Origin of the sequence: Rhizobium hidalgonense (assembly GCF_002914525.1) — a bacterium.
Taxonomy (GTDB): Bacteria; Pseudomonadota; Alphaproteobacteria; order Rhizobiales; family Rhizobiaceae; genus Rhizobium; species Rhizobium hidalgonense.
Map to the genome: position 1 here is coordinate 1 of NZ_LODW01000093.1, position 56012 is coordinate 56012.

Consider the following 56012-nt stretch of genomic DNA (forward strand, 5'->3'; position numbering starts at 1 on the left):
CGGGATGACGTGATCGCCCTTCTTCACCGAGGTGACACCCGGCCCGACATCGACGACGATGCCGGCGCCCTCATGGCCAAGAATGGCGGGGAAGAGGCCTTCCGGATCGGCACCCGACAGGGTGAAATCGTCGGTGTGGCAGATGCCGGTCGCCTTGACCTCGACCAGCACCTCGCCGGCCCGCGGTCCTTCCAGCTGCACGGTCATCACTTCCAGCGGTTTGCCGGCCTGAACGGCTACGGCGGCGCGAACGTCCATCGTCACAATCTCCCTGACAATTTTATTGGGCTGACCTTGGCACGGCCGGCGAGCCGCGCTCAAGCGAAAACGGCCCGGCGGCCTTTTCCGCTCAGGCAAATTCCATGATCACCGCATCGACGGCCAGGCTTTCGCCGGCCGCGGCATTGATTTTGGAGACGACGAGATCGCGGTCGGCGCGCAGCACGTTTTCCATCTTCATCGCCTCGACGATCGCCAGGGTTTCGCCGGCCTTGACCTCCTGGCCCTCGGCGACCGCGATGGAAACGACAAGGCCGGGCATCGGGCAGAGCAGCAGCTTGGACGTATCGGGAGGCAGCTTCACCGGCATCAGCCTGTCGAGTTCGGCATGACGCGGCGAAAAGACCTTGGCCGTCACCGAAAGCCCCTGCCAGTCGATGCGCAAGCCGTTGAGGACAGGGCGGACCTGTGCGGTGATATCGCGGCCGCCGACCTTGCCGCTCCAGACGGGATCGCCGGGTCTCCAATCGGTGACAATGCTGCTGTTCTCACCCTCTATCGCCATCTCCATATCGAAGGGGATGGTAACGAGGCCGTCGAGCAATCTGACAGCGACATGGCTGTCTCCTGTTTTGACCACCCAATGTTCGCGCAGCGCGCCCGATGCGGCGCGCAGGCGATCGGAGAAACGCTCGCGCCGGTTCGTTTCGATCAGCGAGGCGGACAGCGCAATGGTGGCAAGTACGGCCTCTTCCGTGCGGTCCGGTTCCATCGGCGCGAAGCCGGCTGGATATTCCTCGGCGATGAAGCCGGTGGAAAGCCGGCCCTCGCGCCAGCGCGGATGTTTCATCAGCGCCGACAGGAACGGGACATTGTGCTCGATGCCGTCGACGACGAAGCCGTCGAGCGCCCGGCCCATGGCTTCGATCGCCTCCAGCCGCGTCGGCGCCCAGGTGCAGAGCTTGGCGATCATCGGATCGTAATACATCGAGATCTCGGCGCCTTCGAAGACGCCGGTATCGTTGCGGACCACAACATTCCCGGTCCGGCCTTCGGCCGGCGGGCGGTAGCGTGTCAAGCGGCCGATTGAGGGCAGGAAATTGCGGTAGGGGTCTTCGGCATAGAGCCGGCTTTCGATCGCCCAGCCGTCGAGCCTGATGTCCTCCTGGGTGAGGGGAAGGGGCTCTCCCGCTGCGACACGGATCATCTGCTCGACGAGATCGATGCCGGTGACCAGTTCGGTGACGGGATGTTCGACCTGCAGGCGGGTGTTCATTTCGAGGAAATAAAAATTGCGGTCGCGGTCGACGATGAATTCGACGGTGCCAGCGCTCTGGTAATCGACGGCTTTGGCCAGCGCCACTGATTGCTCGCCCATCGCCTTGCGGGTCTTTTCGTCGAGGAAGGGCGAGGGCGCCTCTTCCGCCACCTTCTGGTTCCGCCGCTGGATCGAGCATTCGCGCTCGCCGAGATAGACGACGTTGCCATGCGCGTCGGCCAGCACCTGGATCTCGATGTGGCGCGGCTCGACGATGAACTTCTCGATGAAGACGCGGTCGTCGCCGAAGGAGCTCTTCGCCTCCGAGCGGGCGCGTTCGAAGCCGTCGCGCACCTCGGCCTCATTCCAGGCGATGCGCATGCCCTTGCCGCCGCCGCCGGCCGATGCCTTGATCATGACGGGATAACCGATCCCGCCCGCGATCACTTCCGCATGGGCGGCATCCTCGATGACGCCGAGATGGCCGGGCACTGTGGACACGCCGGCGGCGTTGGCGAATTTCTTCGATTCGATCTTGTCGCCCATCGCCATGATGGCCTTCGGCTTGGGGCCGATGAAGACGATTCCCTGCTTTTCCAGTTCAGCGCAGAAGGAGGCGCGCTCGGACAGGAAGCCGTAGCCCGGATGCACCGCTTCGGCGCCGGTGGCCTTGCAGGCGGCAATTATCTTTTCGGCTACCAGGTAACTCTCGGAGGCGGTAGCCGGGCCGATATGCACGGCCTCATCGGCCATCTCTACATGCAGGGCGTCCCGATCCGCATCCGAATAGACCGCTACGGTCAAAATGCCCATGCGGCGCGCAGTCTTGATCACGCGGCAGGCGATTTCGCCGCGATTCGCGATCAGGATTTTCTTGAACATCGAGACTCCACCCAGAAATGCGTTCCGGAGTTTTACGCACAAAACACCGGAACGCACAATCAGGCTTAAAGAGCATCAGGCAGGCTTGAGGAGCTTCAGGCGACAGCCGCTTCCGCGACAAGTTCCTCGTCGACGATGCGCAGCCAGCGGCTACGCCGCGGCTCTGCATAGTCACGCAGCTCGGCGGCGGCCATAATGCCGGCCCAGTGCGGATGATTGGCGCCGGACAGCGTCGCCTGCTCGATCTGCTGGAGCACGCCGTATTCGACCGATGAAACGGGGATGATGCCGCTTTCGGCTACGCTTCTGAAGATGCGCATCGCGAAATCGACGTCCTGGCGGGTAATGCTGCGGCGGTCTACGGCGCGCGACAGCTTGTAGCCACCGATATTGTCGGTGATCGCCAGACGGAGCTGATCAAGCACGAGCGCTCTCAATTCACCCGGGACATCGGCCGAGATCTCCATGACATGCAGGATGAGCTCGAGCTCCAGCGCCGAGTTGACGACACCGTCTGTCGTGAACATGCGCCTGATCCAGGCGACGTTAATTTCATCCAGCGAGCCCTGCGGATAGGTGTAGTGGACAACGAAGCCGGCGAGCTGCTCGACGAAGAAAGCGTTCCAGGCGGCACATTTTTCAGGGCAGGAATTATTGAGCGCCAACATCGCCACGACATCGTCGGACGTCCGGATGCCCTCGGGAAAAGCATGTTTGCGCAATAGCAATATATCTTCGGCCGTCAGCCGATGCTTGCCGGCCACCACACAGGCCGGAAAAGCGAGACGAAATTCGCTCATGTTTTAACTCCAGGCTTCATCATGAAGCCGGAGACAGTTTTACCGTCTGCGAATTGACGATCCCTCAAGAAGCGGAGTTAATCCGATATTCCCGGGATCAGGTGGATTTTAGCAATTGCGCCGTCAGCCGCTCGCGCCAGATGATGAAGAGGCCCGATGCGACGATGATGAAGATGCCGATCCATTTGGAAAAGCTCGGGAAATCGTTGAACAGCGCATAGCCGAGAACGGTCGCTGAAATGATCTCGAAATATTGGAACGGCGCAAGCAGGGACAGCGGCGCGAGGCGGAAAGCCCGGACCACCAGCATATGCGCATAACCCGAGATCGAACCGAGGGCGAGGAGCAAGACAAGACCGAGACCGGAGGAGGGCAGCGAGACGGCGAAATCGGCATTGCCGGAACTGCTGCCGACGAGAAGGGCGGCGGCCATGAAGGCCGTTCCGCCGATGCCGGCCATCGTCTGCATGGTCAGCGGCGAATCGGCCTCGCCGATGGCGCGGTTGAGGAACAGATAGAGCGAGAATAAAAAGGCGCAGGCGACCGGCAGCAGCGCCTTCAGGCCGAATATTTCGTAGCTGGGCTGAATGACGATCATCGCGCCGCCGAAACCGATTACGATCGCCATCCAGCGCCGCCAGCCGACCTTCTCTCCGAGGAACAGTGCCGACATGGCTGTCAGCATGAAGGGCTCGACGAAATAAATTGCGAAGACGTCGGCAAGCGGCATGTATTTGACGGCGACGAAAAATAGCAGGCTTGCAGCGCCATGCAGCACGCCGCGCAGCAGGTTCATCCATGGCCGCTTGGCCGAAAGCGCCTTCAGCCCGAAAAGGGCGAAGAGAATCGGCAGGGTGCAGGCGATCTGGAAGAAGAATCGGTAGAAAGTCACCTGACCCGGCGACATCGCCTCGAAGGTCGCCATATATTTGGCGATGGCGTCCATGGTCGGCAGGATCAGCATGGCGCCGGACATGATGGCCATGCCCTGCAGGGAATTTTGATGGGGATCTGACATGGCGGCCGATTCTTGCGGGGATGACGCCATGAACCATGAGAAGGCGAGGCAATCAAGCCGAGCAACCGCAGATAATTTCGAAGTGAAATCGAAATCGTCGCTTAGAAAGCGTTTCCCTGAAGGGGAATGGTGCGGTCGAGAAGACTCGAACTTCCACGGGTTGCCCCACAGCGACCTCAACGCTGCGCGTCTACCAATTCCGCCACGACCGCATCGTGGTAGGTGCCGATTTGCGTCGGCGGGGCAGCATGTAGCAAAAGCATTTGGGGTGCACAAGGGCGGTATGACAGTTTTTTTAAAAACCGGTCATCGCATTTGAATTGCCCCCGAAACGGGTCCATATAGCGGTCCTGCCGCCCCTCATTTTCGCAGGCATTTCGGGGAGGGCGGCAAGGAATAGCCATGCTTCGCACCGATCTCGAATTCTCCATGCTTCCTCAAGCCGGCACCCGACCGGTCCGCTGGCGCATCGCCGACGGTCTCGTCGCCTATGAGGCGGCGGTGGAGACGATGGAGCGCGAGGTTGCAGTGATATCGGATGGCGGTGACGAGCTCGTCTGGCTGGTCGAACATCCGCCGCTCTATACCGCCGGCACCAGCGCCAATGCGAGCGATCTCGTCCAGCCAGACCGATTTCCGGTGTTTGCGACGGGGCGCGGCGGTGAATACACCTATCATGGACCCGGTCAGCGCGTCGCCTACGTGATGCTCGACCTTAAGCGCCGGCGCCAGGATGTGCGCGCCTTCGTCACCGCCCTTGAGGATGTCGTGATCCGCACGCTCGACATGATGAATGTGCGCGGCGAACGGCGTGAAGATCGCGTCGGCGTCTGGGTGCGCCGGCCGGAAAAGCCATTGCTTGCCGATGGAACGATGGCCGAGGACAAGATCGCCGCCCTCGGTATAAGGCTGCGGAAATGGGTAACCTTTCACGGACTGTCGCTCAACGTCGATCCGGATCTCGATCATTTCGGCGGCATCGTGCCCTGCGGGATCTCGGCCTATGGTGTGACCAGCCTGGTCGATCTCGGCTTGCCGGTGATGATGGCCGATGTCGATATCCGGCTGCGCACCGCCTTTGAGGCGGTTTTCGGCGAAACGATTAGCGAAACGTGATATTCCAGGACGGCAACTTGCCTCCGGCAATTTGCGTCTGAGAGCGGAGCCTGCGTCGCGGCGGAATGGCAGACGCATGGTATTAATATCGCTTGTAAAATCCGGCTTATTGGCAGCCACTGCCGCGCCATTCTCTGCAAGAAATCGGCAGGCAAGAACCGCCGCCCGTCAAATATGAACGAGGGCCTTAACCCGTAATTAGTGATCGCGCATATATGGTACCGCAGCCTTTGAAGTGGAAGCCTTGCGAATAATGAAAAAAAAGACAGCGGCGAGCTTGTCGTTCTTCGATATGCATTTCGTTCTCGATATCGTCGAAAAGGCCGTCATCGGCTATTTCTTCGTTGCGATCGTCATGCGTATCCTGCCACAGATGCAGGACAATCGTGCAATCATCGACTGCCTGCTGATTATTTCGGAGGGAGCCGCCGCCTTCCTCATCCTGACGCGTCGGCCAACGAGAAGTGCGTCGCTTCGTCCGTTTGACTGGATGGTCACCGCCATCGGCACGCTCTTCCCGCTGCTTGTCGTTCCTGCCGCGACAGAACCGCTTGCACCGCTCGCGCTCTGCGGGACGGTGATGGCACTCGGTTTTGTCCTGCAGATCTCTTCAAAACTATCATTGCGGCGAAGCTTTGGCCTGGTGCCGGCCAATCGAGGCATCAAGATCGGTGGACCATACAAATTTGTCCGCCATCCGATGTATGCGGGCTATCTGATGACGCATATCGGCTTCTTCCTGGTGCATCCGAGCCTTTGGAATTTTGCCATCTATGCGACGGCGCTTGCCGCTCAATGTTTCCGCCTCTTGGCGGAGGAGCGTCTGCTCAGCGAGGATCCTGCTTACACGGCCTTCATGGCCACGACCCGCTACCGTCTTGTTCCATTCGTGTTCTGAAGACAGAAAAACAGATTGAAAAAGAGAAGGGCCGGTTTTCCGGCCCTTTCTTTAATTGCATCAATGCGTCGCGCGGCACGCTTCGGTGCGGGAGGCACCGCTGTCGGCACCCTTGGTGTGGGAGCCCTTGGGGCCGATCATGCTGTGGCACGGGGGCAAGGGGGCGATGCTCGCCGTTGCTGTTTTGTCGACGGCAGGCGCCGCCATTGCGCTCGGGGCGAAGCCGTCGCTGTCGTTGGTATAATCGCTGGAATAGGCCGCGGCCTTGCGGTTGCTGTAGTGGACGGGGGCCGGCTTCGACACCGGGCTTGGCGAAAAGCCGTCGCTGTCGTTGGTGTAGTCGTCGGAATAGCCCGGCTGGGCGAAGGCAGCGCCTGCAAGGCTGACGGCGAACAGGGACGCGGCGAGGGCAAATTTGATGCGCATGGGTCTATCTCCTCAATCTACTGTTGAATTTCACGACATAAAACCAACCCTCGGCGCATCCGAGTTCGCGCCCCAATTCAGGCAATTTTGTGATGGAACGACGGCGCAGCCGCGACGTTTTGTCCAAATGAAATCACAGTGTTGTCACCGAAATTGACGTTCGCGTTACGCAAGCCGCCTAAGCAAAATGATTAAATAAGGCTCGCTCAGAACCAAATTGCGATGCAATCTTGAATTGTTAACTTTTGGTAATGTTGAAAAGGCGGCAGACCACAGCAGCGGGAAGCATTGGCGCCCTCCGCCGCCTATCCATATCTGTGTTTGAATCAGTCTTCGTTCGGGATATGCGCATCGACGCCGGTCAGTTGCAGTTTGTTGCGGACATGGCGGACGCCGTCGACCGAAAGCGCGCTGAGCTCCACTTTACGGGCGATGCCGATCGTTTCGACCGAGCCTTCCAGGGTGATGATGTGCCCGTCCGCATGAACCTCGATGCTGTCCATGTCGACATCGGGGATGGTTTCGAGGTGATCGTTCACCCGTGCTTCGAGGTCGTCGCTTTCATCGCGGTCGATGGTATCGGCGCGCAGCGAATCCTTCAGGCGGTTCTCGTTGCCGTTTGCATCCGTGCCGTCGATCCGGAAGCCTTTATTGGGATCGCTGTCGAAATTTGCCGCCGTCTCGCCATAAGGTCGGTTGGCCGGGTCGGCGCCGGTGGCGTCGGCGTAGGGCCAGCCGTCGTCGAGGTTGCGTTCCTCCAGGTCGCGATAATCTTCTTCACGGGAAAGTTCAGGTTTTTCCCTGGAAAACTGGGTCTTGTCACCGATCCTTGCCATTGCGGTCGCTCCTTGTTTCTCTGGCTGGAAACGTCGGTAGCGGCGAATGGTTCGGTGCGGCGGCGATTTGTCAGCCCTAATTGTCGGCTCGCATCATCAGCTCTCGGCCTTCTCCCATTTTTTCACGAGCCGGTCGCGTTTCAGCCGCGAGAGGCGCTGCAGCCAGAAAATGCCGTCGAGCTGGTCGACTTCATGCTGGATACAGATGGCGAGGAAACCGTCGGCGACGTCCTCATGCATGCTGCCCTCGGCGTCCTGATAGCGGAATCGGATCGATCGCGGCCGCGTGACCTCGTCGGTCGCTCCCGGCATCGAGACGCTGCCTTCGGCATGGGTCATCGTCTCCTTCGAAAACCAGATGATCTCCGGGTTGACGTAGAGGCGCAGGCCGTCTGACTTGTCGAGCTCCAGAACCGTCACCCGGCTGAAGACGCCGATATGGGCGGCAGTGATGCCGACGCCGGGCGCGGCGCGCATCGTCGCCAGCAGGTCGTCGGCAAGTTCGGCGAGCGACGAATCAAAGACTGTCACCGGCGTGCAGACGGTCTTCAGGCCAGGATGCGGATAACGCAGGATCGGGCGGATGGGCATGGGGCGGCGTTCCTCGGGTCGGATGCGCGGCGAAACTATCGCCGGCCACGGGCATTGTCATCAAGCGGCAGGTTTGCTGCTTTACGGAAGGGATGCTTTGGGCTAGCAGGAGCCATGGATTCCGACCGCGGGAAGCTCGCGCGGGGATTTGCTTATCTGCTTGTTGACAATATGTTTTCCGCCGACATTCGCGAATGCGGCGCTTAGTCGTTGAAATTCGAACCAGATGCGAGGGCGGCAGATGACGACGACCGATGGCGAAGACCGCGTCCGCAGACGTCCCGAGGACGAGGAAGCCGATATTTACGACGAGGACGGCAATGTCCGTAGCGATTTCCTGGCGTTGGTCGGCGCCGCGATCGCCGACCGCGACACGCTGTTCCTGCGCCAGAATGTTGCCCGGCTGCATGAATCGGAAATAGGCGACCTGCTGGAAGCGATCCAGCCGGATCAGCGCCTGGCGCTGGTACGCCTGCTCGGCGAAGATTTCGATATGACGGCGCTGACTGAGGTCGACGAGGCGATCCGCCGCGAGATCGTCGACCAGATGCCGAACGAGCAGATTGCCGCCGCGATCGGCGAACTCGATTCGGACGACGCCGTCTACATTCTCGAAGATCTCGATAAGGAAGATCGGGAAGATATCCTGGCGCAACTGCCGTTTACCGAGCGGGTCCGGCTGCGCCGGGCGCTCGACTATCCCGAAAGTTCTGCCGGACGCCGCATGCAGACGGAATTCGTCGCCGTGCCGCCGTTCTGGACGGTAGGACAGACGATCGACTACATGCGCGACGAGGAGGATCTGCCCTATTCCTTTTCGCAGATATTCGTCATCGATCCGACCTTCAAGCTGCTCGGCGCCGTCGATCTCGACCAGATCCTGCGCACTAAGCGTCAGACGAAGATCGAGCAGATCATGCGCGAGACCAACCATCCGGTCCCGGCCGAGATGGACCAGGAGGAAGCCGCCCAGCTCTTCGAGCAGTACGACCTTCTGTCGGCCGCCGTCGTCGACGAGAACGGCCGACTGGTGGGCGTGCTGACCATCGACGACGTGGTCGACGTCATCCACGAAGAGGCGGACGAGGATATCAAGCGCCTCGGCGGCGTCGGCGACGAAGAGCTGTCGGACAATGTGCTGTCGACGGCACGCTCGCGTTTCCTCTGGCTTTTGATCAATCTCGGCACGGCGATGCTGTCGGCCAGCGTCATCGGCCTGTTCGACGCCTCGATCGAGAAGATGATCGCGCTTGCGGTTCTGATGCCGATCGTCGCGTCGATGGGCGGCAATGCTGGCACGCAGACGATGACGGTGACGGTGCGGGCGCTCGCCACCCGCGATCTCGACATCTACAATGCCGGCCGCATCATTCGCAGGGAGGCGGGCGTCGGCATCCTCAACGGCATCGTCTTCGCGACGATCATGGGCGCAATCGCCGGTACCTGGTTCCACGACTATCAGCTCGGCGGGGTGATCGCGGCGGCAATGATCATCAATCTGATGGCGGCAGCCCTGGCCGGCATCCTGCTGCCGCTGCTGCTCGACAAGGTCGGGGCAGACCCGGCGATCGCCTCGTCGGTCTTCGTGACGACGGTGACCGACTGTACTGGCTTTTTCGCCTTTCTCGGTATCGCCACATGGTGGTTCGGTATCTGAGCCGCCGGCAAAATTGACTATTACGTAAAAGTCAATATTATTGCCGGTTCATGACGGGGAACACATGCAGGTGAACAAATATTATAGCATAACGGAGCTGACGCGCGAATTCGGTGTCTCGACGCGCACGCTCCGCTTCTACGAAGACGAGGGACTGATCCATCCGGAACGGCGCGGGCGCACCCGTCTTTTCCGGCAGGCCGACCGACGGCTTATCGGGGAAATCCTCCGCGGCAGGCGCATCGGTTTCACCATTGCGGAAATCCGCGAGATTATCCAGGTTTATAAGGAGCCGCCGGGGGAACTCGGTCAGTTAAAGCTGCTGATGAAGCGCGTCGACGAGAAGCGCGACGACCTGCGCCAAAAGCGCAAGGATATCGACGACACGCTGGTGGAACTCGACAATATCGAAGAGGCCTGCCTCGGCCGCCTCGCGGAAATCGGCGTCACCACCTGAGCCGACCCGTTATTCCGCCTCAGCGCTGCATTCGGCGGCGATCGTCTGGACCCGTTCATCCTTCTGTACGTCGATTTCGTTTGCCTGCAGCGGTTTCAATAGGCTTTGGCCCTGCAATTTCTCCAGTGTGCACTGGCAGAAGCTGCGGCAGAGGGCTTCGCCTTGCTGCATGACGCAGGTGGAGTTGCATTGCCTTAGGTAAGTTTCTGTTGGATCCGGCTGCGGCGGCGGGACAAGAAGGGAAAGCCCGTAGGCAATGCCGATCAGCACGGGCTGGTGAATGAGATAGAAGGCCAGGCTGTGGCGGCCGAGCCTTGCCGTCCACCGGGAGCCGGTACCCAAGGCGGCAAGCCGCTGCGGCAGCCTGGTTCTGAGGGCGATCGAGGCGAGGCTCAGCCCGGCGAAGAAGGGCGTGGCCCAGGGAAACAGCGGCACGTAGTCGTTGGAGCGTTCCGGCGTCACGGCAAGGCCGATCCAGGCGAGGTATCTGGGATCGAAGAAGGATGAGCGCAGCAGGCCGGGTGGACCGAAATTATCGGTGATCCAGGCGGCAATGAGCACCATCGTGGCGATCAGCGTGATGGCGAGCGGGAACCTCAAAAAAACGACGCCAATCAGCGTCAGCACCGCGATGCAATGCAGGATGCCGAAATAGATCCACTCGTTCGGCATGGCGATGCGCGTGGCGATCGAGATGACGGCGGCGGCCGCGGCGATCATGCCGAAACGTTTCCAGAAGGAAGGCCAGCGGACCTCCGGCTTGCTCGAGAGCACCAGGCTGATGCCGACGATGAAGAGAAAGGTCGTGGCGATCGCCCTGGCATAGATCTTCAGCCAGCCGGTCTCGGCCGTGCCCGGCGCAAGATAACCCATGAACTCCATGTCCCAGCTGAAATGGTAGCTCGCCATGGCGATCAGCGCGACGCCGCGCGCCGTGTCCAATAGGCCGATGCGCGGCGGTCTTGCCGCCGCATCGGGTTCGATTGCCGGCAATGTCATCATAGTCCCTCGGGCAAATCACGTCCGTCGTTCGACGGCATGTCGCGGCGAATGGCGGAAAGGGTGAGTTTCGATGGCGGGCCGGCATCCATGATGGCCAGCCGCGCTTGCGAAAAGAATTGCCGCCGCGCCAGCACGAAGATGACGATCGCTGTCGTCAGCATGAAGACATAGGGGTTGATGAACCAGCCGAGATAGCCGATCGACAGGAAAATCGCCCTGAGGCCCTCGTTGAAATTGCTGCCGGCAATGACATTCATCCGGATGACGCGTTCGGCGGCACGCTCGGCGGCGATCATGTCGGCCTCGGCGTCGCGCAGCATCGGGATCGAGCCGAACAGGATCGTGCAATAGTTGAACAGCCGGTAGGACCAACCGAACTTGAAGAAGGCATAGCCGAAAAGCGCTGCCAGCCCGCCGACCTTCATCTCGAAGACGCCATGGCCGCCATGGAAGACGAAGGGCAGGTCGGCGAAGACGGCGTCGACCTTCTCCGTCGCCCCAAGCAAGGCGAAGCAACTGCCCAACGCGAAGATCGAAGTCGAAGCGAAGAAGGCGGTGCCGTTCTGCAGGCCTGCCATGATCTGCGTATCGATCATCTTCAGGTCGCGGCGCAGCGAATTGTAGATCCATTCCCGTCGCCGTTCGATCATCGCATGGGTGAGGCTGGTGCGTCCGAAGAAGGTGCGGCCATGCAGCAGCCAGGAATAGCCCGTCCAGACACAGGCAAAGAAGGCCAGAGCGATATAATCCGCCGTCGTCACAGTGATTCAGTCTCCGCATGAAGTGCGGCCACCTTACATATGCATTGAAATGCTGCAATGACTGGTAAGGTGGGCCTCATCGCTTTAATGTCCAGCCACAATGTCGCACCGGCTGCATGCGATGTCGGTGGCCCGCACGGATTGAAAACCGGCGTCGCTTAAGTTTGCATCCTCGTAATTAGAAGGCATATCCATGTTTCTCTCGGTATTCGATGTCTTCAAGATCGGTGTCGGGCCATCGAGCTCGCACACGATGGGTCCGATGTCGGCCGCCACCCGGTTTCTCCAGCTGATTCTGTCGGACGAATGGCCGCGCCCGTCCTCGGGCGCGCAGGTCGTGGCGATCAAGGTCAGCCTGCACGGTTCGCTCGCTCATACCGGTATCGGCCACGGCACGGGCAGGGCGGTCATCCTCGGACTGATGGGCGAGGCGCCCGATAGCGTCGATCCCGACAAAATGGACGGCATCGTCGATTCGGTGGAGCGCACCAGCCGTATCACCCCGGAGGGGCATCCCGCCTATCAGTTCCAGCCGAAGACCGACCTGATCTTCGACAAGAAACAGCCGCTGCCCGGCCATGCCAACGGCATGATCTTTTCCGCTTTCGATAGGGACGGCCGGCTGCTCGTCAAGCGCATCTATTATTCCGTCGGCGGCGGCTTCGTCGTCACCGACACCGAACTGGAGCAGATGCGGGCGAAGAAGAACGCCGCCGGCGGCACACGGGTGCCCTATCCCTTCTCGACCGCCAAACAGATGCTCGATATGGCGGAGCGCTCCGGGCTGTCGATCGCCCAGATGAAGCGGGCGAACGAGGAGAGCCAGCGCAGCCGCGAGGAACTCGACCAGGGGCTCGACCGCATCTGGGAGGCGATGCGCTCCTGCATCGAGCGCGGCCTAAAGGTCGAGGGCATCATGCCGGGCGGCCTCAACGTCAAGCGCCGCGCCCGCAGGATTCACGACAAGCTGGAGGAGGAGTGGCGCAGCAACCGCGTCAACCCGCTGCTCGCCAACGACTGGCTCTCCGTCTATGCGATGGCCGTCAATGAGGAGAATGCCGCCGGCGGGCGCGTCGTCACGGCGCCGACCAACGGGGCGGCCGGGGTCATTCCGGCAACGATCCGCTATTACGAGCATTTCCACGAGGACTGGGACCAGAACGGCATCCGCGATTATCTGCTGACGGCTGCGGCCATCGGCGGCATCATCAAGCACAATGCCTCGATCTCGGGCGCTGAGGTCGGCTGTCAGGGCGAAGTCGGTTCGGCGGCAGCGATGGCGGCGGCTGGCCTTGCTGCCGTGATGGGCGGCACGCCGGAGCAGATCGAGAACGCCGCCGAGATCGCGCTTGAACATCACCTCGGCATGACGTGCGACCCGGTCGCCGGCCTGGTGCAGGTTCCCTGCATCGAGCGCAATGCACTCGGTGCCGTCAAGGCGGTTACTGCTGCGTCACTCGCCGTCAAGGGCGACGGCCAGCATTTCGTGCCGCTCGATGCCTGTATCGAGACGATGCGCCAGACCGGCCACGATATGAGCGAGAAATACAAGGAAACGTCCACGGGCGGCCTTGCCGTCAACGTCGTCGAATGCTGAGTTGTGGACGACTGAGTTAGAGCGGTCAGCGCTTCATGCCAGCGGAGAACCGCTCTAACCTTTTGTTTTCACGCAATTACCGGCAAACGCTTCGCGCTTTGCCTGGGAAAACCGCTTCACACTTTTTCTGGAATTGCTTTGAATGCTTGACGCCCGCCGCCAAAAGGATTTCAACGGCGGCATGGCATTGCATCTCATCAAACTCTGTGTCGGCGCCGACTCCATAGACGATCTGCGCGAATGGGTGGCGGAGCGCTCGCTCAGCGCCATCGCAGCCGGGCTCGAGCCACATTCGGTGCATACGACCCGCATGGTGCCGAAACGCATGGAGGAACTGCTCGATGGCGGCTCGCTCTACTGGGTGATCAAGGGGCAGGTGCAGGCGCGGCAGAAGCTGCTAGGCATTGAGACCTTTACCGACGGCGAAGGCATTTCGCGATGCCGCCTGATGCTTGGCCCAGAGGTCATCGAGACGGCCGTGCAGCCGAAGCGCCCCTTTCAGGGCTGGCGTTATTACACTGAGGATGATGTGCCGCGCGACCTGATGAGCCTCGGCGCCGGCATCGTCGAAATGCCCGCGGACCTTCGCCGTGAGTTGACGGAACTTGGCCTTCTGTAGAGCGGTTCAACTTTTCAGGAGGCACAGAACCGCTTTCCACTTTTCCGGAATTTGCGCATCCGAAAATCAAAACCGATTTTCTATAGGCGGACGCCTGCCGCTCAGCGCAGGCGCAGTTGCACCGGCACACTGCCGTCCTGCGAAGTCACATGCAGATGGATGCGGGCTTCGGGTTGGGAATAGCGCCAGGCGCGGGCACCGTGGCAAAGCAGCAGATTGATGAGGTCCCTGGTCTTCGGAGACTTCGCCTTCGGCCGCGGCAGGCCGATCTCGGCCAAGCGCATCGCCGCCTCGTGCAACGGATGCAGCGAAGAGCGCCCCTTGGCCGTCATGCGGCGGTCTGAAGGCATTCCCGGAACATTCTCATTGATCGCCATTGTCTTCCTCGTACGCAATACTGATCGAGTTCAAGAACGATGGCCGGAAACGCAAACACCGATTCCGGCCGTTACCGATGCCGCCGGCCATCTTGCTGGCAGCATCGAATAGCTCATTGGGCTGCCGCCCAGCACTTGATGCCGGCCTTCTTCAAGGCCTTGCAGGCATTGACCGCATCACGCTGGTCATCGAAACCGCCGAAGCGGGCGCGGTAAAGCTGGTCACCGCCAGCGGCATAGGCGACGGCGAAAGGCTTTGCCGAGGACAGCGCCTTGCCGCCCTTGCTCTTGGCGCTCTCCAGGAGATCCATGGCCATCTGGCGGCTCGGCGAAACGCCTACCTGCACGACCCAGCCGGTCGGGCCATTGTTACTTGAAGCGGCCGCCGTAGTTGGGGTGGTCGAGGCGGTGGTGACGTTGTCGACCGCCGTATCGCCCTGTTCCAGCCGCGTGGAAGCGGGTGCCGGCTTCGGCACGGAGAGCGATGCCTGCTCCTTGAAGGTCGTGGTCTTGACCTTGGTCGGCGCCGGCATCGGTTGGGCGATCAGCGGATTGTCCGATTTCGGCTGAGCGGTCTCGGTATAGGCGACCTCGGTCTCGGCGACCTGATACCGGGCATCCGGCAACGGGCCTTTATGCGGCAGGCTAAGATCGGCAGCGGCTGCCGAAACCGGCGGCTGCGCTGCGGTGATCGTCTTTGCCACTTGCGGCTGGGCCTTCTGCGGCATGACCGGAGCCGGTGTTACGATCATCGCCGGGGCAGGGGCCGCCTGAGCGATCAGTGCCGACGATCCGCCGCGGCTCGATGCCTTCGGCAGATAGGTGGCGATCAGATTGCGCATCTGGGCATCACGGGCAGGCGTCGAGGCGCCGCCGAGCACGACGCCGACGATCGACTTGCCGTCCACCTGCACGGAGCTCACCAGATTGAAGCCGGCAGCGCGGGTATATCCGGTCTTGATGCCGTCGACGCCGCGCACCGAACCGACGAGGCGGTTGTGGCTGCGGATCGTGCGAGTGCCGAACTTGAAGGCGCGGGTGGAGAAATAGCCGTAATATTGCGGAAAATGCTGGCGGAGAGCGATGCCGAGACGGGCCTGATCGCGCGCCGTCGTCATCTGCGCCGTATTCGGCAGGCCGTTGGCGTTGCGATAGGTGGTGCGGGTCATGCCGAGCGCATGCGCCTTGGCGGTCATCAGTTGGGCGAAACGATCCTCGCTGCCGCCGCCGAGCATTTCGCCGAGCGCGGTTGCGGCATCATTGGCCGACAGGGTGACGAGGCCGAGAATGCCCTGCTCGACGGTGATCGTGCCGCCGGCGCGAACGCCGAGCTTGGTCGGCGCCTGGGCCGCGGCATGGGCGGAGAAGGGAACCGGCGTATCGAGACGGATACGACCTTGCTCCAGCGCCTCGAAGGTCATGTAGATGGTCATCATCTTGGTCAGCGAGGCGGGGTATTGCAGCCGGTCGGCATTCTCGCTGTAGAGAACATTGCCGGTCTTGGCGTCGACGACGATGCCCGCATATTTCGAATTCGCCGCTTCCGCTTCGGCACTGACCGAATCGACCAGGACGACCGCGAGGGCCACCGAAAGGATCGCCATGAGCTTTGCAAAAAAGCTGCCGGATCGGGACGATGATACGGAGGAGACTGACCTTGACACTATTCCACTCTTCGCTTGCATTTCAGATATTTGGCATTCGGATATCGGGCGCCGGGACGGCACGCCTCCCGCAGCGCAGCCCGTCTTTTGAATGTACCGATTGGGCGTTACCAATCCGTTTATGATGAATCGTTTATTTCTCTGTCCGGGAAGCATTTTAGGGACTTGTCGCAGAACGGTTCATAAGGCGCACCTCCACAAAGGTGCGGATAGCGGCATCAATATGTTCCCAGTCGTTGAGATGGCTGCTTGAGAACCGGTAGAGAACGCTGAGATCCCTGCCGACCTTGATATCGCGCTGACAATCGCCGCTCGCCGCCATGTCCGGCACGGACGGCAAGATGCAGCGCACGACGTAATCCGGCCCACCCTTGACGGGTGCCGTCAGCAGCACTTCGTCGCCGTAACCCGCGTCGGCGCGAAGACGATGCAGCGTCAGGCCATCACGGAATGGCTCGGCCGGCCCTTCGAGCAGATGCGAATAGATCGGCTCCAGCCGCCCGGACATATCCCGCGACATGGTGCTCTGGGTGATCTGCAGGAAGATCAGGCCGGAGGATTGGGAGACATCGTCGAATCGCAGGCGGTTTTCCTTGCCGTAGCCCTGCATTTCAGGCCAGGCGAGATAGAGATCGACGCGCTCGACCGCACCGTCATGCCTTTGGCTTGGGAAGCGGATGGCATTCTCGGGGAATTTCACGCTATCGCGGCCGATGGCCAGCGTAATTTCAGCCGTGCTGTCGGTGTTGCCAGCCAGCGAGATATGCCGGCCGAACCAGCGGCCGCCGATGCTGATGGCAACCGTCAACACCGCAAGGACTGATATCACCGCCATTGTGCGGATGAGAAAGCCCATGGAAAAAAGCGGCTGCTCGTCGGGTGCGCTGTGCGCGGCGTGGCTCATGGCGGGTGCTTCGTGTTTCGGTCCGCCGCAGGAGGAACATGAGCCGCCGGTGCCGATGATGAGTCTGATCGGCATGATCAGACCGGCACGGTTAATTATTCGCTAAGATTTCAGCTGTGGGGCGCGCGCGGACGAAAGCCTGTGCCAAAAAGGGCGAGCCGTCCCCGGGACAGCGGGAACGGCTCTCGGGCGCCGGTCGGGACGAAATGCGGGGACTGACCGGGCCGCAGGCTGCCGGCGTGAGCCGGCAGGCTGTTCTTACTTGACGCTACCGACCGCGACAGCGCGGCCGTCCTGGAGCTTCGACCAGCGGGCCGGATTGTCGGCGGACTGACGCTTCAGGTAGGTATATTCGGTATCCGACCACAGCAGGACCTTGTTGCGCATGTTGTCGAGAATAAAGTCGCCGTGGTCGGTGCGGATCGTCAGCACGGCATGGCCTTCGCCGTTCGGCTGCAGCACGACGGTGATCAGCGTGTCGGACGGCGAGAAGCCGTCGTCGATCAGCATCTTGCGCTTCAGCAGGGCATAATCCTCGCAGTCGCCGACAGTCGTTGGATAGGCCCAGCGTTCTTCGACGCCGTAAATCTGTTCATCCGTTTCCGGCTGGATCGTCGAATTGACGGTGTAATTAACCTTGAGGATTTCCTTCCAGCGATCCTCGGTAAGGATGGCCGGCCCGGCGTCGCCGCCGGCAAAGGCACATTCCGTCGGATTTGCCTTGCAGAATTCATAGTGTCCGATCGGCGGGCTGGCATTGCCGGCCAGGGCCATGCTGGCGGGCATCGCTTGTCCCGAACCCGACATTGCCATCATGAGGGCACCGGCCAGAAGGCCACCTTTCAGGATGTTTGCAGTTGTCATTTGCCGTCTCCCCGTAAGTTGAGGCGACAATGACACGGACGTTTTTATCTCACGGAAAATTTCGCAATAGAATTAAAGGCTTAGTTGATTCAAATGCCGGCAAAACTTGACTAAAAACAAACTCGAATGCGCATAAAATTCGACGCGCATTTGTCTCGAAAGCGATTAAAATTGTAATATCCGCCACAAGGCTTTCGCCGGCGAAAAGCTTGCATTGCCGTCATGGCGTTAAGGATTTTCATTAAGCCGGGTAAAGGCCGATTACAGTCCGGCGGCGCGCAACGGGCCGGCAATGCCGCCGGAATAGGCCGATTCGACCCGCCCGAAAGCAGACTATCGCTCGGATTTTAGTTTCCGGCGGCAAAATTATTTTTGATGGAGTGAGCGAAATCGATCGGTGGCGGAAGCGTTCGCGGCGCTCATATCGGGATTTGCGGTGGAATAAGCGGCATGCTGAGGAACCTACAGCTTGCTTTGCGGCCAAACGCCGGCGAGTTCCCAGACGGTGACCAGCGGCGCCTCGATATCGAACCGATCCTCAGGAGTTGCCGAAAACCAGCCGTGCCGCAGGCCGCCCGATAGATCAAATTGTCGAGCCGGCCATAATCACAGGGATCCGATTTCCGGATAGAGAGCTGACATCGTTCTGCCTGTCGCAGGTTGTTCCACTCATAATATCAATGGCTGAATGGTACGAACGACTTGCGACAGGATTTCGCTTCGGCTTTCCAAAGCCGGATTCGTTGCCGCCGGCAGATCTGGCCCATGAAACCCAGGCTTTTCAACACGACCTGACCGGGTGTGCGACCGGCAAGCGCATTCGCGGCACCGGCTCGCAATTTCAGAGGAATTCGCGCAGCGTCTCGCGGGATTGGATCGACAGGAATTCGATCGCCACGCCTTCGACGAAATGGCGTACGACGCGGCCGCGCATGTTGCCGAGCCGCACCGCAGTTCCGATCGAGGGACGCATCTCGACGTCGACGGCGGCGCCCGACAGCGACAGGTCCATGATACGGCAGGTATAACGTGTGCCGTCCTCGAGGGTCAGTTCGGTATTGGTGTCGCGTGGCGTCAGACGGTCATGACGGCGATCTTCCGGCAGGCCGAGTTCGTGTTTGTTGGCAAGCCAGGTCAGCTGGGCAGCGAGCTTCTCGCGCTTGCGTTCGGTGGCGTTGATCGACATGGTGAAGCCGCGGCCATCGATCGCCTGGACATAACCTTCAACGCGGCCGAGATGGTCGATATAGGCGACGACCCGTTCGTTGGCGCGTGGCCGGCCGAGGCAGGTGACGTACATGTCGCCAGGCGACATGTCGATCACCATGCATTCGAACTCCTCGTAATTGGCCAGCATCAGCCGGCCCTGCATATTGATGGGCACTCGCTGAAAAACGCCCTGTTCAGGGCGCGGCGCAGGTCGTTGCGTCTGAGCTGGCTGGAACGAGTGCATCAAAGGGCTTCTTCACCAAATCTGAGAGTACGATCATTACCCGCAATCCATTAACAGAAGGTTGTCTTGCCTCATTCTCATATAGCCGAAAACGAGTATGTACGATGTCCCGAAACGGGACTGTCAGCGCGCCTCCGCACTCGTCAGCAGCTGCGACACCATCCGGCGCATAACCTGCCCAAAACCGGCGCTTTTGCTGGCGACGATTTCGTTGATGGGGCGCAGCTCAGCGGGTGCGGTGCTGGCGAATTTTCCGGGCAGCAGACGGCTGCGGTCAAGAGCCAGGAATTCGAGCGGCACGATCTCCAGCCAGCTCGCAACCGCCGTGGGCGCGATCGCGCCGAGCAGCCGGTCGCAGGCGCCGCCCGGCGAGCGCAGCGGCATCATGATGATCTCGAAGGAGGCCTGGTGACCGACGGTGCTGTAGCCGGTCGCATTGAACAGGGCCGGCATGGCGTGGTCCATGACGCCCATCGCCGTTCGTTCGATGTCGGCATGCTGGCCGTTTGCCCAGAGTGAGGAGAAACGTGCGCCGCGCAGATCCCGCCCAAATAGATCGCAGATGCGGGTGCCGGCGAGACGGAAGCCGATGTCTCCTTGCTCGCGGGTCTCGAGGATGAACAGGCTTTGCAGCAGATGGGGTACGGCGGAGGGTTCGACCTGCGATTTCAGCGGCGCATCGGCTGCGCCGCGGATACGGTTCCAGTAGTCAAAAATTTCGATGGTCGTTTGCACACGCATTTTTCACCAACCTGTCCCATTCCGGATCATTTTCGGGCACTCATTGCCCCTACAGGCTCTACCTTGCGGATTTCATGCCAAGTCGCGGCGGTTAAGGTTAAGAAAGGGTTTCGGTTGAGAAGCGGTGCCTGTCGTGGCACTGTCTGACCATCGCTTCGACTTTCGAAGTCCAGCACAACCTGCGGGATCCAGGTCTTTCCAGGAACTCCCGGTCATGCCGTCCGGCACTTCGGACGGCTTTTTTTTTGACAGGTGCTCCTGTATGGCTGTGGCCTCAACGAGGCGATATCGAAATGAATGAGCAGACGGCCGAGCCGCATAAGGCGCCCGAACCTCCCGAGGTGCAGCCGCCGGCAAAGCCGCCGCGCGTGCCGGTCTTCAACCTTCCGCCGGCGCTGTTCTTCAGCCTTTGTCTGCTTGTCGTCATTTATGCGGTGCAGGCGCTCGTGCTCTCCGACGATGCGCTGAGCTGGCTGTTCTTTACCTTCGGATTCGTGCCCGCCCGCTATATATTTCCGCTGTCGCAGCAGGGGTCGGAGCTGTTTTGGACGCCCGTCACCTATTCGCTCCTGCACGGCAGCGTCCAGCACATCGTCTTCAACGGCGTCTGGCTGATGGCCTTCGGCGCACCGGTGGTACGCCGCATCGGGACGCTGCGTTTCGTGCTCTTCTGGTTTTTCTCAGCGGTTGCCTCCGCCGCCCTGCACGCGGTCTTGAACTGGGGGGATGTGACGCTTTTGATCGGCGCGTCGGGCGTCATCTCCGGGCTGATGGGTGCTGCCTGCCGATTTGCATTTCCGGCCGAACGGCGGCCGATGCTGCCGGCCCATCTCAATGCCCGGCTTTCCATCGTCGAGGCGCTGCAGAGCCGGACCGTCGTCATCTTCATGCTGCTCTGGCTGGTCGGCAACGCCTTGATCGCCGTCGGCATTCCGCTCGTCGGCGACAGCGACCAGGCCATTGCCTGGGACGCCCATATCGGCGGTTTCGTCTTCGGTTTCCTGCTGTTTTCGCTGTTCGACCGGGCGCCGCGCCCAGCTGTGACGGAAGCCGCCGATACGGAGAAGGATCTGTTGCAATCCTGAGCCGGGCAGTGCACCATCGACCTATCCGCGCTGGGGGGAGAAACCGCCGCGGATGCCTGTGACAAGTGCTTCACGGATATAGGAGGTTCGAATGACCAGTTCAGTCAAAGCAATTCTCGACCTGAAGGGCAGGGACGTTTTCACCGCCGGGCCGAACACCACGGTCGCCGAAGCGGCGGTCATCCTCAGCAAGAAGAAGATCGGCGCGATCGTTGTCGTCGGCATGGAGAACCGGATTTCGGGCATGTTCACCGAGCGCGATCTCGTGCATGCCATCGCCAAATACGGCAAGGACGGCCTCGACCAGACGCTCGCCCAGGTCATGACCGCCAAGGTCTACCGCTGCCATGAGGAGACGACCGTCAACGAGCTGATGGAGCTGATGACCAGCCGCCGTTTCCGCCACGTGCCGGTGGAAAGCAATGGCAAGCTCGCCGGCATCATCTCGATCGGCGACGTGGTGAAATCGCGCATCGCCGAAGTCGAGCGCGAGGCCGAGGAGATCAAGGCCTATATCGCAGGCTGAGGTTTTCATCCTCGTTCGAGTGACGCGATTGCCGTAAAACGGCTACGAGCTTGCGGATGATGTCGATCAGGGGGAGCTGGCGTAGACTTCCTGCATGCGCTTGATTTCGGGAAGCCTGGCTCTGGCTTCCTCGTAGCCGCGTTCGATTGCTTCGCCGGCCCGGTGGAATTCCGAAAGGCCGATATAACTCAGACGCGGCTGCAGCGAAATATCCGGCGGGTCGCCGGCAAGGCGGGCCCGGGCGATCCTGTCCTGGATGATATTGAAAGCCTGCACCATGACGCCGGTCATGCCGAGACGGGCATAGGGCGCCTCTTCCTGCTTCTGTACTTCCTGCGGCGTCAGGCTGGCATTGTGCCGCACGACGGCCGAGCGGCCATAGAGATCGTAATTGAGATTGACGGCGACGACGAGCGGCTGCTCGTACGCGCGGCAGACGGAGACGGGGACTGGATTGACCAGTGCGCCGTCGACCAGCGTGCGGTGATTGCTGCGCACCGGCTCGAAAATGCCGGGCAGGGCATAGGAGGCGCGCAGCGCCGTAATTAGCGAACCATTGGCGATCCAGACCTCGTGGCCGGTATTGACCTCGGCGGCGACGGCGACGAAGGGCCGGTCGAGATCCTCGACGTTCAGGCCTTCGAGATGTTCCTGCATGCGCTTGGTCAGCCGCATGCCGCCGAACAGTCCGCTGCCGCCGATGGTGAGATCGAGCAGACTTGCGATGCGGCGCATCGTCAGAGAGCGGGCGAAAGTCTCAAGTTCATCGAGTTTGCCGGCGAGATAGCAGCCGCCGACCAGCGCGCCGATCGAGGTGCCGGCAATCATGCCGATCTCAATTTTCGCTTCGTCGAGGGCGCGCAGCACGCCGATATGGGCCCAGCCGCGGGCAGCGCCGCCGCCGAGCGCCAGCGCGATCTTGATTTTCTTGACGGGTGCGGGAAGCGGGATCGTCTCGAGTGTGGTCGACATGCCGGAACCGGAGCCTTCGCCTTCAGAGCTTTGACGATGCAAGTTCCAGCTCAGCATGGCGCTCTCCCCTCCCAGCAGAACACATGGCTTCCGATAGTGTGCCCGATCAGTTTCCAAATGGTATATAGAGGCGACTTCTGGCGCAATAAGGAGCAGGTGCCAGGAAATTCCGGCTCTATTTGGGCCTATTTTCCGTAAACGTCCTGCGGATCGAAATGACGCTCGTCGTCGACGATATCGAGCATCGGCTTTCCATCCCGAAGCGTGATTGTCCGATAGAAGCAGGAGCGGCGGCCGGTGTGGCAGGTGGCGTCATGGCCGGCGACCTCGACTTTCAGCCAGATGGCGTCCTGGTCGCAATCGGTGCGAATTTCCTTCACCGTCTGGAGATTGCCCGAGGTCTCGCCCTTCTTCCATATCTTGCCGCGCGATCGGCTGAAATAGTGAGCCGTGCCGGTCTGGATGGTCAGTGCCAATGCCTGGGCGTTCATATGCGCTACCATCAGCAACTCGCCGTCGCCGGCGTCGGTGACGATGGCGGTGATCAGGCCACGGTCGTCGAAACGCGGCGTGAAATCGCCGGCGTCTTCCAACGCCGACTTGTCCTCGGATGGTTGACTGAAAATCAATTGGCTCATCGCGGCCCTCCTGAGGGAGCCGGTATCAGCGGCTCCGCACCATGGTCATGAAACGGGCCTGATCGGCCGGCTCGGTCTTGAACGTTCCGGTAAAGGTGGTCGTCAACGTGGTCGAGCCCTGTTTCTGAACGCCGCGCATTGCCATGCACATATGTTCAGCCTCGATCATCACCGCAACACCGCGTGGGTTAAGCGTATCGTCGATGGCCCGGGCAATCTGCGCCGTCATCGTTTCCTGCGTCTGCAGGCGGCGGCCATAGATCTCGACGACGCGGGCAATCTTCGACAGGCCGAGCACCCGCCCGTCCGGCATGTAGGCGACGTGAGCCTTGCCGATGATCGGCACCATGTGGTGTTCGCAATGCGAGAAGAACGGAATGTCCTTGACGAGGACCATGTCGTCATAGCCGGCGACCTCTTCGAAGGTGCGGCCGAGCACGTCTTCCGGAGCCATGTCGTAACCGGAAAAAAGCTCGCGGTAGGATTTGACGACACGAGCGGGCGTTTCGATCAGGCCTTCGCGCGTCGGGTTCTCACCGGCCCAGCGCAGCAGGACGCGAACAGCTTCCTCCGCCTCCTGCTGGGAGGGCCGATCGGAATCGCGGTTGGTCTGCGGAAAGTTCTTTACGATGGCGTCCATGAACAATGGTCTCCTGGTCCGCACCGCGGACCGATCTGTCGGAATCGCCACTGGTCAATCCCATGCGGGAATTCATGCACCTTTGGCAGGCTCCGGGGCTTTCGAGGCGCAATCAACGCCCCTCCGGCACGGTTTCCCAATCAAACTTACACGAGGCCATTGCATTTTAATGGCCTTCGAACGACATACATATAGGAATACGGCCATCGTATGTAAGTATCCTCAGATGACACGGTGTGTTTTTTGTTTCAATAACAATAACAGCCCTTATTGAGGCCGATCCGCAGCGATTTTGGAGCGGAAATCCAACATGGACGACATTTACAACAGCAAGATCCTCGAATTCGCCGGCAATATTCCGTTGACCGGCACATTGGCGGATGCCGATGCGAGCGCCCAGGCCTATTCGAAGCTTTGCGGCTCGAAGGTCAAGATCTGGCTGAAGATGGACGGCGATACCGTGACCGGTTTTGCCCATGACGTGAAGGCCTGCGCGCTCGGCCAGGCCTCCTCCTCGATCATGGCCCGCCATGTGGTCGGCGCCACATCGGGCGAATTGCGCCAGGCCCGCCTGGACATGCTTGCCATGCTGAAGGCGGATGGGGCCGGGCCCGAAGGCCGGTTCGAAGACATGCGTTATCTGCTGCCGGTGCGCGACTACAAGGCCCGCCATGCTTCGACGATGCTGACCTTCGATGCCGTCGTCGATGCGATCGGGCAGATCGAGGCGAAACGGGCGGAAGTTGTCGAGGCGTAACTGAGATGTGCGAGTTCTGCGCCCTGCAGGCGGACGATGAGGATGACGGCGGCGCCGCCGGATCTGAAAAGCCGCGTGGAAAGGTCGCACGCCGCTCCCGCAACTATACCGGCCCGTTCCGCAAGACCCCCGACCGCTTGCTCGGCATGGGGCTCATCCGCCTCTATCAGCTGACGCTGTCCGGCTTTGTCGGCAATTCCTGCCGGCATATCCCGACCTGCTCAGAATATGGCTATGAGTCGATCGCCCGCCACGGGTTGTGGGCCGGCGGCTGGATGACGCTGTTTCGCGTCGGCCGCTGCGGCCCGGGCGGCACCAGCGGCCTCGACCAGGTGCCGGAGATCCTCGGCGAAGACTTCCGCTGGTGGACCCCGTGGCGGTATTTCTCCCTCGGGCGCAGGAAAGGGTGAGCGCGCCATGAGCACTTTCATCGCCCTTCTGCACAGCATTGTCCTGACCCCCGACCGCCGTGTCATCATGGAGGATCTGCGCGCGCTTGCCAAAGATCTTGGTTATCGCGAACCGCGCACGTTGGTGTCCACAGGCAATCTGGTCTTCGAGGCCGATGAGATGCGGCCGCACGAACTCGAGGTCGCGTTGGAAGAGGGGTTCGAAGAGAAATTCGGCAAACATGTTGATATCATCGTGCGCAGCGACTGCACCTGGATGGCGCTTTGCGGCACCAATCCCTTCAGGGACGGCAGCGGCGACCAGGTCATCGTCCGGGTGATGCGTCTGCCGGTCGACCCGGAGAAGGTGGAGGCGCTGAAACCGCTGATGACGGAGGGACAGCGCATCGCCGTCGTCGGCGGTGATTTGTGGATCGATTTCGCCGGCAAGCCAAGCCAGTCCAAGCTGCTTTCAGCGCTGACCACCAAGCGGATAGGCATCGGCACGATGCGCAACTGGAACACCGTGTGCGGCCTCGCCCAAATGATCATGTAGGCCGGCAGCTTCTTTACTCCCGCGGCAAATCTGAGTATCAGGCGGCAGCGCTTCCAAACATCGGAGGCGCTTCCGTTTCAACCACCCGCATTCGTTGGCGGGACTGGACAAGGAGAATTTCGATGTCTGACGCCATTTCCCTGACATTTCCCGATGGTTCCGTGCGCAGCTTTGCAGCTGGCGCGACCGGCAGGGATGTCGCCGAATCCATTTCCAAGTCGCTCGCCAAGAGCGCCGTCGCCATTGCGCTTGACGGCGTCGTGCAGGACCTTTCCGAGGCCGTCACCGATGGCACGATCGAAATCATCACCCGCAAGGACGGCCGCGCGCTTGAACTCATCCGCCATGACGCAGCACATGTCATGGCTGAAGCGGTGCAGGAACTTTGGCCCGGCACGCAGGTGACGATCGGCCCGGTCATCGAAAACGGCTTCTATTACGACTTCGCCAAGAACGAGCCCTTCACGCCCGACGATCTGCCGAAGATCGAAAAGAAGATGAAGGAGATCATTGCCCGCAATGCGCCCTTCACCAAGCAGGTCTGGTCGCGCGAGAAGGCCAAGGAAGTTTTTGCCGCCAAGGGCGAACAATACAAGGTCGAGCTCGTCGATGCGATTCCCGAAGGGCAAGATCTGAAGATCTATAATCAGGGCGAATGGTTCGACCTTTGCCGCGGCCCGCACATGGCCTCCACCGGCCAGGTGGGCACCGCCTTCAAGCTGATGAAGGTTGCCGGTGCGTATTGGCGTGGCGACAGCAACAACGCCATGCTCTCACGTATCTACGGCACGGCGTGGGCCGACCAGGCCGATCTCGACAACTATCTGCACATGCTGGCGGAAGCCGAGAAGCGCGACCACCGCAAGCTCGGCCGTGAAATGGACCTGTTCCATTTCCAGGAAGAAGGCCCGGGCGTCGTCTTCTGGCATGGCAAGGGCTGGCGCATCTTTCAGTCGCTCGTCTCCTATATGCGTCGCCGGCTCGCTGTCGATTATGAAGAAGTCAATGCGCCGCAGGTACTCGACACCGCGCTCTGGGAAACCTCGGGTCACTGGGGTTGGTATCAGGAAAACATGTTTGCCGTGAAATCGGCGCATGCGATGACTCATCCCGAAGACAAGGAAGCGGATAACCGCGTCTTTGCGCTGAAGCCGATGAACTGCCCCGGCCACGTGCAGATCTTCAAGCACGGGCTGAAGTCCTATCGAGAACTGCCGATCCGCCTCGCCGAATTCGGCCTGGTGCATCGCTATGAGCCTTCGGGCGCGCTGCACGGGTTGATGCGCGTGCGCGGTTTCACACAGGACGACGCGCACATTTTCTGCACGGACGAGCAGATGGCCGCCGAATGCCTGAAAATCAACGATCTGATCCTGTCGGTCTATGAAGACTTCGGCTTCAAGGAAATCGTCGTCAAGCTTTCAACCCGGCCGGAGAAGCGCGTCGGTTCCGACGCACTCTGGGACCGCGCGGAAGCCGTCATGACCGACGTGCTGAAAACGATCGAGTCGCAATCCGAGGGCCGCATCAAGACCGGCATTCTGCCGGGCGAGGGCGCCTTCTACGGGCCGAAGTTCGAATATACGCTGAAGGATGCGATCGGACGCGAATGGCAGTGCGGGACGACACAGGTCGATTTCAATCTGCCGGAACGTTTCGGTGCCTTCTATATCGACAGCAACTCCGAAAAGACGCAGCCGGTGATGATCCATCGCGCCATCTGCGGCTCGATGGAACGCTTCCTCGGTATCCTGATCGAAAACTTCGCCGGCCATCTGCCGCTGTGGGTATCGCCGCTGCAGGTGGTGGTGGCCACGATCACCTCGGAAGCCGACGCCTACGGGCTCGAGGTGGCCGAGGCGCTGCGCGACGCCGGTCTCAACGTCGAGACCGATTTCCGCAACGAGAAGATCAACTACAAGGTCCGCGAGCACTCGGTCACCAAGGTTCCCGTGATCATCGTCTGCGGCCGGAAGGAAGCCGAGGAGCGCACGGTCAACATCCGCCGCCTCGGCAGCCAGGAGCAGGTTTCGATGGGGCTCGATGCAGCCGTCGACAGCCTGACCCTCGAAGCGACGCCGCCCGACATCCGTCGCAAGGCCGAAGCAAAGAAAGCCAAGGCGGCAGCCTGAAAATCGCCGCTATCCGACAGCGCCGGATCCGGCGCTGTCGGAAATCAATCGACAACCGCAATGTTGTTGCGACGACGGGAACTGGTGAGCCCGGGCGGCATTGAAGCGCTCCCGATCTGCGTCGTCAGGGGTTCCAGCCGTCTTATCAGCAACGGCGAAACGCACTTCTCCGAATAGACCGAAACCGCTGACACTAAATCAATCGAGGCTAGTGTCGTCTCCGCCCTGCGGCGCGAGCTGTTCGTAGGAGGGGAGCGGTGCCACCGGAGCCGGCTGGACGCCCGGCGGCGGCGGCGTTCCCACCGGCACCTGCTGCACCGTACGGGCCGCGTCATTCACCGGCGGCTGCGGCTGCTGGTCCTTCATCAGGACCTCGACATCGGTGTTCCTGCCGGCGACGACGGTGAAGTCGCGCTGGTAGATCTTGTCCTTGTTGCGGGCGACGGCGGAATAGCCGCCTTCGGCGAGGACCATAGTCGGGAAGGCGCTGACGCTCTCACCGACGCTGTCGCCGGCCGCCGTCAGGATCGACCATGCCGTGTCGGCGATCGCCTCGCCGCCGGCATCGGAGACCAGTTTGAAGGTGACCTGCGCGGCGCGATGCTGGATCGTCGCTTCGGTCAGCTTGCCGGCTTCGACCTGGATATCGGCGCGGATGACGGCGTTGACGCTGCCATATTCGGAAACGATGTGATAGGTGCCGGCATTGAGGCGGACGACCGTGTTCGGGGAGACATCTGCCACGACGAGGCCGCGCTCGCCGTCCTCGCGCACTTCCGAGGAATAGATCGAAAAACTCAACTGGTCGGGGCGGATGCGGGCATCCGTGCCGGAGACGGCATTGAGCAGCAGACCGCCGGCATCGAGCACCATCACCTGCTTGTCGACCGCGCCGTCGGCGGGAACGGTGAGTTTCTTGGTGACGCCGGCGCGGCCGAAGGAGACGTTGACGAAATAATCGCCGGGAGCGAGCTGAAAGGCGGCGGGTCCACCCTTGGCGCTGGCGATCAGCGGCAGCTTGCCGTCGGTTCCGGCGATCGGGCTGAAGACATACCAGGAGAGGCCTTCCTCGATCGGCGCGCCGTCCGTCGTCAGCTTGGCTTCCAGCGGCACGTCGCGCAGTTTCGCGCCTTCGGGCGCCGTGCCGGGCGCAATGAAGGCGTTGAGCTTCGGCATCTTCGACGTCGACTCAAGCTGTTTGAATTCCTTGAAAGCATTCTGCGCGCCGGCGCCATGGGGCATCAAGACCATCAGGGCGATGACAAGACCGATGCGTGCAAAAGGCGAAATGCCAAACATCTGTTTCGTGAACCGATTGACTTCTGAAATCGCAAAGGTCACTTCAAGACCAACGCGATGGCAAATTCAAGACCCACGCTTTGCAGCAGCATAAAAATGAGAGTTTCTCCCGCATGAAATCCGATATCAAACTGATCGACTACCTCGCCGTGCGCCGCTCCATCCCCGCTTTCCAGATGTGCGAGCCAGGTCCCGAAAAGGCCGAGATCGAGGAAATCCTGCGTCTTGCCTCGCGCGTCCCGGATCACGGCAAGATCGCGCCATGGCGCTTCATCGTCTATCGCGGACAGCACCGCGTCCACCTCGGCGAGGAGCTTCTGAAGCTGGCGCTCGAGGCAAAGCCCGAGCTTTCCGAGGAGATGATCCAGGTCGAGCGCGCCCGTTTCACCCGCGCGCCTGTTGTCGTCGCCGTCGTCAGCAAGGCGGGGCCGCATATCAAGATCCCGGAATGGGAGCAGATGATGTCTGCCGGCGCGCTTTGCCTCAACGTCATCCTGGCCGCCAATGCCAGCGGTTATGTCGCCAACTGGCTGACGGAGTGGTTCGCCTATGACGAGCGCGCCTACCCGTTGCTCGGCGTCGGGCCGGATGAGAAGGTGGCGGGCTTCATCCATATCGGCTCGACGACATTTCCGGCGATCGAGCGGCCGCGGCCGGAGCTTGCCGATACCGTCACCTGGGTCGGCGGGGAGGACTGATGTTCTACAGCACCGACAGCAACCGGCATGGGCTGGCGCATGATCCGTTCAAGGCGATCGTGTCGCCGCGCCCGATCGGCTGGATCGGCAGCAAGGGCAGGGACGGTTCGATCAATCTGGCGCCCTATTCCTTCTTCAATGCCGTTTCCGATCGGCCGAAGCTGGTGATGTTTTCCTCCAGCGGCCGTAAGGACAGCCAGCGCAATGCGGGGGAAACCGGCGCCTTCACCTGCAGTTTCGTCAGCCGCAATCTCGCTGAAAAGATGAACCTTTCCTCGGCGGCGCTGCCCTATGGCGACAGCGAATTTGGCTTCGCCGGCCTGACGCCGAAGCAGGCCGAACTCGTGGATGCGCCCTATGTCGGCGAAGCCTTCGCGGTGCTCGAATGCAAGGTTACGGAGATCATCGAACCGAAGACGCTGTCAGGCGAACCGTCGGAAAACGTCTTCGTCTTCGGGGAAGTGGTCGGCATTCACATCGATGAGGCGATCGTCAGGGACGGACGCATCGACATGTCGCTTGCCCGCCCTGTCGCGCGTCTGGGCTATATGGATTACAGCGAAGCCAGCGAGGTCTTCGAAATGTTTCGGCCGAGGCCGCAGCAAGGTTGAGCCGAACGAGCAAGGCGTACAAAGGCTTAAGAAATATGGTGAACCAATCTTAAACCTTTTGCCGCTACGGTCGCAGCATTGAATGAAACGCGAGGGAATCGCGTTCAAGTGCTGGGGCGTCGCGTGATCGTAGAAGCTTTCCTTCGTTGGATCGAAACGGCCAAGACCGGTGACCGGGCCCGGGCCGCAAACGCCCTCGGGCGGGCCTATCTGCAGTCCGAGATGACGGCGGACGAGCGGGCGGCGGCCGAGATGGCGATGACCTTTCTCCTCGACGATCCTTCACCGCGCGTGCGGCTGGCACTTGCCGAGGCGATCGCCTGGTCACCTGATGCGCCGCGCAGCCTGGTCCTTTCGCTTGCCGAGGACCAGCCCGAGGTCGCCTGCCATGCGGTGACCTGTTCGCCGCTTCTGGGTGATGCCGATCTTGTCGATCTTGCGGCGCGTGGCAACGGCGCCACCCGCATGCTGATCGCGGCGAGGGCGCATGTAACGCGCCCGGTTTCGGCGGCACTTGCGGAAGTCGGCGACGAGGAAGAGCTGCTCTGCCTGCTCGAGAACGACGGCGCGGCGATCTCCGGCCAATCCCTGAAACGCATCGCCGAACGGCTCGGCGACGGCTGCGACATCCGCAACCTGCTTCTCGACCGCAGCGATCTTCCCGCCGATGCCCGGCAGTTGCTCACCCAGCATGTCAGCAATGCGCTGGTCGGGCTGCCGCTCGCACAGGCGACGATCGGCCTGCAGCGGCTCCAGCGCATCAGCCGCGAGGCGACCGAGGCCGCCATCGTTTCGATTGCCGGCGACATCACCCCACGCGAGATCCCCGATCTCGTCCAGCATCTGCGCCTCAACGGCCGGCTGACGCCATCCTTCCTGATGCAGGCGCTCTGCGCCGGCAAGGTGGATTTCTTCGCCGGCGCGATCGTCGATCTCACAGGCTGCGGCGAACGCCGGGTGCGCTCGATCCTGGCAACCGGGCGCATGCATGCGGTGCGCGCGCTCTACGAGTCCGCCGGCCTTCCGAGAGACATCAGCGTCATCTTCGTCGAGGCGACGATGCTGTGGCGTGATGCTGCCAGAAAAGCGTCGGTCAGCGTGACCGGCGCAATCTGCGCCCGTCTTCTCGAAAAATTCCGCCATCATGACGGCGCGCATGGCGAGATCGGCGAGTTGCTCGACATGGTGGAAAAGCTTGGTGTCGCCGAACAGCGGCAGTCGGCCCGCGTTTATGCGGCGCTTGCGGCTGCTTAATCGGCCAGCCGCGTCACGACCCAGGAATAGCTGGCGGAGACGAAATGCACTGGCTTGGCGAGCGTATCTTTGACGCTCCTGCCGGTGGGCAGGTGATCGCGGACCCGCCCGGCAATGTCGTCGGCAAAGGCAAGCAGGCCCTGGGGGCGCTGTTCGGCCGCTTCAGGAACGGCCGGCGGTGCGGGCGCCGGCTTCGGCGGTTCGGCGGCGGCGACCGCTTTCGGCGCCTCGCATACCGCAATCACCGAGGGATAGCTGACATTGGCATAGGTTTTCAGGCGACGTTCGGCTTCGGCATCGCAAGCGGCAACCGTCTCCCAGCGTTTATCGACTGTCGCGACATAGCTGCATTGGCTGATGGAATCGTCGCAACCGAGAATGGTCATCGCGATCAGCACCGCTTGCATATTTTGCCTCCTTGGCTATTGAGCATGTCATCGTCTTAGAGGGCGCAATTCCAACCGAATGAAGGCAAGGGGCATTAACTCTTGGTCATGTCGGACAAAATTGTGCCCTGCGCCAGCAGAAAGAGGCAGCATGTCCGTCACCATCGCCGTGGAGCCGCCGCGTCAGGACGGCGTCATCCGCCTGCTCGATCTTTCCGATGCCTATGCGCAGTCGCTCTATCCTGCCGAGAGCAACCATCTGGTCGATCTCTCCCTGCTGGAGAAGCCTTCGGTGAGTTTCCTGGTCGCGCGCAACGGCGATGCGATCGTCGGCTGCTGCGCGCTGGTCGAGGCCGGCGATGGCACGGCGGAGATCAAGCGCATGTTCGTCGACCCGGAAGCGAGGGGGTTGAGGATCGCCAGCAGCCTGATGAACGCGCTTGAAGCGATAGCTGGGGAAAAGCGGCTGACGGCGATCCGGCTTGAAACCGGCATTTACCAGCCCGAGGCGATCGCTCTCTACCGCAAATACGGTTACCAGGAAATTGCGCCCTTCGGCAGCTATCTGCCGGACCCACTCAGCCTGTTCATGGAAAAGCGGCTGGGATAAAGGGCGGCAATGTTCAGCCTTCGGCGACGCGGGGGATCGGTTTGGACGGCGGCGCCTGCTCGTCGATGAGGACCTGTGGTCCCGTCTCGCCCTTTTCGGCGTTGCGGGCTTCGTGGATCCATTCGCGCCAGATGGCGACGATCAGCGCCATCAGCACCGGGCCGATGAAGAGGCCGAGGAAGCCCATCGTCTTGACGCCGCCAACGAGGCCGAAGAAGGTCGGCAGGAAGGGCAGCTTGATCGGGCCGCCGACGAGCTTCGGCCGCAACGTCTTATCGACGATGAAGAGTTCAACCGTTCCCCAGACGAAGAGACCGACGCCGGCGACATGCGAGCCGCTCGCCAGCAGATAGATCGAGACCAGCGTGAAGGAGAGCGGCGCGCCGCCCGGGATCAGCGCCATGACGCCTGTGAGCACGCCGAGCGTCACCGGCGACGGCACGCCGGCAATCCAGTAGGCGAGGCCGAGCACGATGCCTTCGCCGATGGCAATCAGCGTCATCCCCATGACGGTGGAGCTGATCGTCGCCGGCACGACGCGGGAAATTCGCTCCCAGCGGTTCGGCAGGATGCGCTCGCCCAGCATGTCGATCTGTTTGGAGAAGGAAAAACCGTCGCGATAGACGAAGAACAGCGCGATCAGCATGAAGAGCAGCGTCAGCAGCAGGTGGAAGGCGCCGCCGCCGGCCGCAAGTACGGCACGGTAGATATTGCCGATATTGGCGCCGCTGACCGCCTGGATGACCTCGCCGAGGGCGCCGGGGCTGCCGATATATTTGGTCCAGACTTCATCGAGATAGGCGCCTGCCCAAGGCAGCGCAACAATCCAGGCCGGTGTCGGGGCGCCGGCGCGATTGGCATGGATGGTCCAGGCAACCCAGTTGCGCACTTCGCCCGTCGTATAGGTGACCGCAAGCCCGATCGGGATCACCAGAAAAGTGATGATCATGATGATGGCGATGGTTGCGGCGATCGTCGTATTGCCGCCGACGCGGGCAAGAAGCTTGCGGTAGAGCGGCCAGCTGGCAAAGCCGATAACGAGGGCCGCAAGCACCGGCACGAGGAAGCCGTAGAAGAAGTAGACGCCAGCCGCGACAATCAGGACCAACAGCCAGCGCGCCGCCGAGATGGAGGGAATCAGCGCCGTACGTGTCGGCGCTGACGATCCGAGCCATCGCGGTTCATGATTGCTTTTCTGACGGTCGAACACACCCACGCGCGCCTCTTCTTATTCTTGTCTTCTGGTTATGGGCCATCAACCCGGCGGTTTCAAGGTCAGCACAGTGAAAGCGTATACAAAGCGTCGCAATTCGGCCGTCATAGCTGATGTCTTGCTGGCTGCGGACGGCGCAAAATCTTGAAGGCGTAGAATTGCGCCTTCTGGGCGGCCGAGAAATTATTGTCGGAGCCGAGAATGACGACGTCGCTGCCGTCCTTGGCCTTGCCCATGGACATCGCCTCGATATTGTCGGGAACGAGACCGATTGCTCTCAAATCAAGGATCTGGCTCTTGCGGGCGGGGACGATCCGCTGGTCGTTTTTGGCGAGCGATGCGATGGCGGATACGTCGGTCGCGTCGGCCAGATCCATCATCATGATCTTGATGCTGTTGCCGAAGCCCTGGGCATAACTGCGCTCGACGGCGAGCAGGCGGTGATCATCGAGTGCCAGCATTTCCGACATGCCGTTATCGTTGCCGCCGTCGGCCTTGGTGGCGGCCTGCGGGATCGGCGAAACCGGATAGACGTATTGAGCCTTCGGCTCGCCGCTGGCGCCGTCGTAGCGGATGATGCGCGACAGGCTGCCCGTGGTCAGCGAGGGGTTGGGGCCGTCCTGGTAGAGCGCAGCTTCGACACCGACGAAAACATCGCCGGACGGTGCGACGGCGAGATCCTCGAAAGCAAGGTTGTCGCGGATGCCGGTCGACCTGTCGGCGGTCGGCGCAAAGCCCTCCGGCAGCTTGAATTCGCGCACGAACGAACCGTCCGGCGCAGCGACGCGGACGAAGGGCGGCAGCAGCGCCTTGCCGTCGCCTTCGCTGCCCCAATAGATGCCGTCCTTGCCGAGGCGGATCGATTCCGGATCGACGGTCCTGGCGGCGAAGGGCTCGCCGTTCTTGTCCTTCAACGTCACCTGCTTGACGACGGAAACGCCCTTGAGGCCGGATGCGTCGACATCGACGTCGAGTTCATAGAAGCGGGTCGGGCCTCTTTCCGAGCGGTCGTCGCTGATGGCGATGTAGTGGCCGGTAGCGGCATCGAAATCGAGGCCTGATATGCCGCCGAATTCAACGCCGTTTTCCATGTGGCCGCTGGGGATGACGAATTCACCGAGATAGGAGAGCGAAATGCCGGCGGCGCAATCGCCGAAGGGGCAGGCGGTCTCGACGGTGGCGCCGATATCGGTGGGGCTGGCGGTGACGGTGCTGGACAGGAGAACGAAAGCGGCTGTCGCGAGAAAACGCTTGGTCATGACAAGATCCGGCAAGGGGTTGAAACGAGCCGGCGCAGATGTTCCCTCAAGGGCGTGCGCCGATCGCTTCATGCGCCGGGTGTTTGACGGAGTTGTTACGGTTCTTCGTCAGTTCGATGAAATCGTTGATGCTAAAATGTGGGCGCGCCGAACCCTGTCTATCCCGCGGTTCGGCGCGCTATCAGTATGTTTTAGATATCGAGATTTTCGGCGAAGGCCGCGCGTTCCTGGATGAAGCGGAAGCGGGCTTCCGGCTTGGTGCCCATCAGATCGTCGACGGCGCTGCGGGTGCCTTCGAAATCCACCTCGTCGATCATGACCTTGAGCAGGGTGCGCTTGGACGGATCCATGGTGGTTTCCTTGAGCTGGGCGGCCATCATCTCGCCGAGGCCCTTGAAGCGGCTGATCTCGACCTTGGCCTTGCCCTTGAATTCCGTCTGCATCAGCTCGGCGCGATGATTGTCGTCGCGGGCATAGGCGGATTTCGAGCCTTGGGTAATCTTATAGAGCGGCGGCACGGCGAGGAAGAGGTGTCCGCCGCGCACCAACTCCGGCATTTCCTGGTAGAAAAAGGTGATGAGCAGCGAGGCTATATGGGCGCCGTCGACGTCGGCATCGGTCATGACGATGATGCGCTCGTAGCGCAGGTCTTCCTGGCGGTATTTCGAGCGGGTGCCGCAGCCCAGCGCTTGGATGAGATCGGCGAGCTGCTGGTTGGCGCCAAACTTTTCGCGGCCGGCACTCGCAACGTTGAGGATCTTGCCGCGCAGAGGAAGAATGGCCTGATTGGTGCGATTGCGCGCCTGCTTGGCCGAGCCGCCTGCCGAATCGCCCTCGACGATGAAGAGTTCGGCGCCCTCGGCGGTATTCTGCGAGCAGTCGGCGAGCTTGCCAGGCAGACGGAGCTTGCGCACCGCCGTCTTGCGGTTGACTTCCTTTTCCTTGCGGCGGCGCAGGCGCTCCTCGGCGCGCTCGATAACCCAGTCGAGCAGCTTGGCCGATTCGTTCGGATTGTCGGCAAGGTAGTGGTCGAAGGGATCGCGGAGCGCGTTCTCGACGATGCGCTGAGCCTCGACGGTCGCAAGCTTGTCCTTGGTCTGGCCGACGAATTCCGGCTCGCGGATGAAGACCGACAGCATGCCGACGGCCGAGATCATCACGTCATCGGTGGTGATCTGCGCAGCGCGCTTGTTCTGCGTCAGCTCGGCATAGGCCTTCAAGCCCTTGGTCAGCGCGATGCGCAGACCCGCCTCGTGCGTGCCGCCTTCGGGCGTCGGGATGGTGTTGCAATAGGAATGCACCTGCGGATCGCCGCCATACCAGGTGATCGCCCATTCCATCGAGCCGTGGCCGCTCACCTTCTCGGTTTTGCCGGCAAAGATCTCTCGGGTGACGGTGAATTCCTTGCCCATCGTCGCCTGGAGATAATCCTTCAGGCCGCCGGGGAAGTGGAAGACTGCCTTGTCGGGCACCTCAGAGCCTTCGGGCAAGACACCCGCTTCGCAGCTCCAGCGAATCTCGACGCCGCCGAACAGGTAGGCTTTGGAGCGCGCCATCCGGAACACCCGGGCGGCGTCGAACTTCATGTGATCCCCGAATATCTGCGGGTCGGGATGGAAGCGCACGCGGGTGCCGCGGCGATTGTGGACGTCGCCCAATTCTTCGAGCCCGCCCTGCGGCAGGCCGCGGGAAAAACGCTGGCGGTAGAGCTTGCGGTTGCGTGCCACTTCCACTTCGAGGTCGTCGGAGAGCGCGTTGACGACCGAGACGCCGACTCCATGCAGGCCGCCCGAGGTCTCGTAGGCTTTGCCGTCGAATTTACCGCCGGCATGCAATTTGGTCATGATGACTTCGAGCGTCGACTTGCCCGGAACCTGCGGATGGTTCTCGACCGGGATGCCGCGGCCGTTGTCGGAGACGGTGATATAACCCTCGAGGTCAAGATAGACCTCGATGAAATTGGCGTGTCCAGCGACCGCCTCGTCCATCGCATTGTCGATGACTTCGGCAAATAGGTGGTGCAGCGCTTTCTCGTCTGTGCCGCCGATATACATGCCCGGGCGCATGCGCACCGGCTCGAGGCCTTCGAGGACGCGGATCGACGAGGCACCGTACTCGTCCGAGTTCGACGCAGCGGGGGCCGGGCGCGCAGAGGCTCCAGCGGCAGGAGAGGCTCCGGCATTAGGTGCAACTGCGGCGACGGGCGCAGCCGTCACCGGCGGCCGCTCGGCGGGGGCGGCAGGCTTTTGTGCCTCCTCGCGTTTCTCAGAGAGGGGCATTCCGGAAAAGAGGTCGTTGCTATCGTCCATGGAGCCGTTCAGATCTTCATCCTGTCTTGGGTCTGGCTTGGGGCTTGCATCCTCCGCCGACCCAAAATCACCGCATTTCATGTCACGTTTGCGAATCAGGCAGATTTTGCCAGAAAGCACATCTATACGCGACACCGCCCGTTTTGGCGGGCTTTTCATACATGATTTGCGTTGCCGGGCGCAGAATGGCAAGCGGCGGCAGGCTTCAGGAAACCATCCGCATGCGAATGTCCACAAGTCATTGCACTGTTATATCGGCAATTGCGGCCTTTTTCCTGTCCGCAGCCGCGCTGTCTTCCGTCGGCCCGGCGCGGGCGGCCGATACGCTGCCGCCCTTCAAGGACGATCTGTTTTCGAAGCAGACCATCTTGCAGACGGGCGATGACGGCGCCTTCGAGGTCATCGACTATGACGAGATGCGCGATATCAACGGCCGCGACCAGATCCCGCAAAAGCGGGTGCAGCAGAAATATGTGGCACTCGGCATCCGCAAGACCCAGGCCGACGAGACGCTGTCGCTCGACGGCATCGGGCTCGATGTCACCAGGGTGGGACCGGCCCAGAATGCCGCCTTCACGGTAATTTTCATCCATGGCCGCGACGGCGACCGCCGGCTGGGGGCCAACGACTACAGTTTCGGCGGCAATTTCAACCGGCTGAAGAACCTCGTCGCCGGCAATGGCGGCGTCTATTATTCGCCGACGGTCAGGAGCTTCGACAGCAACGGCGTTGCCGCGATCGCCGGCCTCATCCGTTATGCCAGCGCCCAGTCGCCGGGCCGGCCGATCATCCTTTCATGCGCCTCGATGGGCAGCCAGGTCTGCTGGGGCATTGCGCGCGACGGCGACAGCGTCAAGCGGCTGAAGGGCATGCTTATCATGAGCGGCGTCACCGATCCCGATTTCACCAGGAGCGCCTTCTACAAGGCGAAGTTGCCGCTTTGGTTCGCCCATGGCAGCCGTGACCCGGTCTATGCCGCAAGCAACCAGCAAGCGCTGTTCGAAAGCCTGCACAAGGCCAAATATCCGACGCGCTTCACGCTGTTTCAGACTGGAAATCACGGAACGCCGATCCGGATGATCGACTGGCGCAGGGTGTTAAGCTGGATTCTCGCCGGCTGAAGCGTGCCGCCCATCGTATTTCGGCAGAAATATGCGCCAGATGGCAGGGATTCCCGTTACGTCAGGGGCATGATGCTTTTCTTTGCCACAAGCTTTTGATATTGCCGCAGGCATCGACAGATTTTGGGAAGGCCGGCATGAAACCTGACGTGCGACCGCTCGTGGCGGGAAATTGGAAAATGAACGGGACGCGTGCCTCCCTCGATCAGATCAAGGCGATCGCCGAGGGCGTACGCCCGCCGCTCGCCGACAAGGTCGAGGCGCTGATCTGCCCGCCGACGACGCTGCTCTACGTTGCGACTGCGCTCTGCACCGACAGCCCGCTTTCGATCGGCGCGCAGGATTGCCATCAGAAGGCATCCGGTGCGCATACCGGCGACATCTCGGCTGAAATGATCGCCGATGCTTTCGGCACCTATGTCATCGTCGGCCATTCCGAGCGGCGCACCGACCATGCCGAAACAGATCATCTGGTGCGCGCCAAGGCGGAGGCAGCCTTTGCCGCCGAACTGACGGCGATCATCTGCATCGGCGAGACGGCTGACGAACGCCGCGCGGGGCAGGCGCTCGATGTCATCAAGCGCCAGCTTTCCGCCTCGGTTCCGGACGGCGCCACCGCCGAAAGCACCGTCATCGCCTACGAGCCGATCTGGGCGATCGGCACCGGTGTGACGCCGACATCAGGCGACGTCGAAAAGGCGCATGCCTTCATGCGCGCCGAGCTCGTGGCCCGCTTCGGCAATGAAGGCCGCAAGATGCGTCTTCTCTACGGCGGCTCGGTCAAACCGACCAATGCCGGCGAGCTGATGGGCATTGCCAATGTCGACGGCGCGCTGATCGGCGGGGCGAGCTTGAAAGCCTCCGACTTCCTCGCCATTTACCGGGCCTATGAGGCGCTGCTCGCCTGAGGCATTGTTCATTCGCAGTTTATTCCGGGCCCAAGGGCTTGGAATAGATGAAAGCCTCATGTAAAGAGCCGCCAGAATTCTTACTTATGTCCGTCTCCAGGCGGGCAGGACTGGACCCATGCAGACCGTATTGATTGTCATTCATCTCATGATCGTGCTCGCCCTCGTCGGCGTCGTGCTCATCCAGCGTTCGGAAGGCGGCGGCCTCGGCATCGGCGGCGGTTCGGGCTTCATGTCGGCCCGCGGCACGGCCAATGCGCTGACGCGCACGACCGCGATCCTTGCGACCCTGTTCTTCCTGACCTCGCTCGGCCTCGGCATTCTGACGCGTTACGAAGGCCGTCCGAGCGACATTCTCGACCGCATTCCGGCAACAGGCGGCCAGGGCAACGGCATCCTCGATTCTCTCGGCGGCGGCGTGCAAGCTCCGGCAACTCCGCCGGCGGGCAACGGTGTTCCGAGCAGCGGGGCGGCAACGCCCGCACCTCAGGCTCCCGCCGCCCAAGCTCCGGCAAGTGGGGCTCCTGCAACGACTGCTCCGGCAGCTCAGGCTCCGGCTGCCACCGCACCGGCAACCACTGCTCCGGCGACGACTGAGCCCGCAGCTCCGGCCGCGACGCCGGCACCGGCTCAGCCTTCCGGCGTCCCGACGGGACAGTAAACCGGGCTTCGACATAAACCGCCGGCAGGCCCCAGGGTCTGCCGGTTTTCTTTTGTTCAGATTCCTGCGCCACGCTCCGAAAATTCCGGAAAAGAATTTTTGGGGCTGGTGGAATCGTTTTTGAGAAGGTATCCGGTGAATCCCATGGCGCGATACGTATTCATCACTGGCGGCGTGGTTTCCTCTCTCGGAAAAGGAATTGCGGCCGCGGCTCTCGGAGCGTTGCTGCAGGCCCGTGGATATCGGGTCAGGCTTCGCAAGCTTGATCCCTATCTGAACGTGGACCCGGGCACGATGAGCCCGACCCAGCACGGCGAGGTCTTCGTCACCGACGACGGCGCGGAAACCGATCTCGATCTCGGCCACTACGAGCGCTTCACGGGGCGTTCGGCGACCAAGACCGACAACATCACCACCGGCCGCATCTACAAGAACATCATCGACAAGGAACGGCGCGGCGACTATCTCGGCGCGACGGTACAGGTCATCCCGCACGTCACCAACGAGATCAAGGATTTCGTTGTCGAGGGCAATGACGACTACGACTTCGTCATCTGCGAGATCGGCGGCACGGTCGGTGACATCGAGGCGATGCCGTTCATGGAGGCGATCCGCCAACTCGGCAACGATCTGCCGCGCGGCACCGCCGTTTACGTCCACCTGACGCTGATGCCCTACATTCCGGCGGCCGGCGAGCTGAAGACCAAGCCGACCCAGCATTCGGTCAAGGAGTTGCAGGCGCTCGGCATTCATCCCGATATCCTGCTGGTGCGCGCCGACCGCGAAATCCCGGAAGCCGAGCGCCGCAAGCTGTCGCTGTTCTGCAACGTGCGCCCGTCCGCCGTCATCCAGGCGCTCGATGTCGCCAACATCTACGATGTGCCGATCGCCTACCACAAGGAAGGCCTTGATGACGAAGTGCTTGCCGCCTTCGGCATCGAGCCGGCGCCTAAGCCGCGTCTCGACCCTTGGGAAGAGGTCTGCAACCGCATCCGCACGCCTGAGGGCGAAGTGACGATCGCGATCGTCGGCAAATATACCGGCCTCAAGGATGCCTATAAGTCGCTGATCGAGGCGCTGCATCACGGCGGCATCGCCAATCGGGTCAAGGTCAAGCTCGAATGGATCGAGTCCGAGGTCTTCGAAAAGGAAGATCCGGCGCCCTATCTCGAAAAGGTGCACGGCATCCTCGTGCCCGGCGGCTTCGGCGAACGCGGTTCGGAAGGCAAGATCAATGCGGCGCGCTTCGCCCGCGAACGCAAAGTGCCGTATTTCGGCATCTGCTTCGGCATGCAGATGGCGGTCATCGAGGCGGCGCGCAATCTCGCCGACGTGTCCGGCGCCTCCTCGACCGAATTCGGTCCGACCAAGGAGCCGGTGGTCGGCTTGATGACCGAATGGGTCAAGGGCAACGAGTTGCAGAAGCGCACGGCAGCAGGCGATCTCGGCGGCACGATGCGCCTCGGCGCCTATAAGGCGGCGCTCAAGAAGGGCACGAAAATCTCGGATATCTACGGTTCCACCGATATTTCCGAACGTCATCGCCACCGCTACGAGGTCAATGTCGACTACAAGGACAGGCTCGAGAGCTGCGGCCTCGTCTTTTCCGGCATGTCGCCGGATGGGGTGCTGCCGGAGACGATCGAATATCCCGATCACCCCTGGTTCATCGGCGTGCAATATCACCCGGAACTGAAGAGCCGGCCGCTCGACCCGCATCCGCTGTTTGCCAGCTTCATTGAAGCGGCGACGGAACAAAGCCGCCTCGTCTAACCCATGATGACGATCCAGATCGCGCGATTTCACGCGCGATCTGGGAATGTGCTTGTGCCGCTCTATTTCGCCGGCATGGCCAGCCAACGCAGCACGACCGTTTCACGCTTCATCGCCGCGCCACCCGAGCGCATCTACCGTGCCTTCCTGGACGCGGAGGCGGTCGCCACTTGGTTGCCGCCGGTTCCATGAAGGGCATCGTCCATGCCTTCGAGGGCAGGGAACGCGGCGCCTTCAGCATGTCGCTCGTCTATCCCGATGACGAGGCGTCGCCGCCGGGCAAGACCTCTGACAAAGCAGACAGGTTCGAAGGCCGTTTTGTCAGGCTCGTGCCCGACGAACGCATTGTCTGGGCCACACGTTTCGATTCCGAAGATCAGAGCTTTTCCGGCGAGATGACGGTCAGCACGACATTGGCGCCTGCCGACGGCGGCACCGATGTGACGATGGTCTGCGACAACATCCCCTCGGGCATTCGCCTTGAAGACAATGAAGAAGGCTGTCGTTTGACGCTCGACAACCTCGCCGCCTTCATCGGTGGTTGACGCGCGGCGGCAGGGACACGCCCCGCCGCCGAGTTCCATCTTCAAGCAGCGGCCGGTAGTGGGCCGATATAGACCGAGCGCGGCCGGATCAATCGGCCGTCGAGCGCCTGTTCGCGGGCATGCGCCAGCCAACCGACGGTGCGACCGATCGCAAAGACGCCGGTGAAGGCCTGACGCGGGAAGCCGAGCGTTTCCAGCAGCAGTGCGGTATAAAATTCGACATTGACGTCGAGCGGCCGGTCCGGCTTGCGAACCTTGAGGATCGCCAAGGCAGCCGCCTCCACGGCTTCGGCCAGAGCACCGCGGGCGCTGTCCACCTGTCCGGAGGCGATCAACGGCTTCAGCGCGCCTTTCAGCGCATCGGCGCGGGGATCGCGGACGCGGTAGATGCGATGACCGAAGCCCATCAGCCTTTCGCCACGGTCGAGCGCTTCGCCGAGCCATGGCCCGGCATTCTTCGCTGTTGCGATCGCGTCCAGCATGTCGAGCACGGGACCCGGCGCACCGCCATGCAGCGGTCCTTTCAGTGCGCTCAACGCCGCCAGGACCGAAGAGGTCAGACCGGCATGCGTCGAGGCGATGACGCGCGATGCGAAGGTCGAGGCGTTGAGGCCGTGGTCCGAGATCGTCACGAGGTAGGTATCGAGTGCTGCCGTCTGCTCCTTGCTCGGCAACTTTCCGGTCAACATGCGCAGGATATCGGCCGCCTGCGACAGCGAAGCGTTGGGCGCGATCGGTCTTTGGCCGCGCTGCAGCCGCAGAACCGCCGGTAGGTAGACTGCGGGCGCGGCCATGAGGCTGAGCGCCGTGTCGAAATCCTCGCCGTCGGGCAGCCGGGCAATCAGCGCCCGCATGGCATCGACCGGGGGCAGGGCGAGCACGGCGGCGTCGGCGGCTTTGATATGGCCGAACATCGCCGTTCGCGCCTTCGCCAGCCAGTCACGCAAGTCGGTTTCGCCGAAGCTTCGTTCCATCAGTCCGTCGAGCAATAAGGCGGCGACCCCTTCATAGGTGCCGCCTGCGATCAGATGATCCAGCGATACGCCGCGGATGATCAGCCGACCCGCTTCGCCGTCGACATCCGAAAGCTGCGTTTCGGCGGCAATGACATCTTCCAAGCCGTTTTTCATGTTGTTTTCTCCTTTACGGGCCAGATGATCCGACCTAGTCTCATTGACGTCAATCTTGATGCAATTGATCAATATGAGGCTCCGATGTCGTGGTTGACCGCCGAGGAGGCGCTGCGTGCGTTGAAGACCAAGCCGCAGACGCTCTACGCCAATGTCAGCCGCGGGCGCATCCGGGCGAAGGACGATCCCGCCGACCCGCGCCGCCGCCTCTACCAGTCTGCCGATGTGCAGCGACTCGCAGAACGCCATGCCGGTCGCCGCAAGACCGAAACCGTTGCCGCCGAGGCGATCCGCTGGGGCGATCCGGTTCTGTCCTCGGCAATCTCCACCATTATCGGCGGACGGCTTTTCTATCGCGGACGGGACGCGGCCGATCTTGCCGAAGCGGCGACGCTGGAGCAGACCGCGGCACTGCTTTGGAATGGTGCGGATGTGGTGTCCTCCTCCAGCGCCGAAGCCGGGCATGCCGCTCCCTCGCTCCAGGCTGCGTTCGTGGCGCTTGCCGGGCGAGTGACATCGGATCTGCCGTCGCTCGGCCGTTCGCCGGCAGCCCTTCGCCGTGAGGCGCAAGGCGTGCTCTCCACCGTCGCCGATGCGCTGGCGCCTGGGCGTTCGGATCAGCCGCTGCATTGCAGGCTTGCGGCAAGCTGGCAGCGACCTGATGCTGCCGATTGCCTGCGTCGAGCTCTGGTGCTGCTTGCCGATCACGAACTCAACGCCTCGACCTTTGCGGCGCGGGTCGCGGCATCGGCGGGTGCGGCCCTTTCGGCCGCCGTGCTTTCCGGCATGGCGACATTGACGGGGCCGCTGCATGGCGCCGCCTGGCAGGGCGTCGACGCCTTGATCGAGGCGGCCACCGTCCTCGGCGCGGCGCAGGCAATCCGCCGCACGCTTGCCCAGGGCAATCGGCTGCCGGCCTTCGGCCATCCGCTCTATCCCGACGGCGATATCAGGGCCTCGGCGCTGCTTTCGCATTTTCCCCTGCCGCGGGACTTTGCCGAGCTTCGGGATACAGGGGAGGCGGTGGTCGGCGAGAAGGTCAACTTAGATTTCGCGCTTGCCGCGATGGCCGCCGCCTTCGATCTTCCGAAGGAGGCGCCGATCATCATGTTCTCGCTTGCCCGTTCCGCCGGGTGGCTGGCGCATGCGATGGAGCAGATCGACAGCGGCGACTTGATCCGGCCGCGGGCGCGCTACGCCGGACCAGCGCCCGAAACCGACACCAGGCGCTAAGAAATCGCCTTGCGATTGTGGCGGTTTGCTTTTTTGCCTAGGGAAATATCCGAATTCGGCTATCATGCCCAACATGGAAGAAGACGGTTGGCGGGCGCTTTCGAAAAAGCTGTCCGCACGGTCATGGGGGCTTTCCATGAATAGGACGTTTCGCAGCCTGCTCGCCGCCGTACTTGCTGTCGGCCTCATTCCGCATGGGGCGGCCTTTGCGCAGTCTGCCGGGTGCACGATGTCGCGCGACGCCGGCGCCCGCCAAGTGTTCAGTTGTCCGGGCGGCGTCAAGGTGACGGCGGAGGCCGGCGCTTCCTTCCGCCTTGCCGACCGCAACCGTGACGGCAGTCCCGATTCGGGATCGCTGCGGCGCAAGGCCATTCTCGTCGATGTCGACAGCAGCCAGCATGCGGGTGGTTTCCAGGTGGTGACACCGCAAGCGATCGCCGCCGTGCGCGGCACGCAATGGGCGGTCGACGTCGCCGGCGGCAAGACCTCGGTGCTGGTCGTCCGAGGCAGCGTCGCGGTGCGCCGGCCGGCCGGTGAGCAAGTGGTGCTGTCGCCCGGCGAGGGTGTCGACGTCAGCGGCGGAACGGAGCCGCTCGTCGTGCGTCGCTGGCCGGCGCCACGCGTTGCCGCTCTTCTTGCCCGTCTCGGCCAATAATCCATGAACCATCGCCTGCAGACCGGGATCGCGCTGCTGCTCGCCGGTCTTTGGGCGACTGCGCTCGGCTATGCCAACCTCAATGGCCGAAGCGGCCTTCTCGACCGGATGGAGGCTTCGCTTGCCGATATCCGCAGCGCCATCATCGGGGCAAAGACACCGCCGCCGGTCGTGTCGATCGTCGCCATCGACGACCGCACCGCCGCCGCGCACGGCTATCCGCTGGACCGGGCCACCCTCGCGCGGTTGGTCGGCGCCATCACCGCGTTGAAGCCCAAGGCCCTGGCGCTGGATATTCTGCTGGTCGATCCGGGGCCGGAGGAGGGCGATGCGGCGCTGGCGACCGCCCTTGCCCAGGGGCCGAGCGTGATTGCAGGGGCCGCCACCTTCGCGCAAAGCCGCCAGCAAGTCTCCGACGCGGCGAACGATCCGCTTGCCGCCATTCCCGAGGCGAGCGAGCTTCTCTTGCCGCTTCCCCGCTTTGCCGAGTCGGCCGCGGTCGGCATCGTCAATGTCGCGACCGATCAGACCGGCACACCTCGCTTCATTCCGCTGATTTCGCGGGCCGCCGACCGGCTGGATCCGGCCTTTCCGCTACGGGCCGCTTCGGTGGCGCTCGGTGTCGATCCCAGCATCGAAGCCGACGCCGTCATGCTCGGCAAGCTACGCATTCCCACCGATATCGGCCAACGGCTTCCAGTGACCTTCTATGGCGGGCACGGCAGCATCTCAACCTTCAGCGCCGCCGATGCGCTTGACGGCAAGCTGGCTGCCGATGCGGTCGTCGGCCGCATCGTCGTTATCGGCTCGACGGTCACCGGCGGCGGCGACGTCTTTCCGACGCCGTTCGATCCCGTCATGCCCGGCGTCGAGGTGATGTCGACTGCGATCACCCATCTCGTCACCGGCGACGGCATGGTGCGCGACCACAGGATCAGGCTGATCGACGCCGGCATCGCCGTCGGTCTGACACTCGTACTGGTTTGCCTGATCGCCTGGCGCCGGAGTGCGGCGGGTTATCTCATCATCGTGTTGACGCTCATCGTCTGGGCAATGCTCAATCTGTCGGCCTTTGCGCATGGCTACTGGCTGAGTGCGGCATTGCCGATCGCCGCCGCTCTGCCGCCGGCGCTGATCCTCGGCGCGGCCGAACTCTGGTTAGACCGCGGCCGCGCCCGCCATTTCGCTGAGCAGAGCGCGCTGCTGCAGCGCATCGAGGCGCCCGGCCTCGGCGAGTGGCTGGCGCGCGATCCGAATTTCCTCGCCAAACCCGTGCGCCAGAACGCTGCCGTCATCTTCATCGATCTCTCAGGCTTCACCGGCCTCAGCGAAACCCTCGGACCGGTCAAGGTCAGCGAAGTGCTGAGCGGCTTCTTCGAAGTGATCGACGAGGAAGCGCGCGCTCATGGCGGCGCCATCACCAGCTTCATGGGCGACGGGGCGATGATCCTGTTCGGCCTGCCGGAGCCCGCCGATGACGATGCATCCCGGGCCGCCGCCTGCGCGGTCAGCCTGTGCGAGCGCACCCGGGCTTGGCTTGGCGCCCATGCCGGCTTTGCCCAAAAGAAGATCGGCTTCAAGGTCGGCGCCCATTGCGGCCCGATCGTCGCCTCGCGGCTTGGCACCGGCGACCGGCAGCAGATCACCGCGGCTGGCGACACCATCAATGTCGGCAGCCGCCTGATGGAGGTCGCCGCCCGCCACGGTGTCGAGTTGGCGCTGAGCGCCGAAATCGTCCGCGCCGCAGGCTCGGACAGCGTGCTGCTGCAGGCCGGCCGGATGGAGGGGCCATTGGAAACGACGTTGCGCGGCCGGGCAAGCCATATCGACGCATGGCTGTGGCGCAGCCGCACGCTTTGACAATCGCCGCGGGAGCGGCTAGGAACGGCGCAAATACCCGCCGGCTGGCTCCGGCCATGGCGCATTTCGCGCCTGACAGCTCCGAAAGATCGAACTCATGACAGAATTAAACGGCGTCGTTCCGGCGATCGCCAAGGCGTTGCAGAAGCGCGGTTACGCCGAACTCACCCCGGTGCAGAAGGCGATGCTCGATCCGGCGCTTGCCGCATCCGACGCGCTGGTCTCGGCCCAGACCGGCTCCGGCAAAACCGTCGCCTTCGGTCTGGCGCTGGCGCCGACGCTGCTTGAGGGCAGCGAACGTTTCGGCAATGCCGCCGCGCCGCTTGCTCTCGTCATTGCGCCGACCCGCGAACTTGCCCTGCAGGTGAAACGCGAACTCGAATGGCTCTATGAGATGATTGGTGCGGTGATATCAAGCTGCGTCGGCGGCATGGACATCCGCAGCGAGCGCCGCGCGCTCGAACGCGGCGCCCATATCGTCGTCGGCACGCCCGGCCGGCTCTGCGACCATATCCGCCGCAGGGCGCTCGACATGTCGGAACTGAAGGCCGCCGTGCTCGACGAGGCCGACGAAATGCTCGATCTCGGTTTCCGCGAGGATCTCGAATTCATTCTCGATTCGGCGCCGGACGATCGCCGCACGCTGATGTTTTCGGCAACCGTGCCGGCGGCGATCGCCAAGCTTGCCAAGAGCTACCAGCGTGACGCCGTGCGCATCAGCACCGCGGCCGAGGCAAAGCAGCATGTCGACATCGAATATCGGGCGCTGATGGTGGCCCCGAGCGACCGCGAGAACGCGATCATCAACGTGCTGCGCTACTACGAAGCGACCAACGCCATCGTCTTCTGTTCGACGCGCGCCGCCGTCAATCACCTGACCGCGCGCTTCAACAACCGCAATTTCTCGGTCGTAGCGCTTTCCGGCGAGCTGACGCAGAACGAACGTACTCATGCGCTGCAGGCGATGCGCGACGGGCGCGCTCGCGTCTGCATCGCGACCGACGTCGCCGCCCGCGGTATCGACCTGCCCGGCCTCGATCTTGTCATCCATGCCGACCTGCCGACCAATCCGGACACGCTGCTGCACCGCAGCGGCCGCACCGGCCGGGCCGGCCGCAAGGGCATCAGCGCCATGATCGTGCCGCTGAATGCACGGCGCAAGGCCGAACGCCTGCTGGAGAATGCCGGTATTTCGGCTGCCTGGGCGCGGCCGCCTTCGGCCGAGGAGGTCAGCGAACGCGACGACGAGCGGCTGCTCGCCGATCCGATCTTCAGCGAAGCGCCGCAGGAGGAAGAACAGGGGCTGGTGCAGCAGCTGCTTTCCAGCCACGGCGCCGAAAAGCTCGCCGCGGCCTTCCTGCGCCTTTATCGCACCAATCATTCGGCGCCGGAGGATTTGATCGAGGTCACCGTGCAGGACGATCGCGGCCGCAAGCGCCGCGACAATGCCGAGCCCTACGAGCCGGCGCAGAAGGGGCCGCGCGAAGATTTCGGCGCCAGCGTCTGGTTCTCCGTCTCGGTCGGGCGCAAGCAGAATGCCGAGCCGCGCTGGCTGATCCCGATGCTCTGCCGCAACGGCAATGTGACCAAGCGCGAGATCGGCGCCATCAAGATGCAGCCCGAGGAAACCTTCGTGGAGATCGCCGCGGCAAACGCCGATGGTTTCCAGGAAGCCCTCGGGCCGAACAAGACGCTCGAACGCGGCATCCGCGTGACCCGGCTTTCCGGCACGCCGGATTTCAGCCGCGCACCGTCGCCAAAGCCTTATGCCGGCAAGCCGTCGCGTGACGACAGGCCGAGCGACACGTTCCGCGACGAACGCCCGAAGAACAAGTTCGGCAAGGGCCCGGGCGGCGGATATGCGGCAGCCGACAACAGCGGCCAGCAAAGGCAGGATAGCAAGCCCTGGAGCAAAAAACCGGGCAAGCCCGGTTTCGACGGCCCGAGATCCGACAAGCCTAAATACGACAAGCCGAAATTTGAAGGCGGGAAGTCCGAAGGCGCCAAGTCTGAACGCCCGAAATATGAGGGCAAGGGTGGCGCTGGGCCGAAGGGCAAGTTCTCGAAGAAGAAACCCGGCTGATTGCGCCGGCAGCCCTTCGCCGGGTCAGGCGGAGGGCTTTGTTTCTCGACATCGCATGCCGTGTATTGAAACGCCGGATTTCATGATGAGGCAGGGAGCGTGACGATGATGAAACGCTCCGGCATATCGCATCCCGATGCGGCCGCCTTCATCCAGGCCAACCTGCCGATCTCACCAGTCCCGGCCATTCCGGAAATCCTGCTGCACACGGCAGGGCCCGCGAGCGGGCTCTGGCGGCTTGCTGGCCGCGGAGAAGCCGATCCGCCGCCGTACTGGGCCTATCCCTGGGCCGGCGGCGCCGTACTTGCGCGCCATCTGCTCGGCCAGCCGGAAATGGTTGCCGGCCGGCGCGTCCTCGATCTCGGATCCGGCTCTGGCCTAGTCGCCATCGCGGCCGGAAAGGCCGGTGCAGCCGCGGTCACGGCGGTCGATGTCGATGTCAATGCGATTGCCGCGATCGGTCTCAACGCGGCGATCAACGACGTCAATATCTTTGCTGTCGCCGCCGATATCATCGAGGCGCCGCCGCCGGAGAAGACTGATCTCCTCGTTGTCGGTGACCTGTTCTACGATTCCGCGCTTGCTGTGCGGGTGATGGCCTTTCTGCGGCGTTGTGAGACCGCCGGCATCGAGGTGCTGATCGGCGATCCCGAACGCGCTCACCTTCCACAGGCACAACTCAAGCGGATCGCGACCCATGCGGTTGCCGATTTCGGCGCAGGTGCGCCGGGCAAGGCGGTGCGGGCGGGGGTCTTTTCGCTTGCCTACAACACTGAATGGCGAGATTAAGAGCTGGTCTTGCTACCGCGTTACCCTCTGTTCCACCCGGATGACTGCGCTGGATACAGACGCAGTGTTATTATTTTTTGTCATCGACGCAAATGCCGGCTGAACGGCAGGATATGGGATGGATGCCAAAGGTAGCCGCAAGAGATTCGTCAAAGCATCTGTTGTCCGAGGAATAATCCATTTGGACCAGCGCAAACCATCCCGTCGAATTTCTGGTTGGGTTGTAGTCCTCTGTCGGATAGTAATATCGGCCAAAGCATTCACGCGGCTGTACTTCCTTCGGCAAAATTCCAAATTTTATTAGATTCTGAAATTCATTTTGTTCCGCCGATATTTCCTTTTCGAGGAAGTTAGTGACAATCGGCTGGAGTTCCGGGTAGTTTTCAACGCAATTTCTTATGGTATCGCCCTCATTACCTTTATGCGCGAAGAAGATGTAGCCGATGTCGGACGCTGGCTTGCGCACCCCGAGCTTGCTTCCATCCAGGATGGTATGGCCTTTTAGCACACTGAGCTTTTCTATCAGCGACCGATACCGCTTGAGATGCTCGGCCATATCATCCGAGCAAAGAATAATTGTTTTTGGCGTCGCCGCGTCTTTCAGATCGGAACTTAACCACTCAACCGCCCAAGGTGCGACGGGATCGGAAGATGGCTCCAGTGCGGGGCTTCCTTGTATCGCCGCAACGGCGGACGTATAGGCTGCGAGGAGGACGGTAGCTGATATCATGCAGCGAGATAACATTGGCATTGCCTACAAACCGGGCTCCTGCGCGTTGTCGGCCGGGAGGAGCGGTAAAAATCGCTTAGAAGCCGAAATAAATTACAACTGTAATCTCACGCCAGAAGGTCCGGCCGCAACAGCATGACCGGGCAGGGCGCTCCGGCCGGCAGTTCCGGCGCGTGCGGCGGGCGGATGATGAGGCAGTCGGCCCGCGCAAACACCTTCATCATCGAGGAGTCCTGCTTGCCGAAGGGCTCGGCCAGCCAGTTTCCGGTCGTGGATTTCGTAAGTTTTGCCCTGATATAGTCCTGCCGATGATCATTGGCGCGCAGCGTGACGGCCGCCTCGACCATTGCCTCGCGCCGCATTGGCGGCAGGGAGGCGAGTTTGCGGATCAGCGGCTCGAGGAAGAGCAAGGAGCAGACCAGGCTCGAGACCGGATTGCCGGGCAGGCCGAGTACATGGGTCTCGCCGAAGCTGCCGACCATCAGCGGTTTGCCGGGGCGCATAGCGATGCGCCAGAAATCGAGCTGCATACCGGCCTCGATCAGCGTCGCCTGAACCAGGTCATGGTCGCCGACCGAAGCACCACCGAGCGTGACGATGACATCGACCTTGGCAGCCCGCGCCGTCTCGATCGCCGCGGTTATTTTTGCCTTGTCGTCCGGCACGATTCCGAGATCGAGCACATCGGCGCCGGCCTTGCGGGCAAGGGCTGCGATGCCGAACGTATTGGAGGCGATGATCTGCGAAGGGCCGGGCGTGCTTCCGGGTGGCAATAACTCGTCGCCGGTTGCAAGGATGGCAATCAGCGGGCGCCGCAGCACGTCGACCTCAGGCCGGTTCATGCCGGCAGCGACCGTCAGCCGCGAGAAATCGAGCACCGTGCCGGCAGGCAGCACGACTTCGCCTTCGAAAAAATCCTGGCCGCGGGGGCGCACGTGCTGGCCCTGCCGTACAGGGAAACTGGTGCGGACGCCGCCTTCGATCTTCTCCGCATCCTCCTGCAGCAGGACGCTATCGGCGTCTGGCGGAACCGGCGCACCGGTGAAGATGCGGACGGCCTCTCTCTTGCCGACGCTGCCCTCGAAGCCGTGGCCGGCGGAAGATGTGCCGATGACCTTCAACACGGCGCCCGGCTCCGGTGCGTCTTCACGGCGCAGCGCATAGCCGTCCATGGCGGAGGCATTGAAGGGCGGCTGTGTCAGACCGGCCGTCAGATCGACGGCCAAGACGCGGCCTTCAGCCTCTGCGAGCGGCAGCGTTTGGGATGCCGCGACGGGTTTGGCGCGGGACAGCAAACGGTTCAAGGCGTCGGCGACCGGGAGAAGATTCATCATGCCTCCGGATGACGGAAGTCGCCGGATTTGCCGCCGGATTTCTCTAGCAGTCTGACGCCGCCGATTTCCATTGCCTTGTCCGCGGCTTTGGCCATGTCGTAGATGGTGAGACAGGCGACCGAGACGGCGGTCAGCGCCTCCATCTCCACACCGGTCTTGCCGGTCAGCTTGGCGGTTGCCGTGACGCGCAGGCCGGGCAGGGCGGCATCTTCCTCGATCTCGACCGTGACCTTCGTCAGCATCAACGGATGGCAAAGCGGGATGAGATCGGCGGTGCGTTTTGCTGCCATGATGCCCGCAAGGCGCGCGGTACCGATCACATCGCCCTTCTTGGCATTGCCCTGGCGGATCAGCGCGAGCGTCTCCGGCGCCATCTTCACATGGCCTTCGGCGGTGGCGATGCGCGCCGTCTCGGCCTTGTCGGAGACATCGACCATATGCGCCTCGCCGGAGGCATCGATATGGGTCAGACCGGGCTTTGCGCCGCTCATATCATTCAGCCGCGATGGCGGCTTCGCCGAAGAGCAGCGCGCGGGTGGCTGCGGCCACATCCTCCTTGCGCATCAGGCTTTCGCCGACAAGGAAAGTATTGATGTCGACCGCCTGCAGGCGCTGGCAATCGGCATGAGTGAAGATGCCGCTTTCGCCGACGAGCAGCCGGTCTGCCGGAACCATGGCAGCCAGCGTCTCGCTGACCGTCAGGCTGACCTCGAAGGTTCGCAGGTTGCGGTTGTTGATGCCGATCAGCGGCGAGGAAAGCTTCAATGCGCGTTCCATTTCCGGCGCGTCGTGAACCTCGACCAGCACGTCTATGCCGAGCGAAAAGGCTTCGTCCTGCAGACGTTCTGCCTCGCCGTCGCTCAGCGACGCCATGATCAGCAGAATGCAGTCGGCACCCCAGGCGCGCGCTTCATGGACCTGGTAGGTCTCGAACATGAAATCCTTGCGCAGCGCGGGCAGGGCACAGGCGGCGCGTGCCGCCGTCAGAAAGTCCGGCGCGCCCTGAAAACTCGGCGTGTCGGTCAGCACGGAAAGGCACGCCGCGCCACCGGCTTCATAGGCCTTTGCCAGCGCCGGCGGATCGAAGTCCGGGCGGATCAGCCCCTTGGATGGGCTCGCCTTCTTGATCTCGGCGATCAAGCCGAAATCGCCGGCCTCCCGCTTGGCGACGAGCGCCTTGTAAAAACCGCGCGGTGCGGACTGGCCGGCCTGCATCGCCTTCAGGTCGGCAAGCGAAACGGCAGCCTTGGCGGCGGCGATTTCCTCGCGCTTATAGAGTTCGATCTTCTTCAGGATATCGGTCATCGGCCAATCCTAGTCGATATCGTTGGAAACGGCGATGAGTTTGTCGAGGGCGAGCGCGGTGGCGCCGCTATCCAGCGACTGTGCGGCAAGCACCATGCCGTCGCGGATCGTCTCGGCCTTGCCTGCGATAACCAGCGAGGCGGCGGCATTGGCGAGCGAAACATCGCGATAGGCGTTCTTTGCACCGCTGAGCACCTCGCGAAGCGCTGCGGCGTTGGCGACACCGTCGCCGCCCTTGATGTCGGCCAGCACGCAGGGGCTGACGCCGAAATCGGCGGGCGACAGCTCGAAAGTGCGGATCTTGCCGTCTTCAAGGGCTGCGACTTTGGTGACGCCGGTCGTGGTGATCTCGTCGAGGCCGTCGCCATGGACAACCCAGACGCATTCGGAGCCGAGATCGCGCATGACTTCGGCAAGCGGCACCAACCATTGCGGCGAGAAGACGCCGAGCAGCTGGCGGCGGACGCCGGCCGGGCTGGAGAGCGGCCCCAGAAGATTGAAGATGGTGCGGGTGCCGAGTTCGACACGCGAGGGGCCGACATGGCGCATGGCGGAATGATGAAGCTGCGCGAACATGAAGCCGACGCCGGCCTCGGTGATGCAGCGGGAGATGATCTCGGGGCCGACATCGAGCTTGACGCCGAGAGCGGCCAGATTATCCGCCGCGCCGGATTTCGAGCTCAGCGCCCGGTTGCCGTGTTTTGCGACGGGAACACCGGCGCCGGCGACGATCAGCGCCGCCAGCGTCGAGATATTGTAGGTGCCGCTGGCATCGCCGCCTGTCCCGACGATGTCGATCGCATCGGCCGGCGCCTCGACGGTCAGCATCTTCGAACGCATCGCGGTGACGGCGCCGACGATCTCGTCGACGGTTTCGCCGCGCACGCGCAATGCCATCAGGAAGCCGCCGATCTGCGAGGGCGTCGCTTGGCCGGACATCAGGATGTCGAAGGCGGCGCGCGCCTCGTCACGCGTCAGCGGCTCGCGGTTTGCGGCCTTGGCCAGGAACGGCTTCAGATCGGTCATAAAGCCTCCTAACGAAGCGTCGCCTGTTCGGCGAGCGTCTGGTTGATCTGTGCGCCGTACTGCGTCTGCAGTAGGTTGACCATCTGATCGAGAATATCGTCGCCGGCGGCGTTGGCCATGGCGGTGATCTGGGCATCTCGGTTGTTCAGCGCGTCGCTGGTCGGCTCGCTGTTGACCTCGGTGACCTTCATCAGGATCTGCGTCGAGGGATCGGCGCCGACGGCACTGGCGACCGCATCGACGGGGCCGGAGAAGGCCGCGGTGGCACCGGCGCGGCCAAGCACCGGATCATCGGTGGAGCGAGTGATGCCGCTCTTGCTTTCGACTGCGATGCCGAGCGGCGTTGCGATATCGGCAAGCGCGGTGCCCTTGGCTGCCTCAGCCTTTAATGCATCAGCCTTCTTGGCGAGTTCGGCCTTCTGCTGTTCCGCCGTCCAGCCTTCGACCGCCTTTTCGCGGACTTCGGTGACCGGGCGCTCGCGGGTCGGGGTAATTTCGCGGACGTTGAACCAGACATAGCCGTCATTGCCGATCGGCAGCGGCGGCGCGTCGACGCCGACCTCGGTCTTGAAGGCTTCGCCGAGCAGCTGCTGCTTGACGGGGATATCCTTGACCTCTTTGCCGTCCTTGTCGGCGCCGGTCATATCGACGGCGTCGACGGTCACGGCGTTAAGCTTCAACTGACCGGCAATATCCTCGAGCGTGGCGCCGCCGGCGCGCAGATCTTCGATGCGGTCATGAACATTGATCACTTCCTGCGACGCGTTGGAGAGCGCCAGCTGCTTTCGGATGTCCTCTTTCACTTCGTCGAAATTTTTCACGGTTTCCGGCTTGATGTTGGTGATGCGCAGGATGACCGCGCCGAAGGAACCATCGACGACAGGTGTCGTGCCGCCGTCCTTCGAAACTGCGAAGGCCGCATCGGCAACGGCCTGGTCGGGTACCTTGTCCTTGGTGAATTCGCCGAGCAGCACGTCGCTTGCCGTCTTGCCCTGGTCGGTGACCAGCTGGTCGAAGCTGGTGCCGCCCTTCAGCGCCGTTTCGGCGGCGGCGGCAAGATCCTTGCTGGCAAAGCTCAGCTGTTCGATGGTGCGGCTTTCCGGCGTGCGGTAGGTATCCTTGCTCTTGTCGAAGGCTTCGTGGATCTGGTCGTCCGTAACAGTCGCAGCGTCGGCGATATCGGCGGGCTGCAGCTTGAGATAGACGAGCTTGCGGTACTCCGGCGCCTGATAGCGCTGCTTGACGCCGTCGAACCAAGTCGCCAGCACGTCATCGGCAGGCGCCTTGATCGGCTCGATATTGGCATTGGTGAGCAGCAGATAGTCGATGCTGCGGCTTTCATTGCCATAAAGTTTCAGAGCGTCGACCAGCGTCTTCGGGGCGGA

54 protein-coding genes, 1 tRNA gene and 3 pseudogenes (1 of these 58 running past the window's edge) are annotated in these 56012 nt (G+C 62.2%); 26 read left to right on the plus strand and 32 right to left on the minus strand.

The window, feature by feature from the left end:
- The 5 genes from ATY29_RS27820 to ATY29_RS27840 all read right to left on the minus strand — a co-directional run.
- Positions 1–258, minus strand: a 258-nt coding sequence (locus ATY29_RS27820; RefSeq protein WP_165779367.1) for an alcohol dehydrogenase catalytic domain-containing protein, incomplete at its 3' end; no start/stop codon positions are given.
- A 91-nt stretch (positions 259–349) separates the two neighbouring features.
- Entirely contained in the window at positions 350–2359 is a 2010-nt protein-coding gene (locus ATY29_RS27825; protein WP_097533424.1) for an acetyl-CoA carboxylase biotin carboxylase subunit, read from the minus strand.
- A gap of 95 nt (positions 2360–2454) precedes the next feature.
- The gene (locus tag ATY29_RS27830) at positions 2455–3159 is read right to left on the minus strand and encodes a hypothetical protein (RefSeq protein WP_025416235.1); all 705 of its coding nucleotides are present in this window, start codon (positions 3157–3159) and stop codon (positions 2455–2457) included.
- Positions 3160–3256: 97 nt separating this feature from the next.
- Entirely contained in the window at positions 3257–4207 is a 951-nt protein-coding gene (locus ATY29_RS27835; protein WP_193550376.1) for a DMT family transporter, read from the minus strand.
- Positions 4208–4304: 97 nt separating this feature from the next.
- Positions 4305–4389 (minus strand) — tRNA-Leu (locus tag ATY29_RS27840).
- A 184-nt stretch (positions 4390–4573) separates the two neighbouring features.
- On the opposite strand from ATY29_RS27840, the gene lipB reads away from it, so the two are divergent.
- Together lipB and ATY29_RS27850 are read left to right on the plus strand one after the other, a co-directional pair.
- On the plus strand, positions 4574–5293 hold the full coding sequence (lipB, locus tag ATY29_RS27845) for a lipoyl(octanoyl) transferase LipB (protein WP_025416234.1): 720 nt from the start codon (positions 4574–4576) through the stop codon (positions 5291–5293).
- 253 nt (positions 5294–5546) lie between these two features.
- Positions 5547–6191: a methyltransferase family protein gene (locus ATY29_RS27850; protein ID WP_097533428.1), complete on the plus strand. Its 645-nt coding sequence runs from the start codon at positions 5547–5549 to the stop codon at positions 6189–6191.
- A 60-nt stretch (positions 6192–6251) separates the two neighbouring features.
- Here the strand turns inward: ATY29_RS27850 and ATY29_RS27855 are convergent, their stop codons facing one another.
- The 3 genes from ATY29_RS27855 to ATY29_RS27865 form a co-directional block, all read right to left on the minus strand.
- Positions 6252–6617, minus strand: coding sequence for a hypothetical protein (locus ATY29_RS27855; RefSeq protein ID WP_097533430.1), 366 nt, complete (start codon positions 6615–6617; stop codon positions 6252–6254).
- A 326-nt stretch (positions 6618–6943) separates the two neighbouring features.
- Positions 6944–7453, minus strand: coding sequence for a BON domain-containing protein (locus tag ATY29_RS27860; protein WP_097533432.1), 510 nt, complete (start codon positions 7451–7453; stop codon positions 6944–6946).
- Positions 7454–7549: 96 nt separating this feature from the next.
- Positions 7550–8044 (minus strand): peptide deformylase, encoded by a 495-nt coding sequence (locus tag ATY29_RS27865; RefSeq protein WP_003572956.1) that lies wholly within the window; start codon positions 8042–8044, stop codon positions 7550–7552.
- 241 nt (positions 8045–8285) lie between these two features.
- Here ATY29_RS27865 and mgtE point away from each other — a divergent pair, with 241 nt between their 5' ends.
- Both mgtE and ATY29_RS27875 read left to right on the plus strand, forming a co-directional pair.
- Entirely contained in the window at positions 8286–9701 is a 1416-nt protein-coding gene (gene mgtE, locus ATY29_RS27870; protein ID WP_003572959.1) for a magnesium transporter, read from the plus strand.
- Between the two features lie 64 nt (positions 9702–9765).
- Positions 9766–10158 (plus strand): MerR family transcriptional regulator, encoded by a 393-nt coding sequence (locus ATY29_RS27875; RefSeq protein WP_037092749.1) that lies wholly within the window; start codon positions 9766–9768, stop codon positions 10156–10158.
- 9 nt (positions 10159–10167) lie between these two features.
- Here ATY29_RS27875 and ATY29_RS27880 read toward each other — a convergent pair whose 3' ends face one another.
- A complete protein-coding gene (locus tag ATY29_RS27880) occupies positions 10168–11157 on the minus strand; it encodes a heparan-alpha-glucosaminide N-acetyltransferase (RefSeq protein ID WP_003572963.1) in 990 nt (329 codons plus the stop codon).
- Positions 11157–11921, minus strand: coding sequence for a DUF599 domain-containing protein (locus ATY29_RS27885; RefSeq protein WP_003572965.1), 765 nt, complete (start codon positions 11919–11921; stop codon positions 11157–11159). Before ATY29_RS27885 ends, ATY29_RS27880 begins: the two co-directional genes overlap by 1 nt.
- A 193-nt stretch (positions 11922–12114) precedes the next feature.
- Between ATY29_RS27885 and ATY29_RS27890 the strand changes: the two genes are divergently transcribed.
- Complete coding sequence (locus ATY29_RS27890) at positions 12115–13518, plus strand: L-serine ammonia-lyase (RefSeq protein ID WP_097533434.1); 1404 nt, start codon at positions 12115–12117, stop codon at positions 13516–13518.
- Between the two features lie 181 nt (positions 13519–13699).
- Positions 13700–14137 carry a DUF1489 family protein gene (locus ATY29_RS27895; protein ID WP_003579422.1) on the plus strand — a complete coding sequence of 146 codons (438 nt, stop codon included), beginning with the start codon at positions 13700–13702 and terminating at the stop codon, positions 14135–14137.
- Positions 14138–14238: 101 nt separating this feature from the next.
- Here the strand turns inward: ATY29_RS27895 and ATY29_RS27900 are convergent, their stop codons facing one another.
- The 7 genes and pseudogenes from ATY29_RS27900 to ATY29_RS27930 form a co-directional block, all read right to left on the minus strand.
- A complete protein-coding gene (locus ATY29_RS27900; protein ID WP_003572970.1) occupies positions 14239–14514 on the minus strand; it encodes a hypothetical protein in 276 nt (91 codons plus the stop codon).
- A gap of 113 nt (positions 14515–14627) precedes the next feature.
- A complete protein-coding gene (locus ATY29_RS27905) occupies positions 14628–16199 on the minus strand; it encodes a D-alanyl-D-alanine carboxypeptidase (RefSeq protein ID WP_025416228.1) in 1572 nt (523 codons plus the stop codon).
- A 136-nt stretch (positions 16200–16335) separates the two neighbouring features.
- Positions 16336–17122, minus strand: a pseudogene (locus ATY29_RS27910) (hypothetical protein).
- A 218-nt stretch (positions 17123–17340) separates the two neighbouring features.
- On the minus strand, positions 17341–17946 hold the full coding sequence (locus ATY29_RS27915) for a transglutaminase-like cysteine peptidase (protein WP_003572976.1): 606 nt from the start codon (positions 17944–17946) through the stop codon (positions 17341–17343).
- 366 nt (positions 17947–18312) lie between these two features.
- Positions 18313–18486 (minus strand): annotated as a pseudogene (locus tag ATY29_RS37965) (prolyl aminopeptidase); the annotation flags it as partial.
- Positions 18487–18787: 301 nt separating this feature from the next.
- Positions 18788–19399: a PilZ domain-containing protein gene (locus tag ATY29_RS27925; RefSeq protein WP_003572978.1), complete on the minus strand. Its 612-nt coding sequence runs from the start codon at positions 19397–19399 to the stop codon at positions 18788–18790.
- 123 nt (positions 19400–19522) lie between these two features.
- The gene (locus tag ATY29_RS27930) at positions 19523–20140 is read right to left on the minus strand and encodes a PAS domain-containing protein (RefSeq protein ID WP_003572980.1); all 618 of its coding nucleotides are present in this window, start codon (positions 20138–20140) and stop codon (positions 19523–19525) included.
- A 293-nt stretch (positions 20141–20433) separates the two neighbouring features.
- Between ATY29_RS27930 and ATY29_RS27935 the strand changes: the two genes are divergently transcribed.
- A complete protein-coding gene (locus tag ATY29_RS27935) occupies positions 20434–21225 on the plus strand; it encodes a rhomboid family intramembrane serine protease (protein WP_097533436.1) in 792 nt (263 codons plus the stop codon).
- Between the two features lie 91 nt (positions 21226–21316).
- Positions 21317–21751 (plus strand): CBS domain-containing protein, encoded by a 435-nt coding sequence (locus tag ATY29_RS27940; protein WP_003572984.1) that lies wholly within the window; start codon positions 21317–21319, stop codon positions 21749–21751.
- A 66-nt stretch (positions 21752–21817) separates the two neighbouring features.
- Here the strand turns inward: ATY29_RS27940 and ATY29_RS27945 are convergent, their stop codons facing one another.
- From ATY29_RS27945 to folE, 3 genes are all read right to left on the minus strand, one after another.
- Positions 21818–22780 (minus strand): patatin-like phospholipase family protein, encoded by a 963-nt coding sequence (locus tag ATY29_RS27945; protein ID WP_003572987.1) that lies wholly within the window; start codon positions 22778–22780, stop codon positions 21818–21820.
- A 128-nt stretch (positions 22781–22908) separates the two neighbouring features.
- Positions 22909–23361, minus strand: a complete 453-nt coding sequence (gene hisI, locus ATY29_RS27950) for a phosphoribosyl-AMP cyclohydrolase (RefSeq protein WP_003572988.1) — start codon at positions 23359–23361, stop codon at positions 22909–22911.
- A gap of 25 nt (positions 23362–23386) precedes the next feature.
- Complete coding sequence (gene folE, locus ATY29_RS27955; protein ID WP_003572990.1) at positions 23387–24001, minus strand: GTP cyclohydrolase I FolE; 615 nt, start codon at positions 23999–24001, stop codon at positions 23387–23389.
- A 310-nt stretch (positions 24002–24311) separates the two neighbouring features.
- Between folE and ATY29_RS27960 the strand changes: the two genes are divergently transcribed.
- The 4 genes from ATY29_RS27960 to thrS all read left to right on the plus strand — a co-directional run bounded on the left by ATY29_RS27960 (position 24312) and on the right by thrS (position 27835).
- Entirely contained in the window at positions 24312–24758 is a 447-nt protein-coding gene (locus ATY29_RS27960) for an iron-sulfur cluster assembly scaffold protein (RefSeq protein ID WP_097533438.1), read from the plus strand.
- 5 nt (positions 24759–24763) lie between these two features.
- A complete protein-coding gene (yidD, locus tag ATY29_RS27965; RefSeq protein ID WP_097533441.1) occupies positions 24764–25168 on the plus strand; it encodes a membrane protein insertion efficiency factor YidD in 405 nt (134 codons plus the stop codon).
- Positions 25169–25175: 7 nt separating this feature from the next.
- The gene (locus tag ATY29_RS27970; RefSeq protein WP_003572996.1) at positions 25176–25703 is read left to right on the plus strand and encodes a DUF1697 domain-containing protein; all 528 of its coding nucleotides are present in this window, start codon (positions 25176–25178) and stop codon (positions 25701–25703) included.
- Positions 25704–25825: 122 nt separating this feature from the next.
- A complete protein-coding gene (gene thrS / locus ATY29_RS27975; RefSeq protein WP_003572998.1) occupies positions 25826–27835 on the plus strand; it encodes a threonine--tRNA ligase in 2010 nt (669 codons plus the stop codon).
- 198 nt (positions 27836–28033) lie between these two features.
- Here thrS and ATY29_RS27980 read toward each other — a convergent pair whose 3' ends face one another.
- Positions 28034–29134, minus strand: a complete 1101-nt coding sequence (locus ATY29_RS27980; RefSeq protein WP_097533442.1) for an RgsD C-terminal domain-containing protein — start codon at positions 29132–29134, stop codon at positions 28034–28036.
- A 113-nt stretch (positions 29135–29247) separates the two neighbouring features.
- Between ATY29_RS27980 and ATY29_RS27985 the strand changes: the two genes are divergently transcribed.
- From ATY29_RS27985 to ATY29_RS27995, 3 genes are all read left to right on the plus strand, one after another.
- Positions 29248–29832, plus strand: a complete 585-nt coding sequence (locus ATY29_RS27985; protein WP_097533443.1) for a nitroreductase family protein — start codon at positions 29248–29250, stop codon at positions 29830–29832.
- Positions 29832–30443, plus strand: coding sequence for a flavin reductase family protein (locus ATY29_RS27990; protein WP_097533444.1), 612 nt, complete (start codon positions 29832–29834; stop codon positions 30441–30443). Before ATY29_RS27985 ends, ATY29_RS27990 begins: the two co-directional genes overlap by 1 nt.
- A 108-nt stretch (positions 30444–30551) precedes the next feature.
- Positions 30552–31697: a DUF2336 domain-containing protein gene (locus tag ATY29_RS27995; RefSeq protein ID WP_097533445.1), complete on the plus strand. Its 1146-nt coding sequence runs from the start codon at positions 30552–30554 to the stop codon at positions 31695–31697.
- On the opposite strand, the gene ATY29_RS28000 is transcribed toward ATY29_RS27995, so the two are convergent.
- Positions 31694–32104, minus strand: coding sequence for a hypothetical protein (locus ATY29_RS28000; protein WP_097533446.1), 411 nt, complete (start codon positions 32102–32104; stop codon positions 31694–31696). The genes ATY29_RS27995 and ATY29_RS28000 overlap by 4 nt on opposite strands.
- 130 nt (positions 32105–32234) lie before the next feature.
- Here ATY29_RS28000 and ATY29_RS28005 point away from each other — a divergent pair, with 130 nt between their 5' ends.
- Positions 32235–32693 (plus strand): GNAT family N-acetyltransferase, encoded by a 459-nt coding sequence (locus ATY29_RS28005; protein ID WP_097533447.1) that lies wholly within the window; start codon positions 32235–32237, stop codon positions 32691–32693.
- A gap of 13 nt (positions 32694–32706) precedes the next feature.
- On the opposite strand, the gene ATY29_RS28010 is transcribed toward ATY29_RS28005, so the two are convergent.
- The 3 genes from ATY29_RS28010 to parE form a co-directional block, all read right to left on the minus strand.
- Positions 32707–33909, minus strand: coding sequence for an AI-2E family transporter (locus tag ATY29_RS28010; protein ID WP_003573011.1), 1203 nt, complete (start codon positions 33907–33909; stop codon positions 32707–32709).
- Between the two features lie 101 nt (positions 33910–34010).
- Positions 34011–35165, minus strand: a complete 1155-nt coding sequence (locus tag ATY29_RS28015) for an esterase-like activity of phytase family protein (RefSeq protein ID WP_097533604.1) — start codon at positions 35163–35165, stop codon at positions 34011–34013.
- 191 nt (positions 35166–35356) lie between these two features.
- The gene (parE, locus tag ATY29_RS28020) at positions 35357–37474 is read right to left on the minus strand and encodes a DNA topoisomerase IV subunit B (protein WP_003573015.1); all 2118 of its coding nucleotides are present in this window, start codon (positions 37472–37474) and stop codon (positions 35357–35359) included.
- A gap of 221 nt (positions 37475–37695) precedes the next feature.
- Here parE and ATY29_RS28025 point away from each other — a divergent pair, with 221 nt between their 5' ends.
- From ATY29_RS28025 to ATY29_RS28045, 5 genes and pseudogenes are all read left to right on the plus strand, one after another.
- Complete coding sequence (locus ATY29_RS28025) at positions 37696–38595, plus strand: alpha/beta hydrolase family protein (protein WP_097533605.1); 900 nt, start codon at positions 37696–37698, stop codon at positions 38593–38595.
- 137 nt (positions 38596–38732) lie between these two features.
- Complete coding sequence (gene tpiA, locus ATY29_RS28030) at positions 38733–39503, plus strand: triose-phosphate isomerase (protein WP_097533448.1); 771 nt, start codon at positions 38733–38735, stop codon at positions 39501–39503.
- Between the two features lie 118 nt (positions 39504–39621).
- On the plus strand, positions 39622–40164 hold the full coding sequence (gene secG, locus ATY29_RS28035; RefSeq protein WP_003573021.1) for a preprotein translocase subunit SecG: 543 nt from the start codon (positions 39622–39624) through the stop codon (positions 40162–40164).
- A 144-nt stretch (positions 40165–40308) separates the two neighbouring features.
- A complete protein-coding gene (gene pyrG, locus ATY29_RS28040; RefSeq protein ID WP_097533449.1) occupies positions 40309–41937 on the plus strand; it encodes a CTP synthase in 1629 nt (542 codons plus the stop codon).
- Positions 41938–42012: 75 nt separating this feature from the next.
- Positions 42013–42482: pseudogene (locus ATY29_RS28045) on the plus strand (SRPBCC family protein).
- A gap of 41 nt (positions 42483–42523) precedes the next feature.
- On the opposite strand, the gene ATY29_RS28050 reads toward ATY29_RS28045, so the two are convergent.
- Positions 42524–43612, minus strand: coding sequence for a citrate synthase/methylcitrate synthase (locus tag ATY29_RS28050; RefSeq protein WP_097533450.1), 1089 nt, complete (start codon positions 43610–43612; stop codon positions 42524–42526).
- 84 nt (positions 43613–43696) lie between these two features.
- On the opposite strand from ATY29_RS28050, the gene ATY29_RS28055 reads away from it, so the two are divergent.
- The 5 genes from ATY29_RS28055 to ATY29_RS28075 all read left to right on the plus strand — a co-directional run bounded on the left by ATY29_RS28055 (position 43697) and on the right by ATY29_RS28075 (position 50232).
- Positions 43697–44845, plus strand: a complete 1149-nt coding sequence (locus ATY29_RS28055; RefSeq protein WP_003573028.1) for a citrate synthase — start codon at positions 43697–43699, stop codon at positions 44843–44845.
- A gap of 136 nt (positions 44846–44981) precedes the next feature.
- Positions 44982–45500, plus strand: coding sequence for a FecR domain-containing protein (locus ATY29_RS28060; RefSeq protein ID WP_003573030.1), 519 nt, complete (start codon positions 44982–44984; stop codon positions 45498–45500).
- Between the two features lie 3 nt (positions 45501–45503).
- Positions 45504–47360, plus strand: a complete 1857-nt coding sequence (locus tag ATY29_RS28065) for a CHASE2 domain-containing protein (protein ID WP_097533451.1) — start codon at positions 45504–45506, stop codon at positions 47358–47360.
- A 97-nt stretch (positions 47361–47457) separates the two neighbouring features.
- Positions 47458–49443 carry a DEAD/DEAH box helicase gene (locus ATY29_RS28070; protein WP_097533452.1) on the plus strand — a complete coding sequence of 662 codons (1986 nt, stop codon included), beginning with the start codon at positions 47458–47460 and terminating at the stop codon, positions 49441–49443.
- 108 nt (positions 49444–49551) lie between these two features.
- Positions 49552–50232 (plus strand): class I SAM-dependent methyltransferase, encoded by a 681-nt coding sequence (locus ATY29_RS28075; RefSeq protein ID WP_097533606.1) that lies wholly within the window; start codon positions 49552–49554, stop codon positions 50230–50232.
- Between the two features lie 70 nt (positions 50233–50302).
- Here the strand turns inward: ATY29_RS28075 and ATY29_RS28080 are convergent, their stop codons facing one another.
- The 6 genes from ATY29_RS28080 to ATY29_RS28105 form a co-directional block, all read right to left on the minus strand.
- Positions 50303–50977 (minus strand): hypothetical protein, encoded by a 675-nt coding sequence (locus ATY29_RS28080; protein WP_097533453.1) that lies wholly within the window; start codon positions 50975–50977, stop codon positions 50303–50305.
- Positions 50978–51069: 92 nt separating this feature from the next.
- A complete protein-coding gene (locus ATY29_RS28085; RefSeq protein WP_097533454.1) occupies positions 51070–52293 on the minus strand; it encodes a molybdopterin molybdotransferase MoeA in 1224 nt (407 codons plus the stop codon).
- Positions 52293–52787, minus strand: coding sequence for a cyclic pyranopterin monophosphate synthase MoaC (gene moaC, locus ATY29_RS28090; RefSeq protein ID WP_003573039.1), 495 nt, complete (start codon positions 52785–52787; stop codon positions 52293–52295). The genes ATY29_RS28085 and moaC overlap by 1 nt, the downstream gene beginning before the upstream one ends.
- Position 52788: 1 nt before the next feature.
- Complete coding sequence (gene trpC / locus ATY29_RS28095; RefSeq protein ID WP_097533456.1) at positions 52789–53601, minus strand: indole-3-glycerol phosphate synthase TrpC; 813 nt, start codon at positions 53599–53601, stop codon at positions 52789–52791.
- A gap of 9 nt (positions 53602–53610) precedes the next feature.
- Positions 53611–54627 (minus strand): anthranilate phosphoribosyltransferase, encoded by a 1017-nt coding sequence (gene trpD / locus ATY29_RS28100; RefSeq protein ID WP_003573043.1) that lies wholly within the window; start codon positions 54625–54627, stop codon positions 53611–53613.
- Positions 54628–54635: 8 nt separating this feature from the next.
- Positions 54636–56012, minus strand: partial view of a peptidylprolyl isomerase gene (locus ATY29_RS28105; RefSeq protein WP_097533458.1) — the 3' portion only. The gene runs 516 nt beyond the window's last position; only the last 1377 of its 1893 coding nucleotides appear in the window; its start codon lies beyond the right edge, outside the window — the gene reads right to left on this strand; it ends in the stop codon at positions 54636–54638.

Bases quoted from the DNA above. Each gene is read 5' to 3' on its own strand.
- ATY29_RS27825 (WP_097533424.1), bottom strand. From the start codon at position 2,359: ATGTTCAAGAAAATCCTGATCGCGAATCGCGGCGAAATCGCCTGCCGC.
- ATY29_RS27830 (WP_025416235.1), bottom strand. From the start codon at position 3,159: ATGAGCGAATTTCGTCTCGCTTTTCCGGCCTGTGTGGTGGCCGGCAAG.
- ATY29_RS27835 (WP_193550376.1), bottom strand. From the start codon at position 4,207: ATGGCGTCATCCCCGCAAGAATCGGCCGCCATGTCAGATCCCCATCAA.
- ATY29_RS27850 (WP_097533428.1), top strand. From the start codon at position 5,547: ATGAAAAAAAAGACAGCGGCGAGCTTGTCGTTCTTCGATATGCATTTC.
- ATY29_RS27855 (WP_097533430.1), bottom strand. From the start codon at position 6,617: ATGCGCATCAAATTTGCCCTCGCCGCGTCCCTGTTCGCCGTCAGCCTT.
- ATY29_RS27860 (WP_097533432.1), bottom strand. From the start codon at position 7,453: ATGGCAAGGATCGGTGACAAGACCCAGTTTTCCAGGGAAAAACCTGAA.
- ATY29_RS27865 (WP_003572956.1), bottom strand. From the start codon at position 8,044: ATGCCCATCCGCCCGATCCTGCGTTATCCGCATCCTGGCCTGAAGACC.
- mgtE (WP_003572959.1), top strand. From the start codon at position 8,286: ATGACGACGACCGATGGCGAAGACCGCGTCCGCAGACGTCCCGAGGAC.
- ATY29_RS27875 (WP_037092749.1), top strand. From the start codon at position 9,766: ATGCAGGTGAACAAATATTATAGCATAACGGAGCTGACGCGCGAATTC.
- ATY29_RS27880 (WP_003572963.1), bottom strand. From the start codon at position 11,157: ATGACATTGCCGGCAATCGAACCCGATGCGGCGGCAAGACCGCCGCGC.
- ATY29_RS27890 (WP_097533434.1), top strand. From the start codon at position 12,115: ATGTTTCTCTCGGTATTCGATGTCTTCAAGATCGGTGTCGGGCCATCG.
- ATY29_RS27895 (WP_003579422.1), top strand. From the start codon at position 13,700: ATGGCATTGCATCTCATCAAACTCTGTGTCGGCGCCGACTCCATAGAC.
- ATY29_RS27900 (WP_003572970.1), bottom strand. From the start codon at position 14,514: ATGGCGATCAATGAGAATGTTCCGGGAATGCCTTCAGACCGCCGCATG.
- ATY29_RS27905 (WP_025416228.1), bottom strand. From the start codon at position 16,199: ATGCAAGCGAAGAGTGGAATAGTGTCAAGGTCAGTCTCCTCCGTATCA.
- ATY29_RS27915 (WP_003572976.1), bottom strand. From the start codon at position 17,946: ATGACAACTGCAAACATCCTGAAAGGTGGCCTTCTGGCCGGTGCCCTC.
- ATY29_RS27925 (WP_003572978.1), bottom strand. From the start codon at position 19,399: ATGCACTCGTTCCAGCCAGCTCAGACGCAACGACCTGCGCCGCGCCCT.
- ATY29_RS27930 (WP_003572980.1), bottom strand. From the start codon at position 20,140: ATGCGTGTGCAAACGACCATCGAAATTTTTGACTACTGGAACCGTATC.
- ATY29_RS27935 (WP_097533436.1), top strand. From the start codon at position 20,434: ATGAATGAGCAGACGGCCGAGCCGCATAAGGCGCCCGAACCTCCCGAG.
- ATY29_RS27940 (WP_003572984.1), top strand. From the start codon at position 21,317: ATGACCAGTTCAGTCAAAGCAATTCTCGACCTGAAGGGCAGGGACGTT.
- ATY29_RS27945 (WP_003572987.1), bottom strand. From the start codon at position 22,780: ATGCTGAGCTGGAACTTGCATCGTCAAAGCTCTGAAGGCGAAGGCTCC.
- hisI (WP_003572988.1), bottom strand. From the start codon at position 23,361: ATGAGCCAATTGATTTTCAGTCAACCATCCGAGGACAAGTCGGCGTTG.
- folE (WP_003572990.1), bottom strand. From the start codon at position 24,001: ATGGACGCCATCGTAAAGAACTTTCCGCAGACCAACCGCGATTCCGAT.
- ATY29_RS27960 (WP_097533438.1), top strand. From the start codon at position 24,312: ATGGACGACATTTACAACAGCAAGATCCTCGAATTCGCCGGCAATATT.
- yidD (WP_097533441.1), top strand. From the start codon at position 24,764: ATGTGCGAGTTCTGCGCCCTGCAGGCGGACGATGAGGATGACGGCGGC.
- ATY29_RS27970 (WP_003572996.1), top strand. From the start codon at position 25,176: ATGAGCACTTTCATCGCCCTTCTGCACAGCATTGTCCTGACCCCCGAC.
- thrS (WP_003572998.1), top strand. From the start codon at position 25,826: ATGTCTGACGCCATTTCCCTGACATTTCCCGATGGTTCCGTGCGCAGC.
- ATY29_RS27980 (WP_097533442.1), bottom strand. From the start codon at position 29,134: ATGTTTGGCATTTCGCCTTTTGCACGCATCGGTCTTGTCATCGCCCTG.
- ATY29_RS27985 (WP_097533443.1), top strand. From the start codon at position 29,248: ATGAAATCCGATATCAAACTGATCGACTACCTCGCCGTGCGCCGCTCC.
- ATY29_RS27990 (WP_097533444.1), top strand. From the start codon at position 29,832: ATGTTCTACAGCACCGACAGCAACCGGCATGGGCTGGCGCATGATCCG.
- ATY29_RS28000 (WP_097533446.1), bottom strand. From the start codon at position 32,104: ATGCAAGCGGTGCTGATCGCGATGACCATTCTCGGTTGCGACGATTCC.
- ATY29_RS28005 (WP_097533447.1), top strand. From the start codon at position 32,235: ATGTCCGTCACCATCGCCGTGGAGCCGCCGCGTCAGGACGGCGTCATC.
- ATY29_RS28015 (WP_097533604.1), bottom strand. From the start codon at position 35,165: ATGACCAAGCGTTTTCTCGCGACAGCCGCTTTCGTTCTCCTGTCCAGC.
- parE (WP_003573015.1), bottom strand. From the start codon at position 37,474: ATGGACGATAGCAACGACCTCTTTTCCGGAATGCCCCTCTCTGAGAAA.
- ATY29_RS28025 (WP_097533605.1), top strand. From the start codon at position 37,696: ATGCGAATGTCCACAAGTCATTGCACTGTTATATCGGCAATTGCGGCC.
- tpiA (WP_097533448.1), top strand. From the start codon at position 38,733: ATGAAACCTGACGTGCGACCGCTCGTGGCGGGAAATTGGAAAATGAAC.
- secG (WP_003573021.1), top strand. From the start codon at position 39,622: ATGCAGACCGTATTGATTGTCATTCATCTCATGATCGTGCTCGCCCTC.
- pyrG (WP_097533449.1), top strand. From the start codon at position 40,309: ATGGCGCGATACGTATTCATCACTGGCGGCGTGGTTTCCTCTCTCGGA.
- ATY29_RS28050 (WP_097533450.1), bottom strand. From the start codon at position 43,612: ATGAAAAACGGCTTGGAAGATGTCATTGCCGCCGAAACGCAGCTTTCG.
- ATY29_RS28055 (WP_003573028.1), top strand. From the start codon at position 43,697: ATGTCGTGGTTGACCGCCGAGGAGGCGCTGCGTGCGTTGAAGACCAAG.
- ATY29_RS28060 (WP_003573030.1), top strand. From the start codon at position 44,982: ATGAATAGGACGTTTCGCAGCCTGCTCGCCGCCGTACTTGCTGTCGGC.
- ATY29_RS28065 (WP_097533451.1), top strand. From the start codon at position 45,504: ATGAACCATCGCCTGCAGACCGGGATCGCGCTGCTGCTCGCCGGTCTT.
- ATY29_RS28070 (WP_097533452.1), top strand. From the start codon at position 47,458: ATGACAGAATTAAACGGCGTCGTTCCGGCGATCGCCAAGGCGTTGCAG.
- ATY29_RS28075 (WP_097533606.1), top strand. From the start codon at position 49,552: ATGAAACGCTCCGGCATATCGCATCCCGATGCGGCCGCCTTCATCCAG.
- ATY29_RS28080 (WP_097533453.1), bottom strand. From the start codon at position 50,977: ATGTTATCTCGCTGCATGATATCAGCTACCGTCCTCCTCGCAGCCTAT.
- ATY29_RS28085 (WP_097533454.1), bottom strand. From the start codon at position 52,293: ATGAATCTTCTCCCGGTCGCCGACGCCTTGAACCGTTTGCTGTCCCGC.
- moaC (WP_003573039.1), bottom strand. From the start codon at position 52,787: ATGAGCGGCGCAAAGCCCGGTCTGACCCATATCGATGCCTCCGGCGAG.
- trpC (WP_097533456.1), bottom strand. From the start codon at position 53,601: ATGACCGATATCCTGAAGAAGATCGAACTCTATAAGCGCGAGGAAATC.
- trpD (WP_003573043.1), bottom strand. From the start codon at position 54,627: ATGACCGATCTGAAGCCGTTCCTGGCCAAGGCCGCAAACCGCGAGCCG.